At 69.2% G+C, this 57671-nt stretch carries 46 protein-coding genes and 2 tRNA genes (1 of these 48 running past the window's edge); 7 read left to right on the top strand and 41 right to left on the bottom strand.

Translation table 11 applies throughout. The annotated features are described in order from the left end of the window. Positions 1–181: 181 nt before the first annotated feature. From rbfA to tpiA, 22 genes are all read right to left on the bottom strand, one after another. Positions 182–595 (bottom strand): 30S ribosome-binding factor RbfA, encoded by a 414-nt coding sequence (rbfA, locus tag CEK66_RS04410; RefSeq protein ID WP_152236070.1) that lies wholly within the window; start codon positions 593–595, stop codon positions 182–184. A 113-nt stretch (positions 596–708) separates the two neighbouring features. Further along, positions 709–3417 carry a translation initiation factor IF-2 gene (infB, locus tag CEK66_RS04415; RefSeq protein ID WP_148828926.1) on the bottom strand — a complete coding sequence of 903 codons (2709 nt, stop codon included), beginning with the start codon at positions 3415–3417 and terminating at the stop codon, positions 709–711. A gap of 95 nt (positions 3418–3512) precedes the next feature. Next, on the bottom strand, positions 3513–5024 hold the full coding sequence (gene nusA, locus CEK66_RS04420; protein ID WP_017908136.1) for a transcription termination factor NusA: 1512 nt from the start codon (positions 5022–5024) through the stop codon (positions 3513–3515). Next, positions 5021–5626 carry a ribosome maturation factor RimP gene (gene rimP, locus CEK66_RS04425; protein WP_152236071.1) on the bottom strand — a complete coding sequence of 202 codons (606 nt, stop codon included), beginning with the start codon at positions 5624–5626 and terminating at the stop codon, positions 5021–5023. The genes nusA and rimP overlap by 4 nt, the downstream gene beginning before the upstream one ends. Before the next feature lie 207 nt (positions 5627–5833). Then, positions 5834–5910 (bottom strand) — tRNA-Met (locus tag CEK66_RS04430). Positions 5911–6117: 207 nt separating this feature from the next. Further along, positions 6118–7593, bottom strand: a complete 1476-nt coding sequence (gene nuoN, locus CEK66_RS04435; RefSeq protein WP_026143462.1) for an NADH-quinone oxidoreductase subunit NuoN — start codon at positions 7591–7593, stop codon at positions 6118–6120. Positions 7594–7629: 36 nt separating this feature from the next. Continuing rightward, positions 7630–9132 carry an NADH-quinone oxidoreductase subunit M gene (locus CEK66_RS04440; RefSeq protein WP_017908133.1) on the bottom strand — a complete coding sequence of 501 codons (1503 nt, stop codon included), beginning with the start codon at positions 9130–9132 and terminating at the stop codon, positions 7630–7632. Positions 9133–9152: 20 nt separating this feature from the next. Then, complete coding sequence (gene nuoL, locus CEK66_RS04445) at positions 9153–11300, bottom strand: NADH-quinone oxidoreductase subunit L (protein ID WP_017912008.1); 2148 nt, start codon at positions 11298–11300, stop codon at positions 9153–9155. A 7-nt stretch (positions 11301–11307) separates the two neighbouring features. Beyond that, positions 11308–11613, bottom strand: a complete 306-nt coding sequence (gene nuoK, locus CEK66_RS04450) for an NADH-quinone oxidoreductase subunit NuoK (protein ID WP_017908131.1) — start codon at positions 11611–11613, stop codon at positions 11308–11310. Further along, positions 11610–12257 carry an NADH-quinone oxidoreductase subunit J gene (locus CEK66_RS04455; protein WP_017908130.1) on the bottom strand — a complete coding sequence of 216 codons (648 nt, stop codon included), beginning with the start codon at positions 12255–12257 and terminating at the stop codon, positions 11610–11612. The genes nuoK and CEK66_RS04455 overlap by 4 nt, the downstream gene beginning before the upstream one ends. A gap of 9 nt (positions 12258–12266) precedes the next feature. After that, positions 12267–12755, bottom strand: a complete 489-nt coding sequence (gene nuoI / locus CEK66_RS04460; RefSeq protein ID WP_012915532.1) for an NADH-quinone oxidoreductase subunit NuoI — start codon at positions 12753–12755, stop codon at positions 12267–12269. Positions 12756–12758: 3 nt separating this feature from the next. Continuing rightward, complete coding sequence (nuoH, locus tag CEK66_RS04465) at positions 12759–13850, bottom strand: NADH-quinone oxidoreductase subunit NuoH (protein WP_017908129.1); 1092 nt, start codon at positions 13848–13850, stop codon at positions 12759–12761. Then, positions 13847–16096: an NADH-quinone oxidoreductase subunit NuoG gene (gene nuoG, locus CEK66_RS04470; protein WP_152236072.1), complete on the bottom strand. Its 2250-nt coding sequence runs from the start codon at positions 16094–16096 to the stop codon at positions 13847–13849. The genes nuoH and nuoG overlap by 4 nt, the downstream gene beginning before the upstream one ends. Continuing rightward, on the bottom strand, positions 16093–17436 hold the full coding sequence (nuoF, locus tag CEK66_RS04475; RefSeq protein ID WP_152236073.1) for an NADH-quinone oxidoreductase subunit NuoF: 1344 nt from the start codon (positions 17434–17436) through the stop codon (positions 16093–16095). Before nuoF ends, nuoG begins: the two co-directional genes overlap by 4 nt. Before the next feature lie 5 nt (positions 17437–17441). Beyond that, a complete protein-coding gene (gene nuoE / locus CEK66_RS04480) occupies positions 17442–17969 on the bottom strand; it encodes an NADH-quinone oxidoreductase subunit NuoE (RefSeq protein ID WP_010343009.1) in 528 nt (175 codons plus the stop codon). Beyond that, the gene (locus CEK66_RS04485; RefSeq protein ID WP_017912135.1) at positions 17966–19273 is read right to left on the bottom strand and encodes an NADH-quinone oxidoreductase subunit D; all 1308 of its coding nucleotides are present in this window, start codon (positions 19271–19273) and stop codon (positions 17966–17968) included. The genes nuoE and CEK66_RS04485 overlap by 4 nt, the downstream gene beginning before the upstream one ends. After that, on the bottom strand, positions 19270–20019 hold the full coding sequence (locus CEK66_RS04490) for an NADH-quinone oxidoreductase subunit C (RefSeq protein ID WP_026143244.1): 750 nt from the start codon (positions 20017–20019) through the stop codon (positions 19270–19272). Before CEK66_RS04490 ends, CEK66_RS04485 begins: the two co-directional genes overlap by 4 nt. A gap of 32 nt (positions 20020–20051) precedes the next feature. Further along, on the bottom strand, positions 20052–20606 hold the full coding sequence (locus CEK66_RS04495) for an NADH-quinone oxidoreductase subunit B (protein ID WP_010343006.1): 555 nt from the start codon (positions 20604–20606) through the stop codon (positions 20052–20054). Then, entirely contained in the window at positions 20597–20953 is a 357-nt protein-coding gene (locus tag CEK66_RS04500) for an NADH-quinone oxidoreductase subunit A (protein WP_010343005.1), read from the bottom strand. Before CEK66_RS04500 ends, CEK66_RS04495 begins: the two co-directional genes overlap by 10 nt. Before the next feature lie 107 nt (positions 20954–21060). Then, positions 21061–21145: transfer RNA gene (locus CEK66_RS04505), tRNA-Leu, on the bottom strand. Between the two features lie 51 nt (positions 21146–21196). After that, positions 21197–21631, bottom strand: a complete 435-nt coding sequence (gene secG / locus CEK66_RS04510; RefSeq protein ID WP_152236074.1) for a preprotein translocase subunit SecG — start codon at positions 21629–21631, stop codon at positions 21197–21199. 62 nt (positions 21632–21693) lie between these two features. Further along, a complete protein-coding gene (tpiA, locus tag CEK66_RS04515; RefSeq protein WP_043092571.1) occupies positions 21694–22455 on the bottom strand; it encodes a triose-phosphate isomerase in 762 nt (253 codons plus the stop codon). A gap of 113 nt (positions 22456–22568) precedes the next feature. Here tpiA and CEK66_RS04520 point away from each other — a divergent pair, with 113 nt between their 5' ends. After that, positions 22569–23369 carry an SDR family NAD(P)-dependent oxidoreductase gene (locus CEK66_RS04520; RefSeq protein ID WP_152236075.1) on the top strand — a complete coding sequence of 267 codons (801 nt, stop codon included), beginning with the start codon at positions 22569–22571 and terminating at the stop codon, positions 23367–23369. Positions 23370–23498: 129 nt separating this feature from the next. Here CEK66_RS04520 and CEK66_RS04525 read toward each other — a convergent pair whose 3' ends face one another. The 5 genes from CEK66_RS04525 to trpB form a co-directional block, all read right to left on the bottom strand. Further along, complete coding sequence (locus CEK66_RS04525) at positions 23499–24437, bottom strand: 2-oxoglutarate and iron-dependent oxygenase domain-containing protein (RefSeq protein ID WP_152236076.1); 939 nt, start codon at positions 24435–24437, stop codon at positions 23499–23501. A 117-nt stretch (positions 24438–24554) separates the two neighbouring features. Then, the gene (glmM, locus tag CEK66_RS04530) at positions 24555–25898 is read right to left on the bottom strand and encodes a phosphoglucosamine mutase (RefSeq protein WP_152236077.1); all 1344 of its coding nucleotides are present in this window, start codon (positions 25896–25898) and stop codon (positions 24555–24557) included. Positions 25899–26040: 142 nt separating this feature from the next. Then, positions 26041–26928: an acetyl-CoA carboxylase, carboxyltransferase subunit beta gene (accD, locus tag CEK66_RS04535; RefSeq protein WP_017909810.1), complete on the bottom strand. Its 888-nt coding sequence runs from the start codon at positions 26926–26928 to the stop codon at positions 26041–26043. A 339-nt stretch (positions 26929–27267) separates the two neighbouring features. Beyond that, positions 27268–28071, bottom strand: a complete 804-nt coding sequence (gene trpA / locus CEK66_RS04540; RefSeq protein ID WP_152236078.1) for a tryptophan synthase subunit alpha — start codon at positions 28069–28071, stop codon at positions 27268–27270. A 144-nt stretch (positions 28072–28215) separates the two neighbouring features. After that, the gene (trpB, locus tag CEK66_RS04545; RefSeq protein ID WP_152236079.1) at positions 28216–29433 is read right to left on the bottom strand and encodes a tryptophan synthase subunit beta; all 1218 of its coding nucleotides are present in this window, start codon (positions 29431–29433) and stop codon (positions 28216–28218) included. Between the two features lie 97 nt (positions 29434–29530). On the opposite strand from trpB, the gene CEK66_RS04550 reads away from it, so the two are divergent. Then, positions 29531–30433 carry a LysR family transcriptional regulator gene (locus CEK66_RS04550; RefSeq protein WP_017911017.1) on the top strand — a complete coding sequence of 301 codons (903 nt, stop codon included), beginning with the start codon at positions 29531–29533 and terminating at the stop codon, positions 30431–30433. A gap of 163 nt (positions 30434–30596) precedes the next feature. Here the strand turns inward: CEK66_RS04550 and CEK66_RS04555 are convergent, their stop codons facing one another. The 12 genes from CEK66_RS04555 to prmB form a co-directional block, all read right to left on the bottom strand. Then, a complete protein-coding gene (locus CEK66_RS04555) occupies positions 30597–31694 on the bottom strand; it encodes a toxic anion resistance protein (protein ID WP_226978486.1) in 1098 nt (365 codons plus the stop codon). 42 nt (positions 31695–31736) lie between these two features. Next, complete coding sequence (locus CEK66_RS04560) at positions 31737–32450, bottom strand: hypothetical protein (protein WP_226978487.1); 714 nt, start codon at positions 32448–32450, stop codon at positions 31737–31739. Then, a complete protein-coding gene (locus tag CEK66_RS04565; protein WP_152236081.1) occupies positions 32447–37795 on the bottom strand; it encodes a DNA repair ATPase in 5349 nt (1782 codons plus the stop codon). The genes CEK66_RS04560 and CEK66_RS04565 overlap by 4 nt, the downstream gene beginning before the upstream one ends. A 122-nt stretch (positions 37796–37917) precedes the next feature. Then, complete coding sequence (locus tag CEK66_RS04570; protein ID WP_026143208.1) at positions 37918–39918, bottom strand: hypothetical protein; 2001 nt, start codon at positions 39916–39918, stop codon at positions 37918–37920. Continuing rightward, positions 39915–40595: a DUF1449 family protein gene (locus CEK66_RS04575; RefSeq protein WP_017912820.1), complete on the bottom strand. Its 681-nt coding sequence runs from the start codon at positions 40593–40595 to the stop codon at positions 39915–39917. The genes CEK66_RS04570 and CEK66_RS04575 overlap by 4 nt, the downstream gene beginning before the upstream one ends. Positions 40596–40828: 233 nt before the next feature. Next, positions 40829–41491: a phosphoribosylanthranilate isomerase gene (locus CEK66_RS04580; RefSeq protein ID WP_010342993.1), complete on the bottom strand. Its 663-nt coding sequence runs from the start codon at positions 41489–41491 to the stop codon at positions 40829–40831. Then, on the bottom strand, positions 41488–42261 hold the full coding sequence (gene truA / locus CEK66_RS04585) for a tRNA pseudouridine(38-40) synthase TruA (RefSeq protein WP_017911049.1): 774 nt from the start codon (positions 42259–42261) through the stop codon (positions 41488–41490). Before truA ends, CEK66_RS04580 begins: the two co-directional genes overlap by 4 nt. Positions 42262–42481: 220 nt before the next feature. Next, positions 42482–44539 carry a FimV/HubP family polar landmark protein gene (locus CEK66_RS04590; RefSeq protein WP_226978488.1) on the bottom strand — a complete coding sequence of 686 codons (2058 nt, stop codon included), beginning with the start codon at positions 44537–44539 and terminating at the stop codon, positions 42482–42484. 531 nt (positions 44540–45070) lie between these two features. After that, a complete protein-coding gene (locus tag CEK66_RS04595) occupies positions 45071–46096 on the bottom strand; it encodes an aspartate-semialdehyde dehydrogenase (RefSeq protein ID WP_148827804.1) in 1026 nt (341 codons plus the stop codon). A 100-nt stretch (positions 46097–46196) separates the two neighbouring features. After that, entirely contained in the window at positions 46197–47231 is a 1035-nt protein-coding gene (locus CEK66_RS04600) for a D-glycerate dehydrogenase (protein ID WP_152236083.1), read from the bottom strand. Next, positions 47224–48327, bottom strand: coding sequence for a chorismate synthase (aroC, locus tag CEK66_RS04605; protein ID WP_152236084.1), 1104 nt, complete (start codon positions 48325–48327; stop codon positions 47224–47226). Before aroC ends, CEK66_RS04600 begins: the two co-directional genes overlap by 8 nt. A gap of 10 nt (positions 48328–48337) precedes the next feature. Continuing rightward, complete coding sequence (gene prmB / locus CEK66_RS04610) at positions 48338–49264, bottom strand: 50S ribosomal protein L3 N(5)-glutamine methyltransferase (RefSeq protein ID WP_152236085.1); 927 nt, start codon at positions 49262–49264, stop codon at positions 48338–48340. Between the two features lie 79 nt (positions 49265–49343). On the opposite strand from prmB, the gene CEK66_RS04615 reads away from it, so the two are divergent. Both CEK66_RS04615 and asd read left to right on the top strand, forming a co-directional pair. Beyond that, complete coding sequence (locus CEK66_RS04615; RefSeq protein WP_152236086.1) at positions 49344–49994, top strand: SCO family protein; 651 nt, start codon at positions 49344–49346, stop codon at positions 49992–49994. Continuing rightward, entirely contained in the window at positions 49991–50836 is an 846-nt protein-coding gene (gene asd / locus CEK66_RS04620) for an archaetidylserine decarboxylase (protein ID WP_152236087.1), read from the top strand. The genes CEK66_RS04615 and asd overlap by 4 nt, the downstream gene beginning before the upstream one ends. A gap of 678 nt (positions 50837–51514) precedes the next feature. Here asd and CEK66_RS04625 read toward each other — a convergent pair. Beyond that, the gene (locus tag CEK66_RS04625; protein WP_152236088.1) at positions 51515–53113 is read right to left on the bottom strand and encodes a transglycosylase SLT domain-containing protein; all 1599 of its coding nucleotides are present in this window, start codon (positions 53111–53113) and stop codon (positions 51515–51517) included. 332 nt (positions 53114–53445) lie between these two features. Between CEK66_RS04625 and CEK66_RS04630 the strand changes: the two genes are divergently transcribed. Both CEK66_RS04630 and CEK66_RS04635 read left to right on the top strand, forming a co-directional pair. After that, positions 53446–54951: a helicase HerA-like domain-containing protein gene (locus CEK66_RS04630; RefSeq protein ID WP_017909109.1), complete on the top strand. Its 1506-nt coding sequence runs from the start codon at positions 53446–53448 to the stop codon at positions 54949–54951. 58 nt (positions 54952–55009) lie between these two features. Beyond that, complete coding sequence (locus CEK66_RS04635; protein WP_152236089.1) at positions 55010–55462, top strand: GFA family protein; 453 nt, start codon at positions 55010–55012, stop codon at positions 55460–55462. Between the two features lie 129 nt (positions 55463–55591). Here the strand turns inward: CEK66_RS04635 and nudK are convergent, their stop codons facing one another. Continuing rightward, entirely contained in the window at positions 55592–56194 is a 603-nt protein-coding gene (gene nudK / locus CEK66_RS04640; protein WP_017915167.1) for a GDP-mannose pyrophosphatase NudK, read from the bottom strand. A gap of 249 nt (positions 56195–56443) precedes the next feature. Between nudK and CEK66_RS04645 the strand changes: the two genes are divergently transcribed. Next, positions 56444–57671 carry the 5' portion of a hypothetical protein gene (locus tag CEK66_RS04645; protein ID WP_152236090.1) on the top strand. 53 nt of this gene lie beyond the right edge of the window, so 1228 of the gene's 1281 nt are visible here — the first part of the coding sequence; its start codon is at positions 56444–56446; its stop codon lies beyond the right edge, outside the window.

The following is a 57671-nucleotide window of genomic DNA, read 5'->3' on the forward strand; positions in this document are numbered from 1 at the left end:
GGGATTGGGGATTCGGGATTGGCGGATCCGACCCCGGCATGGCGCGGGCGAACGGCACGCATGGAACAGCGTGACGCCAGACGGATGAAAGAGCGCCGCGATCGCGACTGCGAAACGGACGCTCGCGTTGGGCGCCCGCACTCGAACACTGGACGCCGACGCCGCGGCGTCGGCAGCGGACTCAGTCCTTGCGCGGCGCCGTCTCGGCGTCGTCGGCGGCAGGGCCGCCGTCGTCCTGCGCCTGCTGCAGTTCCGGCATGTCGCGCAGCAGATTGTCGATGCGCTCGCCGCGATCGACCGAATCGTCGTAGTGGAAATGCAGTTCGGGCACGTGGCGCAGCTTCATCGCCCGCGCCAGCTCGCTGCGCAGTTGCGGCGCCAGCTCCTTCAGGCCCTTGACCGCCTCGGCCGAGCGTTCCTGCATCAACGCGGTGACGAACACCTTGGCATGGGCCAGATCGCGGGTGACCTCGACGTCGGACACGCTGACCGACGGCAGGCCGTGATCGCGCACGGCCGCATGCACGATCGTGCCGAGGTCGCGCCGGATCTGCGCAGACACGCGATCGGTACGGTGAAAGGATTTGGTGGGCATAGCGAAAATCTCTCTGTTCGGAATAAAGAAATCGGGAAGGGTCTGGGACGAGCGACGCACCTGCAGCGCCCCGCTCCTCCCATTCCCCAATCCCGATTCCCGATTCCCGGCTCTTACAGCGTACGCTGCACTTCGATGCGCTCGAAGCACTCGATCTGGTCGCCGGCCTTGACGTCGTTGTAGGCCTTCACGCCGATACCGCACTCGGTGCCGTTTCGCACTTCGTCGACGTTCTCCTTGAAGCGACGCAGCGATTCCAGCTCGCCCTCGAACACCACGGTGTTGTCGCGCAGCACGCGGATCGGCTTGTTGCGCTTGACCACGCCCTCCACGACCATGCAGCCGGCGACGGCGCCGAACTTGGAGCTGCGGAACACGTCGCGCACCTGGGCGATACCGATGATCTCTTCGCGGATCTCCACGCCCAGCAGGCCGGACGCCACCTGCTTCACCTGGTCGATCACGTCGTAGATGATCGAGAAGTACCGCAGGTCGATGCCGTTGGTCTCGATGATGCGCCGCGCCGAGGCGTCGGCACGCACGTTGAAGCCGATCACCGTGGCCTTGGAGGCCAGCGCCGAATTCGCGTCGGACTCGGTGATGCCGCCCACGCCGGAGTGGATCACGTTGATGCGGATCTGCTCGTTGGACAGCGCGGTCAGCGACTGCTTCAGCGCTTCCACCGAACCCTGCACGTCGGCCTTGATCACCAGGTTCAGAGACAGCTGGCCTTCGCCCTTGCCGAGCTGCGACATGATGTCTTCCATGCGGCTGCCCGCCGAGGACACCAGGCGCGACTCGCGGCGCTTGGTCTCGCGCTGCTGCGCCACGTCCTTGGCCAGGCGCTCGTCGTCGACGACCACGAAGTCGTCGCCGGCATCCGGCACGCCGGACAGGCCCAGCACCTGCACCGGGATCGACGGACCCGCCGAATCGGGCTGCTTGCCGGTCTCGTCGAACAGCGCACGCACGCGGCCGTACTGGATGCCGCACACCAGGTAGTCGCCCTTCTTCAGCGCGCCCTGCTGCACCAGCACCGTCGCCACCGGGCCGCGGCCCTTGTCCAGCGAGGACTCGATCACCACGCCGCTGGCGCGGCCTTCGGCCACCGCCCGCAGTTCCAGCACTTCGGCCTGCAGCGAGATCGCGTCCAGCAGCACGTCGATGCCCTGGCCGGTCTTGGCCGAGAGTTCGACGAACTGGGTGTCGCCACCGAATTCTTCGGCGACCACGTCCTGCGCCAGCAGCTCGTTCTTGACCCGCAGCGGATCGGCACCGGACTTGTCGATCTTGTTGACCGCCACGATCAGCGGCACGCCGGCCGCCTTCGCATGCTTGACCGCCTCGACCGTCTGCGGCATCACGCCGTCGTCGGCCGCGACCACCAGCACCACGATGTCGGTGAGCTTGGCGCCGCGCGCGCGCATCGAGGTGAACGCGGCATGGCCCGGGGTATCCAGGAAGCTGATGACGCCACGGTCGGTCTCGACGTGGTAGGCACCGATGTGCTGGGTGATGCCGCCGGCTTCGCCGGAGGCCACCTTGGTGCGGCGGATGTAGTCCAGCAGCGAGGTCTTGCCGTGGTCGACGTGGCCCATGATGGTGACCACCGGCGGCCGCGGCAGCTTCTCGCCCTGCGCGTCCTCGGTGTGCGCCAGCAGCGCGTCCTCGGCGTCGGCACTGCCCGCACGCACCGGCTTGTGGCCGAGTTCCTCGGTGACCAGCGCGGCGGTGTCGTGGTCGATGGTCTGGGTGATGGTGGCCATCACGCCCATCTTGAACAGCGCCTTGACCACGTCGCCGCCCTTCAGCGCGAGCTTCTGCGCCAGGTCGGCCACGGTGATGGTGTCGCCGATCGCCACTTCGCGCACCACCGGTGCGGTCGGACGCTCGAAGCCGTGCGCGCCGCCGCCGCTGCGCGACGGCTCGGCCTGGCGACGGCCGCCGCTGTGGCTGCCACCGCGCGGCTTGCCGCGCACGTTGGAACGGCGCGCGCGGTCGGCCGCGGACAGATGCAGCTGGCCGGCGAAACGGCTGGTGCTGTCGTCGTCCTCGACCCCGGCGACCATCACGTGCGAGCCGCGGGTCTTGTGCTTGTTGGCGGCGTTGTTGCGGTCGTCGCTGCGCGGCGCGGCCGGCTTGGCCGGATGCGCGGCACCGGCCGGACGCGGCGCCATCGGCGGACGCGGCGGACGCGGCGCGGCGGCGGCGTTGCGGTCGGCGGCAGGCGCGGACGGCGCCGCAGCCGGCGGCGCCGACTCGGCGTCCAGCGCGGCCTGGGCCGCGCGCTGCTCGGCCTCGGCACGCTCGCGCGCTTCCTGCTCGGCCTTGCGCTTGCGCTCGATTTCCTCGGCGCGCGCGCGATCCTGCTCGGCGAGCTTCTGCTGTTCGGCCAGATTGCGCTGCTTGGATTCCTCCAGCTTGCGCAGGATCTCGGCGCGCTCGTCGTCCACCCGTCCGCCCGCAGAGGGCGCCGCACGCTCGGCGGCCAGGTCCTCGGCCGACTTCACGTAGGTGCGCTTCTGCCGGACCTCGACGTTGACCGTGGTCTTGCTGCGCCCGGCGCTGACCGTCACTTCCTGCAGCTTGCGCCGGTTCAGGGTGATCTTCTTCGGCGCCGCCTGGGCCTCTTCCTCGACCGGCTTGTCGGTCTTGCCGTGGGTACGGCGCAGGAAGCCCAGCAGCTTCATCTTTTCGGTGCTGGTGACGACCTGATCGGGACCGCTGAACTTCATCCCGGCGTCAGCCAGTTGAACCAGCAGTTTCTCGACCGGCGTGTTCACCAGTTCGGCCAGCTTGCGGATGGTGGTTTGCTGCGACATTCGGATCCTATGATCTGGTTGGCGCCCCCTCGCCGCGTGCGAAGGTAGCGCGGATTCTAAGCCCTGATCGGGTCAGGGCGGCATTCATCGCTGACTCATTCGCCGCGCTCCAGGCGGGCGATCTCCTCGGCGCGGGCGGCCAGGATCAGGGCCGCGGCGCGGTCCTTGTCCAGGTCCTCGATGCCGAACTCGAGGATTTCGTCGGCAGCCAGATCCGACAGGTCCTCGCTGGTACGTACGCCATGGCCGGCCAGCGCGTAGGCGGTGGCTTCGTCCATGCCCGGCAGCGACAGCAGGTCCGCCGCCGGCACACCGTCGTCGTCGCTCTCCTCGGCGGCCAGCGCCTCGTTGAGCAGCGCGTCGCGGGCACGCGCGCGCAATTCCTCGACGATGTCCTCGTCGAAGCCTTCCACCGCCAGCAGCTCGCCGACCGGCACGTAGGCGATTTCCTCGACCGAGTTGAAGCCCTCGGCGACCAGGATCGCGGCGATCTCCTCGTCCACTTCCAGCTTGTCCATGAACAGCTGGCGGGCCACGGCCTGCTCGGCCTCGGACTTGGCCGCGACCTGCTCGGCGGTCATCACGTTGAGCTGCCAGCCGGTCAGGCGGCTGGCCAGGCGCACGTTCTGGCCGCCCTTGCCGATCGCCTGGGCCAGGCGGTCTTCCGCCACCGCCAGGTCCATCGAGTGCTTTTCTTCATCGACGATGATCGACTGCACCTCGGCCGGCGCCATCGCGTTGATGACGAAGTTGGCCGGGTTGTCGTTCCACAGCACGATGTCCACGCGCTCGCCGTTGAGCTCGTTGGACACCGCCTGCACGCGCGAACCGCGCATGCCGATGCAGGCGCCGATCGGATCGGTGCGGGTGTCGTGCGCCAGCACCGCGATCTTGGCGCGATCGCCCGGATCGCGTGCGCAGGCCTTGATCTCGACCAGGCCCTGGCCCACTTCCGGCACTTCCAGCTTGAACAGCTCGATCATGAATTCCGGCGCGGCGCGGCTGATGAACAGCTGCGGGCCACGCGGCTCCGAACGCACTTCGGCCAGGTAGCCGCGCACGCGGTCGCCGGCGCGCAGCACGTCGCGCGGGATGCCCTTGTCCTTGGGGATGAAGGCCTCGGCGTTGCCGCCCAGGTCCACGTAGATGTTGCCGCGCTCGGCACGCTTGACCACGCCGGTGACCAGTTCGCCGACGCGATCCTTCCACGCGTCCACCACCTGCTGCCGCTCGGCCTCGCGCACGCGCTGCACGATCACCTGCTTGGCGGCCTGCGCGGCGATGCGGCCGAAGTCCGGGTTCTCGATCTGCTCTTCGATGTAGTCGCCGACGTCCACGCCCTCGGCCTCGTCGACCGCGTCCATCAGGCGGATCTGCCGGTCGGGCGATTCCATCACCACGTCGTCGGCCACCACTTCCCAACGCCTGAAGGTCTCATAGGTGCCGTCCTTGTGGTCGATGGTGACGCGCGTCAGCACGTCCTGGTCGGGGTAGCGCTTCTTCGCCGCCGACGCCAATGCGGCCTCGATCGCGTCGAAGATCACTTCGCGCGGCACGCCCTTTTCGTTGGCCACCGCGTCGACTACCAGCAACAGTTCCTTGCTCATTCTTTCGCTCCGCGCGCAGCCTCGTCGGCCGCCGGTTCGTTGGATGGTTTCTTATTGGATTTTGCGTTCTTGCCGGCCGGCTTCGGGCCCTTGCCCGGCTTGGTCGGCGCCAGACCCAGCGCCGCCCAGTCGGGCATGATCCGCGCCTTGTCGATGTTGTCGAAGTCCACCGCCAGTTCGGCGCCGTCGACCTCGAAGGTGATGCGGCCGGTAGCGGCGTCGGCCTGCACGATGCGCCCCTGCAGGCGCCGACGGCCCTGCTGCGGCAACTTCAGCACCACCTTGGCCGATTCGCCCACATGGCGGGAAAACTGTTCGGCGCTGAACAACGGCCGGTCCACGCCCGGCGAGGACACTTCCAGCGTGTAGTTGCCGCTGATCGGGTCTTCCACGTCCAGTTGCGCCGAGACCTCGCGGCTGACCCGCTCGCAGTCGTCGATATTGACCACGCGTTCGGGCTGCTTGGCCAGCGGCACGTCGATGTACAGGCGCAGCGTGGCGCCGCCGGGGGCCGGCAGGTATTCCGCGCCCAGCAGTTCCAGGCCCAACGCGTCCACGGTCGGGCCCAGCAGAGTCGCGATTTCGTTTGCCTTGTCGCTCACAGCCTGCCTTGCATCTGAAAAGGTTGAAAAGTCGATTGCGTGCTTTTCCCGGACCCCGGAAACGACAAAGGGCCCTCTGGGCCCCTTGTCCGGTAAAACTCCGGTCACGCTGGATTCCGGTTGCGACGACGGGAACATGCGTCATCGCGAAGCCCAAGCTTCCCTGCCGCAGACAACCGATGCACTGGTTGCCGCTGCAGACAAAGATGGTAGCGGGGGCAGGATTTGAACCTGCGACCTTCGGGTTATGAGCCCGACGAGCTGCCAGACTGCTCCACCCCGCAGCAGAAGCGGAATTATGAAGAATCAGTGCGTCGATTGCAAGCCCTGATTTTCATCTCGATGCGGTAGCGACGCTGCCGTTCGAAGGACGCCATGATAACCGCACACGATGGAAAACGAAACAACAATCGCATCGCCGAATGCAAAAACGCCAACGCCGCCTTGCGGCGGCGTTGGCGGAAAACAGCGGGAAAACCGCCCTTTCGCGATCAGGCCAGGTGCGCGAAGGCGCGCTGGCACCACGCCATCAGCGGGCTCCAGGCCAGGCCGAAGGCCAGCAGGCCCAGCGCGTTGACGCCCAGCGCCACGCCCAGCACGCGGTCGTCGTTGGCCGGCAGCGGCGTGCCGACCGGCTCGTCGAAATACATCACCTTGATCACGCGCAGGTAGTAGAACGCGCCGATCACCGCGCACAGCACCGACAGCACCGCCAGGCCGGTCCACCACAGGTTCTGGTCGGGCACCGCGACGACCGCGCCCAGCACCGCCAGCTTGGCCCAGAAGCCCAGGAACGGCGGCACGCCGGCCAGCGAGGCCATGATGCACAGCACCAGCAGCGCCATCCACGGGTTGCGCGCGTTCAGGCCCTTGAAGTCGTCGATGTTCTCGGCCTCGAAGCCCTTGCGCGACAACGCGATGATCGCGCCGAACGAGGCGGTGGACATCACCGCATAGCAGATCGCGTAGAACAGTGCCGCCGCATAGCCGCGCTCGCCGCCGCCGGCCACGCCCAGCAGCAGGAAGCCGATGTGCGAGACCGTGGAATACGCCAGCATGCGCTTGAGATTGCTCTGCGCCACAGCCATCAGGTTGCCGACCACCAGCGACAGCGCCGCCAGGCCGCCGATCACCCAGTGCCACTGCGCCGCCAGCGGGCCCACGCCCACTTCCAGCAGGCGGTAGGCCATGCCGAACGCGGCCAGCTTGGACGCCGAACTGATGAACAGTGCGATCGGCGCCGGGGCGCCCTGGTAGACGTCCGGCAGCCACATGTGGAACGGCGCGGCGCCGAGCTTGAAGGCGACGCCGGCGATCATGAACACGGTGCCGGTGAGCAGCAGCATGTGCTCGCGGCCGTTGCCGATCGCCTCGTGGATGCCGCTCAGGCTCAGCGTGCCGGTGGCGCCGTAGATCAGCGACATGCCGTACAGCAGTAGGCCGGAGGCCAGCGAACCGAGCACGATGTACTTCATCGCCGCTTCGGTGGCCATGCCGTTGTCGCGGTTGGAAGCGACCAGCGCGTAGGAGCACAGCGCCAGCAGTTCCAGGCCCAGGTAGACCATCAGCAGGCTGCCGGCCGAGACCAGGATCATCATGCCGACCGTGGCGAACAGCACCAGCACCGGGATCTCGCCCTGGTACAGCTTGCGCTCGCGCAGGTAGCTCCAGCCATAGATCAGGGTCAGCGCGCTGAGGCCCACGATCACCGTCTTCATCACGTCGGCGGCGGCATCGCGCACGAACATGCCGTTGAACACCTCGCCCTGCCCGCCCACGCCGGCCAGCAGCATCGCGAACACCGCGACCAGGATCGCCACCGAGACGATGTGGGTCCAGGCCTTGTTGCGCTCGCTGATGAACAGATCGAGCATCAGCAGGAAGAAGGCACCGGCGGTCAGCACCAGCTCGGGCAGCAGGGGCGGCAGGTCGACGGTGGTCAGAGGCAGCAGCGCAGGGGTGGTCATCATCAAATCTCTGGAATCAATACGCTCGACGGCCGCTTACAGCTTGCTGGTGGCGATCTGCGCCGCCAGCTTCGCGATCGAGGGCTCCATCAGGTCGGTCAACGGCTTCGGATACAGGCCCAGGGCGAGCACGCCGAGCGCGAACACGCCCAGCACCAGCGCCTCGCGGCCGTTGATGTCCTTCAGCTCGGCCACGTGCGCATTGGCGACCTCGCCGAAGAACACGCGCTTGTAAAGCCACAGGGTGTAGGCGGCGGTGATCACCAGGGTGGTCGCCGCGCCGAAGGCCAGCAGCGGGTGCGCCTGGAAGCTGGCCATGATGACCATGAACTCGCCGACGAAGCCGCTGGTGCCCGGCAGGCCCGCATTGGCCATGAAGAACAGCATCGCGAAGGTCGCGAACCACGGCATCACGTTGACCACGCCGCCGTAGTCGGCGATGCGGCGGGTGTGCATGCGGTCGTACAGCACGCCGACGCAGGAGAACATCGCGCCGGACACGAAGCCGTGCGAGATCATCTGCACCATCGCGCCCTGCAGGCCCAACCGGGCCGCATCGGTGCTGCCGAAGCCGACCAGGGCGAAGGCGACGAAGGTGCCGAGGGTGACGAAGCCCATGTGCGCGATCGACGAGTAAGCGATCAGCTTCTTCATGTCGTCCTGGACCAGGGCGACCAGGCCGACGTAGATCACCGCGATCAGCGACAGCGCGATCACCAGCCACGCCCACTCGTTGCTGGCATCGGGCAGGATCGGCAGGTTGAAGCGCAGGAAGCCGTAACCGCCGATCTTCAGCGCGATCGCCGCCAGGATCACCGAACCGGCGGTCGGTGCTTCCACGTGCGCGTCCGGCAGCCAGGTGTGCACCGGGAACATCGGCACCTTGACCGCGAAGGCGATCAGGAAGGCGAAGAACAGCCAGGTCTGTTCCTTCGAGGTCAGCGACAGCTGGTACAGGTCGGCGAGCTGGAAGCTGCCGCCCTTCAGGTACAGGTAGATCAACCCGACCAGCATCAACACCGAGCCGAGGAAGGTGTACAGGAAGAACTTGACCGCGGCGTAGATGCGGCGCGGGCCGCCCCAGATGCCGATGATCAGGAACATCGGGATCAGCATCGCCTCGAAGAACACGTAGAACAGCATCGCGTCGGTGGCGGAGAAGATGCCGACGGTGACGCCTTCCAGGATCAGGAACGCGGCCACGTACTGGTTGACGCGCTTGTCGATCGAGGTCCACGCGCCGATCAGCGCCAGCACCGTGACCAGTGTGGTCAGCACGATCAGCGCCACCGCGATGCCGTCGGCGCCGAGGTTGTAGCCGATGTCGTATGCCGGGATCCAGGCATGGGTCTCGACGAACTGCAGCGCGTCGCTGGCGTAGTCGAAACCGGTGAGCAGCGGCAGGCTGAGCGCGAAGGTCAGCAACGCCACCAGCAGCGACGCCCAGCGCGCCGCACGCGCATCACGCAGGGCGAGCACCAGGGCGCCGCCGATGATCGGCAGCCAGATCAGGATGGAGAGTAGAGGCCAGTTCGACACGTGTTCTTATTCCGTACAGGTCAACGCCAGAAATGCATCAGCACGCCCAGCAGGGCAATGAGACCGACGATCATCGCGAAGGCGTAGTGATAGAGGAAACCGGATTGCGTGCGACGCAGCAGATTGGCCGCCAGGTCGATCACGCGTGCGGTGCCGTTGACCATGACGCCGTCCACGACATGCGTATCCACCGCGCGCGACACCTTGCCCAGGCGCACGCCGCCGCCGGCGAAACCGCCGATCCAGAGCTTGTCGAAACCGTACTTGTTCTCGAGGATCCACACCGGCACCGAGAAGGTCTTGCGCGCCTTCGCCGCCAGTTCCGGCTTCCACAGGTACAGGATCCAGGCCAGGGCGAAACCGGCCAGGGTCAGGAAGAACGGCGGCTGGGTCAGGCCGTGCAGGGCGAACGCGACCGGGCCGTGGAACTCCTCGGCCAGCGCGCCGACGGTGTCGCGCGCCGGATCGTAGAAGTCGACGATGCCGGTGAAGAAGCTGACCGCCTGGCCCTTGATCGCCGCCGCGGCATGGTGCCCAGCCCAGTCGGTGCCGAACAGCATCGGGCCGATGGTGAAGAAGCCGATCGCGATCGACGGGATCGCCAGCAGGATCAGCGGCACCGTCACCACCCACGGCGACTCGTGCGGTTCGTGCGCGCCGTGGTGGCCGTGGCCGTGATCGTCGTGTGCGTGATCGTCGTGGGCATGCGCACCGTGGGCGTCGTCATGATGCGCATCGTGGTGCGCATGCGCATCGCGGAAGCGCTCCTGACCATGGAAGGTCAGGAACAGCAGGCGGAAGCTGTAGAAGCTGGTGATCAGCACGCCGCCGAGCACGGCCCAGTAGCCGTAGGTCGCGATCCAGCCATGCGAGGTGTGCGCGTGGTGCTGCGCCGCCTCGATGATGGTGTCCTTGGAGTAGAAGCCGGCGAAGAACGGGGTGCCGACCAGCGCCAGGGTACCGATGACGCTGGTCCAGTAGGTGATCGGCATGTACTTGCGCAGGCCGCCCATCTTGCGCATGTCCTGCTCGTGGTGCATGCCGATGATCACCGAGCCGGCCGCCAGGAACAGCAGCGCCTTGAAGAAGGCGTGGGTCATCAGGTGGAACACCGCGGCCGAGTACGCCGACACGCCCAGCGCCACGGTCATGTAGCCCAGCTGCGACAGCGTCGAGTAGGCGACCACGCGCTTGATGTCGTTCTGCACGATGCCGATCAGGCCGGTGAAGAACGCGGTGGTGGCGCCGACGACCAGCACGAAGTTCAGCGCGGTCTGCGACAGTTCGAACAGCGGCGACATGCGCGCCACCATGAAGATGCCGGCGGTGACCATGGTCGCGGCGTGGATCAGTGCCGAAATCGGGGTCGGGCCTTCCATCGAGTCCGGCAGCCACACGTGCAGCGGCACCTGCGCCGACTTGCCCATGGCGCCGATGAACAGGCACACGCAGATGATGGTGGAGACGTTCCAGGCATGACCCTGGAACAGCTGCACCTGGGCCAGACCGCCGGCGGCATCGCTGCCCAGCACCGCGGTGGCGTTGGCGAACACGCTGGCGTAGTCCAGCGTGCCGAACCACAGCAGCACGCCGGCGATGCCGAGGATGAAACCGAAGTCGCCGACGCGGTTGACCAGGAACGCCTTCATGTTGGCGAACACCGCGGTCGGGCGCTTGAACCAGAAGCCGATCAGCAGGTACGACACCAGGCCCACCGCTTCCCAGCCGAAGAACAGCTGCAGGAAGTTGTTGCTCATCACCAGGCTCAGCATCGAGAAGGTGAACAGCGAGATGTAGCTGAAGAAGCGCTGGTAGCCCGGATCGTCGGCCATGTAGCCGATGGTGTAGATGTGCACCAGCAGCGACACGAAGGTCACCACCACCATCATCATCGCGGTCAGGCGGTCGACCATGAAGCCGACGTGGGCCGAATAGTGGCCGACCTCGAAGAAGGTGTAGAGGTTCTGGTTGAACGGCGAGGCGCCCTGCCCCACCAACTGGTACAGGGTCCAGCACGACAGTGCACAGCTGACCGCGACGCCGAGGATGGTGGCGAACTGCGCGCCCTTGCGGCCGACCTGACGGCCGAACAGGCCGGCGATGATGCTGCCGACCAGCGGGGCCAGCACCACCGCGATCAGCAGACTCTTAGAGAGCGTAATTTCCATCTGCAGGTCAGCCCTTCAGCGAATCGACTTCGGCCACGTTGATCGTGTGGCGGGTACGGAACAGCGTCACCAGGATCGCGAGGCCGATGGCGGCTTCGGCCGCGGCCACGGTCAGGATGAAGAACACGAACAACTGGCCGGCGGCGTCGCCGAGCTCGCGCGAGAAGGCGACGAAGTTGATGTTGACCGACAGCAGCATCAGCTCGATCGACATCAGCAGCACGATGACGTTCTTGCGGTTGAGGAAGATGCCGGCCAGGGCGATGCAGAACAGCACCGCGCCGAGCGCCAGCAGATGGCCTAGGGAGATCATGGCTGGCCCTCCTGCGATGCCGGCGGAGTGTGGAGCGTGGGCTTTTCGGCGGCCATCTTGACCATGCGCAGACGGTCGCCGGCCTTGACCCGCGACTGGTCGCCCGGGTTCTGGGTCTTGATGCCGGTGCGCTTGCGCAGGGTCAGCATCACGGCGGCCACGACCGCCACGGTCAGGATGATCGCGGCGAACTCGAACGGCAGCAGGAACTGGGTGAACAGGGTCTTGGCCAGCCAGGTGATGTTGGAGGTGTCGGCGGCCTGCGCCGCGGCGTTGTCGGCCGGGAACGGCGCCGCGCTGCGCGCCTTCACGCCGATCAGGGTGACCATCTGCACCAGCATCGCCACTGCCACCACCAGGCCCACCGGCAGGTAGCGCACCCAGCCTTCGCGCATGCGGGCGGTGTCGATGTCCAGCATCATCACCACGAACAGGAACAGCACCATCACCGCGCCGACGTAGACCAGCACCAGGGTCACGCCGAGGAACTCGGCGCCCACCAGCAGCCACACGCAGGCGATGGAAAAGAACGTCAGGATCAGGCACAGCACCGCGTACACGGGGTTGCGCACGCTGATCACCGCGCCGGCGGCGACCGCGGCGATGGTGGCGAAGATCCAGAAAGCGATATTGACCCAATCCATTTCGGAACCTCAGCGGAAGGGAGCGTCGGCAGCGCGGCGCTCGGCGATCTCGGCCTCGAGCCGGTCTCCGATCGCCAGCAACTGCGGCTTGGTGACGATGTTCTCGCCGCGCTTTTCGAAGTGGTACTCCAGCACCTGGGTCTCCACGATCGAATCCACCGGGCAGCTTTCCTCGCAGAAGCCGCAGTAGATGCACTTGAACAGGTCGATGTCGTAGCGGGTGGTGCGGCGGGTGCCGTCCTCGCGCTTGGTCGAGTCGATGGTGATCGCCAGCGCCGGGCACACCGCCTCGCACAGCTTGCAGGCGATGCAGCGCTCTTCGCCGTTGGGATAGCGGCGCAGCGCGTGCAGACCGCGGAAGCGCGGCGACTGCGGGAACTTCTCCATCGGGTACAGCACGGTGTACTTGGGACGGAACGTGTACTTCAAGGTCAGCCACAGGCCGCCGAGCAGCTCGAGCAGCAGCAGGCTCTTGAAGTAATGGGTGATTTTATTCATCGCTTACACGCCCTTCTGGATCACGCCGTAGAACACCATCAATGCCGTCACCGCGATCCACACGATCGTCAGCGGGATGAACACCTTCCAGCCCAGGCGCATGATCTGGTCGTAGCGGTAGCGCGGGAAGCTGGCGCGGAACCAGATGTACGCGCTGGCGAAGAACAGCACCTTCATCAGCAGCCACGGCCAGCCGCCGGTCCAGATCCAGTTGACCCACGGCGAGATGTCCGCGGTGACCCAGCCCTGGATCGGGCTCAGCCAGCCGCCCAGGAAGAAGATCGAGACCAGGAAGCTGACCAGGATCATGTTGGCGTATTCGGCCAAGAAGAACAGCGCGAACGCACCGCCCGAATACTCGACCATGTGGCCGGCGACGATTTCCGACTCGCCTTCGACCACGTCGAACGGCGCGCGGTTGGTCTCGGCCACGCCGGACACCCAGTACACGATGAACAGCGGGAACAGCGGGATCAGGAACCAGTCGAAGAACCCGGAGCTGCCGGCCTGCGCCTGCACGATCGTGCTCAGGTTCAGGCTGCCGGCCGCGATCATCACGCCGACCAGGGCGAAGCCCATCGCGATCTCGTAGCTGACCACCTGCGCCGCCGAGCGCATCGCGCCCAGGAAGGCGTACTTGGAGTTGGACGCCCAGCCGGCCAGGATGATGCCGTACACGCCCAGCGAGGTCATCGCCAGCAGGTACAGCAGGCCGGCGTTGGCGTTGGACAGCACCAGCTTGGCGTCGAACGGCACCACCGCCCAGGCGGCGAAGGCCGGCGCCAGGGTGATCAGCGGGGCGATCACGAACATCGCCTTGTGCGAGCTGCTGGGCTGGATGATTTCCTTGAACAGCAGTTTGAAGACGTCGGCGAAGGCCTGGAAGATGCCCATGCCCACGTACATCGGCCCGTGGCGCACATGCATCCAGCCGATCAGCTTGCGCTCCCAGACCACGTAGAACGCCACCGCGATGATCACCGGCATGGCGATCAGCAGGATCTTCAGCACGATCCACAGGACCACGCCGAGGGCGCCCAGGCCGAGGAACCACTGGTGCAGCGGATCGACCACGTTCAACAGCATCTCGTTCATGCAGCCACCACCGTCACCCGACCGGCGCCCAGCGGCGCGGTCGCGCCGTGGCCCGTTTCGATCCAGGCCGCGCCCGGCGCGACCCGCTTGTCCGTCGCCAGCGGCAACGTGGCGCTACCCGCCGCGGTGCCGACCTTGACCATCTGCCCGTCGCTCAGGCCCAGGCGCGCCGCCTCGTCCGGATGCAACGCAATGCCCGGCGCGCGGTTCAGCGGATGCTGCTGCAGCGCCTGCGCGCGGCGCACCACCGCATCGGTGCGGTAGATCGCCGGACTGGCGGCCAGTTCCAGGCCCTCGTCCTGGCGTGCCGGCTGCGCCGAGCTCGCCGCGGCGACCTCGCGCGGCTGCAGGCCGTCGCGCAGCCCGACCAGGTCGATGAACTCGAAGCCGGGCAGGCCCAGCTCGCCGCCGAGCGCGCGCAGCACGCGCCAGCCCTCCCGGGCCTCGCCCGGCAGCTTGCCGCCGGCGCGGGTGCGCTGGTCGCTGCCGTTGAGGTTGGTCAGCGTCGCCTCGATTTCCGGCAGCGCGCCGATCGGCAGGATCACGTCGGCCACGTCGCGGGTGGAGGCACAGGCGAAGTGGCTGAACGCCACCACCTTGGCGCCGGCCAGCGCGCTGCGCGCGGCGGCGGCATCGGCGAAGTCCAGACCCGGCTCCAGGCCGTACAGCACGTAGGCGCTGCGCGGTTCGGCCAGCATCGCGGCGGCGTTGCGGCCGTGCGGCAGCACGCCGTAGCGCGCCAGACCGAGCGCGTTGGCGCCCTGCGGGATGCGGCACAGCGCCGCGCCGGTGGCGGCGGCGAAGTCGCGCGCGGCGGCACGCAGCGCCGCAGCCTGCGGATGGTTCTCGGCCAGCGCGCCGACGATCAGCACCGCACGGTCGGCGCCCTGCACCGCGTCGCGCAGCGCGGCGTCGGCCAGCGCCTCGGCGAACTTCGACGGCGCCACGATCTGGCGGCCGGCCTGGTCGAAGGCCACGTCGAAATCGACCGGGTTGATCGAATACACCTTGGTCTGGCGCTGCATCCGCGCCTTGCGCAGGCGTGCATGCAGCAGCGGCAGTTCATGGCGCAGGTTGCTGCCCAGGATCACCACCACGTCGGCCTGCTCGATCTCCGCCAGCGGCAGCGCGAACGGTTCGGCCAGCGCGGCATCGGAGAAGTCGCGGTTGTACACGCGGTGATCGAGGTTGCCGCTGTCCAGGCCCGCGGCCAGGCGCGCCAGCAGCGCGCCCTCCTCGTTGGAGGTGGACGGATGCGCGAGCACGCCCAGCGCGTCGCCGCGGTTGGCCTTGAGGATCTCGCTCGCGGCGGACAGCCCTTCGGCCCACGACACCTCGCGCCACTGCCCGTCGACCTTGCGCATCGGCCGCAGTGCGCGGTCCTCGGCGTACAGGCCCTGGTGCGAGTAGCGGTCGCGGTCGGACAGCCAGCACTCGTTGACCGCTTCGTTGTCGCGCGGCACGGTGCGCAGCACTTCGCCGCGGCGCACGTGCAGGAACAGGTTGGAGCCCATCGCGTCGTGGTAGCCCAGCGACTCGCGCGCCACCAGTTCCCACGGACGCGCGCGGAACTGGAACACCTTGTTGGTCAGCGCGCCGACCGGGCAAACGTCGACCACGTTGCCGGACAGCTCGGTGGTCAGCGGCTTGCCGTCGTAGGTGCCGATCTGCAGGTTCTCGCCGCGGTACATGCCGCCCAGCTCGTAGGTGCCGGCGATGTCCGCGGTGAAGCGCACGCAGCGCGTGCACTGGATGCAGCGGGTCATCTCGGTGGCGACCAGCGGCCCGATGTCCTCGTCCGGCACCACGCGCTTGCGCTCGTTGAAGCGGCTGACCGAACGGCCATAGCCCAGCGACACGTCCTGCAACTCGCACTCGCCGCCCTGATCGCAGATCGGGCAGTCCAGCGGATGGTTGATCAGCAGGAATTCCATGACGCTGCGCTGGTACTTCAGCGCCTTGTCGCTGCGGGTCTGCACCTTCATGCCGTCCATGACCGGCGTGGCGCAGGCCGGCGACGGCTTGGGCGACTTCTCGACGTCGACCAGGCACATGCGGCAGTTGGCGGCGATCGGCAGCTTCTCGTGGTAGCAGAAGCGCGGGATCGGAATGCCGGCCTTGTCGGCGGCCTGGATGATCATCGAGCCCTTCGGCACGACCAGCGACTGGCCGTCGATCTCGACGGTCACATGGCCTTCCGGCACGACCGCGGGGGTCGCGCCGGGATTGTTGGGTTGCGCGCTCATGCGGCGGCTGCCTCCAGCTTCTTGCCGTCAACCATCGAATGACCGTTGACGATGTAGTACTCGAATTCGTCCCAGAACTGGCGCAGGAAGCCCTGGATCGGCCAGGCCGCCGCTTCGCCGAAGGCGCAGATGGTGTGGCCTTCGATCTGCCCGGCGACGGTGCGCAGCTGGTGCAGGTCTTCCATCGTGGCCTTGCCGGCCACGATGCGCTCCAGCACGCGATGCATCCAGCCGGTACCTTCGCGGCACGGGGTGCACTGGCCGCAGGACTCCTTGTGGAAGAACTGCGAGATGCGGCAGGCGAACTTCACGCAGCACACGCTGTCGTCCAGCACCACGATCGCACCCGAGCCCAGGCCGGTGCCCAGTGCGCGCAGGGTGTCGTAGTCCATCTGCAGGTCTTTGAGCTGCTCGGCCTTCAGCACCGGCATCGACACGCCGCCCGGGATCGCGCCCTTGAGGGTGCGACCCGGCTTCAGCCCGCCGGCCATTTCCAGCAGTTCGTCGAAGGTGGTGCCCAGCGGCACTTCGAAGTTGCCGCCCTTCTGCACGCAGCCGGACACCGAGAAGATCTTCGGGCCGCCGTTATTGGTCTTGCTCAAGCCCAGGAACCATTCCGGGCCGTTGCGGATGATCGCCGGCACCGAGGCGTAGGTCTCGGTGTTGTTGATCGTCGACGGCTTGCCGTACAGGCCGAAGTTGGCCGGGAACGGCGGCTTGTAGCGCGGCTGGCCCTTCTTGCCCTCCAGCGACTCCATCAGCGCGGTCTCTTCGCCGCAGATGTAGGCGCCGGCACCGAGGGCGCCGTAGATGTCGATGTCGATGCCGCTGCCGAGGATGTCCTTGCCCAGCCAGCCATTGGCGTAGGCGTCGGCCAGGGCCTGCTCGAAATGCTCGAACGGCTCGTGGTGGAACTCGCCGCGCAGGTAGTTGTAGCCCACGGTGGAGCCGGTGGCGTAGCAGGCGATGGCCATGCCCTCCACCACCGAATGCGGGTTGTAGCGCAGGATGTCGCGGTCCTTGCAAGTACCCGGCTCGGACTCGTCCGAGTTGCACAGGATGTACTTCTGCGGCGCGCCCTTGGGCATGAACGACCACTTCAGGCCGGTCGGGAAGCCGGCGCCGCCACGGCCGCGCAGGTTCGACTGCTTGACCATCTCGATCACCTGCTCCGGCGGGATCTTCTCTTCGAGGATCTTGCGCAGCGCGGCATAGCCACCAGTCTTCAGGTAGCTCTCGTAGGACCACGGGGTGTCGTAGTGCAGCGTGGTGTACACCACCTGGTGCGGCTGCGGCGCGGGGCCGACCGGACCGGTGGGAGCGTGGGGATGCTGTGCCATTGCCGTTACTCCAACCCGTCCAGCAATTCGTCGACCTTGTCCTTGGTCAGATGCTCATGGTAGTGGCCGTTGATGACCATCATCGGCGCGCCGGCGCAACCGGCCAGGCACTCTTCCTCGCGCTTGAGGTAGACGCGGCCGTCGGCGGTGGACTGGCCCAGCTTGCAGCCGAGCTTCTTCTCGGCGTGCGCGACCAGGTCTTCGGCGCCGTTGAGCCAGCAGCTGATGTTGGTGCAGAACGCGACGTTGTTGCGGCCGACCTTCTCGGTCTCGAACATCGAGTAGAAGCTGGCGACCTCGTAGGCCCACACCGGCGGCAGTTCCAGATACTTGGCCACGCCGGCGATCAGTTCGTCGGTCAGCCAGCCCTGGTTCTGTTCCTGCGCGGCGTGCAGGCCCTGCAGCACCGCCGAACGCTTGCGGTCCGGCGGGAACTTGCTCAGCCAGTGATCGATGTGCGCGCGCGTCTTGTCGCTCAGCACCACCATCGGATCGACGTCGCGCGCCGCTTCGAAATTACCTGTCGCCTTCATCGGTCGACCTCACCAAACACCAGATCATAGGTACCAATCATCGCCACCACGTCGGCCAGCATGTGGCCGCGCACGATCGCGTCCATCGACGACAGATGGGCGAAGCCCGGCGCGCGCAGGTGCACGCGGAACGGCTTGTTGGCGCCGTCGGACATCAGGTAGCAGCCGAACTCGCCCTTCGGCGCCTCGACCGCGCAGTAGGTCTCGCCGGCCGGCACGCAGTAGCCTTCGCTGAACAGCTTGAAGTGATGGATCAGCGCTTCCATGTCGTCCTTCATCTCGGCGCGCTTGGGCGGCGCCACCTTGAAGTTCTCGACCATGACCGGGCCCGGGTTGGCCTTCAGCCACTGCACGCACTGCTTGATGATGCGGTTGGACTCGCGCATCTCGGCCACGCGCACCAGGTAGCGGTCGTAGCAGTCGCCGTTGGTGCCGAGCGGAATGTCGAAATCGACGCTGTCGTACTTGGCGTAGGGCTGCTTCTTGCGCAGGTCCCAGGCGATGCCCGAGCCGCGCAGCATGGCGCCGGTCATGCCCCAGGCGTAGGCCTGCTCCGGGGTGACCACGCCGATGCCGACGGTGCGCTGCTTCCAGATGCGGTTGTCGGTGAGCAGGGTCTCGTACTCGTCCACGCGCGCCGGGAAGGTGTTGGTGAACTCCTCCAGGAAGTCCAGCATCGAGCCTTCGCGCGCGGCGTTGAGCCGCTTCAGCGCATTGCCCTTGTGCCAGCGCGATTCCTGATACTTGGGCATGCGGTCCGGCAGGTCGCGATAGACGCCGCCCGGGCGGTAGTAGGTCGCGTGCATGCGCGCGCCCGACACCGCCTCGTAGACGTCCATCAGCTCTTCGCGCTCGCGGAACGCGTACAGCATCACCGCCATCGCGCCCAGATCCAGGCCGTTGGAGCCGACCCACATCAGGTGGTTCAGGATGCGGGTGATCTCGTCGAACATGGTGCGGATGTACTGCGCACGCTCCGGCGCCTCGATCCCCATCAGGGTCTCGATCGCGCGCACGTAGGCGTGCTCGTTGCACATCATCGACACGTAGTCCAGGCGATCCATGTAGCCGATCGACTGGTTGAACGGCTTGGACTCGGCCAGCTTCTCGGTGCCACGGTGCAGCAGGCCGATGTGCGGATCGGCGCGGACCACGGTCTCGCCGTCCATTTCCAGGATCAGGCGCAGCACGCCGTGCGCGGCCGGATGCTGCGGGCCGAAGTTCATCGTGTAGTTGCGGATTTCCTGCTTGGCTTCGGCAGGATTGCTGGCGAACCCGTCGTGCGCCTGGTGGTACTCGCTCACTTGGCGGACTCCTTCTGTGCTTCGCCCGCCGCGGTCTGGTAGCGCGCATCGTCGCGGATCACGCGCGGCACGCCCACGCGCGGCTCCACCGAGGTCACCGGCTCGTAGATCACGCGCTGCTTCTCTTCGTCGTAGCGCACTTCGACGTTGCCGATCAGCGGGAAATCCTTGCGGAACGGATGGCCGACGAAGCCGTAGTCGGTGAGGATGCGGCGCAGGTCCGGGTGCCCGGCGAAGACCACGCCGAACAGGTCGAACGCCTCGCGCTCGAACCAGTTCGCGCCCGGCCAGATGTCGGTGACCGAGGCCACCACCGGCAGGTCTTCGTTCGGCGCGTAGCAACGCACGCGCAGGCGCTGGTTGTGGCGATAGGAGATCAACTGCGCCAGCACGGCATAGCGCTGCTGCGGGACCGGCAACGGCTGGGCGCCGCCGGCAGCCTCGCCGCTGGGGAACTCGCCCCAGGCGAAACGGCCCACGGCCTTGCCTTCGACGCCGCGGCTGAAGCCGTGCGAGGACACGTCGGAGGTATCCCACTCGTCGCTGCCGTAGCCGAGGTAATCGACGCCGCACAGGTCGGACAGCTGTTCGAAACCGAACTCGTCGCGCAGCGCCAGGCAGGTGGCGTGCCAGGCGTCGGCCGGCACTTCCAGGGTGACTTCGCCGCGCGGAAGGGCCACGAAGACCTGGCTGCCGGGGAAACGGGCGCCGAGTCGGTCGCTAAAGGAAGATGCTTGCTCTGCCATGGGGGCTTGGCGTGCTCTCGAGGAAAGAGGAATCAGCGCGCGATGGTCTGGGTTCGCCAGATCTTCTTCTGCAACTGCAGGATGCCGTAGACCAGGGCCTCGGCGGTCGGCGGGCAGCCCGGGACGTAGACGTCCACCGGCACGATGCGGTCGCAGCCGCGCACCACCGAATACGAGTAATGGTAGTAGCCGCCGCCGTTGGCGCAGCTGCCCATCGAGATGACCCACTTCGGGTCCGGCATCTGGTCGTAGACCTTGCGCAGCGCCGGGGCCATCTTGTTGACCAGGGTGCCGGCGACGATCATCACGTCGGACTGGCGCGGCGACGGGCGGAACACCACGCCGTAGCGGTCCAGGTCCAGGCGCGCGGCGCCGGCGTGCATCATCTCGACCGCGCAGCAAGCCAGGCCGAAGGTCATCGGCCACATCGAGCCGGTGCGCGCCCAGTTCAGCAGCGCGTCGACGCTGGTGGTGACGTAGCCCTTTTCCAGCAGCGGGTTTTCGCCTTCGGGACGCAGGATGTCGTCCACCCGCCCTTCCGGGATCGGGTTGGTCATCAGGCGATCCAGGGTCTGAATCACTCCCATTCCAGCGCTCCCTTCTTCCACACGTAAACAAAACCGAGGAACAGCATGCCGACGAACAGGCCCATGGTGACCAGGGAGCGAGCGCCCAGGTCCATGAACACCTGCGTCCACGGCACGATGAAGATGATTTCCAGATCGAAGACGATGAACTGGATGGCGATCAGGTAGTAGCGCACGTCGAACTTCATGCGCGCGTCCTCGAAGGCCTCGAAGCCGCACTCGTACGGCGAGAGCTTCTTCAGGTCGGGACGCCGGGGACCGAGGAACCGCCCCACCAGCATCAGCGCGACGCCGATACCGGTGGCCACGATCAGAAACAGCAGGGTCGGCAAATATTCGGCCAGCACTCGCGATTCTCTCTTGCCTGTGCCCGCACGCGTGCCGCGCAGGCATGGGATAGACGATTCTCCGAGCGAGGGCGTGATGCCTTCGCGCAGAAACCGTAGCCAAACAATGGTGCCCAAGAGGGGACTCGAACCCCTACGACCTAAGTCGCTACCACCTCAAGGTAGTGCGTCTACCAATTCCGCCACCTGGGCTTGCGTAAAACCTGCGCGGCAATCCCGCCGCGCAGCATATTGTAACCGCCTTCAGTCTTTCTGCGACGGGGCAGGCGACTTTTCTTGCGCTTTTTCCGGCGCCTGCTGGGCGGCCGAGGCGGCGGCGGGGGCAGCCGGAGCCGCGGCGGCGGCCGACGGCGCCTGCGGGACCTGCAGTTCGCCGGCCGGCGCAGCCGGCGCCGGGGTGGCCGACTGCGACATCACGCCCAGGTTGGCATCGGCCGGACGCGCGCTGTGGCCGGCGTACCAGGCCATGAACAGGCTGATGGCGAAGAACACCACCGCCAGCCACTTGGTCGACTTGGACAGGAAGTTGGACGCGCCGCGCGATCCGAACACGGTGCCGGACGCGCCGGCGCCGAACCCGGAACCCGCCGCCGCACCGGCGCCGCGTTGCATCAGGATCAGCGCGATCATCGCGATCGCCACCAGCACGTAGACCACATTGAGGATGACCATCAGCATTTCGAAATCCGTCCGGACAGTACGACTTGGGGGACGAACGGCCGCCAGCGGCGGCCGTTCGCTCAACAGGTGGCCGCCGCTCGCACGATGGCCAGGAATTCCGCGGCGACCAGCGAGGCGCCGCCCACCAGCCCACCATCGACATCCGGCTGCGCGAACAGCTCGGCGGCGTTGTCGGGCTTGACGCTGCCGCCATACAGGATCGGCAACGAATCCGCGATTCTAGCATCGCGCGCCGCCACTTCGCCACGGATGAACGCGTGCACCGCCTGCGCCTGCGCCGGGCTGGCGGTGCGGCCGGTGCCGATCGCCCAGACCGGCTCGTAGGCCACCACCGCGCGGCCGAAGCCCTCGGCGCCGACCAGATCCAGCACCGGCGCCAGCTGCGCGGCGATGACCGCCTCGGTGCGCCCGGCCTCGCGCTGCTCCAGGGTCTCGCCCACGCACAGGATCGGGACCAGCCCGGCGTGCAGGGCGGCAGCGAACTTGCGCGCGACCAGCTCGCTGCTCTCCTGGTGGTACTGGCGCCGCTCCGAATGCCCGACCAGGCCATAGTCGGCGCCCACGTCCACCAGCATCGCCGCCGACACCTCGCCGGTGTAGGCGCCCTTCTCGTTGCTGCTGACGTCCTGCGCGCCGAAGCGCAGCAGCCGGTCCTCGAAATGCTCGATCAGGTCGCCCAGGTACGGCAGCGGCGGCAGGATCACGACCTCCACGCCGTGCTCGGCCTCGTGCAGCCCGGTGACGATCTCCCGTACCAGGTCGGCGGCGAAGTGGCGGGTGCCATGCAATTTCCAGTTTCCGGCTACGATCTTGCGTCGCATCGGCGCATCTCCGGCGAAAAAGTGCCGAGAGGATAGCCGATGCGCCGCCAAGGGCAGGCATCGCCCCTGCCCCGCCCTGCGCCACGCCGCCCGCTCCACGCCCAGAGACCGTCATGACCCAGCTTCCCGGCTACGCCCTGATCACCGGCGCCTCCAGCGGCATCGGCCGCGAGATCGCCCGCGAATACGCCCGCCGCGGCGTGCCGCTGATCCTGACCGCGCGCCGCGAGGCGCAGTTGCAGGCGCTGGCCGCCGAACTGCGGCCGCAGGTGCCGGTGGAGGTACTGGTCGCGGACCTGGCCGATCCGGCCGCGCCAGCCGCACTGGTGGCCGAGATCGAACGGCGCGGTCTGGCGGTGCGGATCCTGGTCAACAACGCCGGTTACGGCGTGCCCGGCCGCTACATCGCCCAGGACTGGGCGGTGCACGCGGCATTCCTGCAGGTGATGGTCGGCGCCGTGTGCGAACTGACCTGGCGGCTGCTGCCGGCGCTGCGCGCCAGCGGCCACGGCCGCATCCTCAATGTCGCCTCGTTCGCCGCCCTGGTGCCGGGCGCGGACGGCCATACCCTGTACGCGGCGGCGAAGAGCTTCATGCTGCGCTTCAGCGAATCGCTGGCGCTGGAGAACGCCGACCGCGGCGTCGGCGTCTGCGCGTTATGCCCAGGCTTCACCTGGTCCGAGTTCCACGACGTCACCGGCACCCGCGAACAGATGAACGCCCTGCCGCGCTGGCTCTGGCTGCAAACCGCCGCGGTGGCCCGCGCCGGCATCGACGGCGCCGAACGCGGCAAGGTGCGCGTGGTCCCCGGCGCGGTCTACCGCGCCCTGCTCGGGCTCACGGCGCTGCTGCCCGATGCCCTGCTGCTGCGGATGATGGGGCGCGGCTCGCATCGGATCAGGAGTGTGGAATGAGGCTGGGAATGGAGAAACGGGAAAGGGGAATGGGAACAGCCGCGCCTCCAAGCCGACGAAGGCCTGTAGCAACACTGGGCACGGAAACCCGCTTTTACCGATTCCCCACTCCCTATTCCCGATTCCCAGCTACTTCAGCTTGATCTCGCGCAACCGCTCCTCCAGATACCCCTGCGCGGTGATCGGCTCGGGATAGCGGCTGGGGTTGTCGGCGCTGACGCAGGACGGCAGCACGTCGATCACGAAGTCCGGGTTCGGGTGCAGGAAGAACGGTACCGAGTAGCGCGGCTGGCGCGCCTGCTCGCCCGGGGGGTTGACCACGCGGTGGGTGGTCGAGGGGTACACGTGGTTGGTCAGGCGCTGCAGCATGTCGCCGATGTTGACCACGATGGTGTCGGCGTCGGAGGTGAACGGCACCCACTCGCCCTGCTTGGACTTCACTTCCAGGCCGGCGGCGCTGGCGCCGACCAGCAGGGTGATCAGGTTGATGTCCTCGTGGGCGCCGGCGCGCACGTTGGGGATGTCGTCGGCGGTGATCGGCGGGTAGTGGATCGGGCGCAGGATCGAGTTGCCCGAATCGGTCTTGTCGACAAAGTAGTGCTCGGGCAAGCCGATGTGCAGGGCCAGCGCCGACAGTACGCGCGCGCCGAGCTGGTCCAGCGCCTGGTACAGGCCGTAGCCGTGGGCGCGGAAGCCGGGCACCTCGCTCGGCCACAGGTTCGGCGGCATCACCGCGCGGTACGGGGAGTCGTCGGAAATCTCGCGACCGATGTGCCAGAACTCCTTCAGGTCGAAATGCTTGGAGTCCTTGGCGGTCTCCACGCCGAAGGCGGTATAGCCGCGCGCGCCGCCGCTGCCGGGCAGGTGGTAGGTGCGCTTGGTCTCCTCGGGGAGGGCGAAGAACGCCTTGAACACGTCGTAGGCCGCGTCGATCTGCGCCTGGGCGATGCCGTGGTTGCGGATGCCGGCGAAGCCCCACTCGCGGTAGGCCGCGCCCAGCTCGGCGACGAAGGCCTCGCGGTCGGTGTCGAAACGGGTGATGTCGAGGGTGGGAATGCGCGCAGTCATGGCAGGAACCGTCATCTCGTGAGAGGAAGCAAACGCCGCGCTCAGCGCAGCAGGCGATACAGCAGGTAGAACGTGACCGCCTTGGCGACGATCACGAAGAGGGCAATGGCGATCGACTCACGCCGCGTCACGGACCGCCTCGGCCAGGGCGTCGAGGGTCTGCCGCATCAACGCGGCATCGTCGGCCTCGACCGTGACCCGCACCACCGGTTCGGTGCCGGAGGCGCGCAGGAAGGCGCGCCCGCGCCCCTGCACCGCCGCCTGCGCCGCGGCCAGCGCGGCCTTCACGGTCTCGGCCTCGAGCGGGCGCACGCCCGGCTGCAGGCGCACGTTGATCGTCTGCTGCGGCACCTTCTGCAGCCCGGCCAGCGCCTGGCGCAGGGTCTGCCGCGAGCGCTTGAGCACTTCCAGCACCTGCAGCGCGCTGACGATGGCGTCGCCGGTGGTGGCGCGGTCCAGGCACAGCATGTGCCCGGAGGCCTCGCCGCCGAGCACCCCGCCCTGTTCGACCAGCGCCTGGTGCACGTAGCGGTCGCCGACCTTGGCGCGCAGGAACGGCACCTGCAACGCGGCCAGCGCCCGTTCCAGGCCATAGTTGGTCATCAGCGTGCCGACCACCGGGCCGTGCAAACGACCGCTGGCCTGCCAGCCGCAAGCCAGCACGTACAGCAGGCCGTCGCCGTCGACCGGGTTGCCCTGGTCGTCGGCCATCAGCACGCGGTCGCCGTCGCCGTCGAAGGCGATGCCCAGGTGCGCGCCATGCTCGCGCACGTTGGCGGCGAGGTTGTCGATGTGCATCGAGCCGACGCCGGCGTTGATGTTGAGCCCGTCCGGCGCGGCGCCGATGGCGATCACCTCCGCGCCCAGCTCGCGGAACAGCAGCGGCGCGATGTGGTAGGTCGCGCCGTGCGCGCAGTCCAGCACCAGTTTCAGCCCGCGCAGGTCGAAGCCGCGCGGCACGCTCGCCTTGCAGAACTCGATGTAGCGGCCGATCGCCTCGCGCGCGCGCATCGCCTTGCCCAGCCGCTCGGACTCGACCGTGGCGAACGGCGCGTCCAGCGCGGCCTCGATCGCCTGCTCGGTGGCGTCGTCGAGCTTCTCGCCGTGGGCGGAGAAGAACTTGATGCCGTTGTCGTAGTGCGGATTGTGCGAGGCGCTGATGACGATGCCGGCGTCGGCACCGAGAGTGCGCGTGAGGAACGCCACCGCCGGAGTCGGCATCGGCCCGAGCAACTGCACGTTGGCGCCTGCCGCGACCAGCCCGGCCTCCAGCGCCGACTCGAACATGTAGCCGGAGATGCGCGTGTCCTTGCCGATCACCACGGTCGGCCGCGCGGTGCCGCCGGCGACCAGCACGCGGCCCAGCGCATTGCCCAGGCGCATCACGAAATCGGCGGAAATCGCCCCCTGCCCGACCCGGCCGCGGATGCCGTCGGTGCCGAAGTATTTGCGTTGGCTCATGCGCTGGGGAATCGGGAATGGAGAATCGGGAATCGGGAACCGCCGGAGACGTCCAGGGATCGCGACAAGCACGGGCTTGCCGCGCGATGCAACGCACGCGCGCGACCACGATTCCCTATTCCCGATTCGCGATTCCCGGCCGTCATGCCGCCTCGCTCTTCGCCGGGGCCGGCTGCCGCATCATCAGCGCCAGCAGCTCGGAGAGGCGGTCGCGCAGTTCGCGGCGGTCGCAGATCTGGTCGATGGCGCCATGCTCGAGCAGGAATTCCGAGCGCTGGAAGCCTTCTGGCAGGGTCTCGCGCACGGTCTGCTCGATCACGCGCGGGCCGGCGAAGCCGATCAGCGCGTACGGCTCAGCGATGTTGATGTCGCCGAGCATGGCGAAGCTGGCCGAGACGCCGCCGGTGGTGGGATGGGTCAGCACCGACACGTACGGCAGGCCGGCCTCGCGCAGGCGGCCGAGCGCGGCCGAGGTCTTGGCCATCTGCATCAGCGAAAACAGGCCTTCCTGCATGCGCGCGCCGCCGCTGGCGGAGAAGCACACGAACGGTGCGCCGATCTTCAGCGCGGTCTCCGCGGCCAGGGCGAAGCGCTCGCCGACCACCGAGCCCATCGAGCCGCCCATGAAGGCGAAATCGAACGAAGCGGCGACCAGCGGCTGGCCCTTGAGCAGGCCCTGCATCGCCACCAGCGCGTCGTATTCGCCGGTGCTCTTCTGTGAGGCCTTGATGCGCTCGCCGTACTTCTTCTGGTCCTTGAACTTGAGCGCGTCGGTCGGGCCCAGGCGCGCACCGATCTCGGTCGGCGCGGTGTCGGCGTCGAACAGCGCGGCCAGGCGCGCGCGCGCGCGGATCGCCATGTGGTGGCCGCACTTCGGGCACACCTCCAGGTTCTCCTCCAGTTCCGGCCGGTACAGCACGGCGCTGCAGTTGGGACATTTCTCCCACAAGCCTTCGGGAACGCTGCGCTTCTTGCTGGGCGTGCTGTCGGTACGGATGCCCGAAGGCATCAATTTGCTGAGCCAACTCATGCGATGTGACGATCCATTGGGCGGCCGCGAGAGCCGCAGAGGGGCGACAGTCTAACTCGGTCCCCCGGTGGCCTGCAGACGGTGGCGCATGGAGCGGCCAGGCCGGCCGGTAGCGGCGCGGCTGCCGCCAGGACGCCTGCTGCGGCCGCGCAACGCGGGACGTGCGGTAGCGTCGCCGCCATCCCGCACCGTCGACACGCAAGCGGGAGCCAGCGACGGCGCGTGCCGTCCGACCAGCAATGCATGTACCGCATGCTCCGCACGCACCGCATTTGCGGCAGTGCGGCAAACGCGAACGCCCGCGCAAGGCGGGGCGTTCGCAAACACACCAGGCGTACCTCAGCCCGCGTCCAGCGCCTGCCGCAGCGGCGTCAGGAACGCCAGGGCGGCGTCGCGCGCGGCCTGCGGGCTGCCGGCCTCGGCCAGCGCCGCGACCAGCGCGCTGCCCACCACCACGCCGTCGGCATCGACGGCCATGGCCTTGGCGCTGGCGGCGTCCTTGATGCCGAAGCCGGCCACCACCGGCACCGGGCAGCGCGCGCGCAACTGGCGCAGGCGATCGCCGGCGGCGCGGGTATCCAGCCGGTCGGCGCCGGTGACGCCGGCGAAGCTGACGTAGTACAGATAGCCGCGCGCCGCCTCGCACAACAGGTCGATGCGCGCATCGCTGGTGGTCGGCGAGGCCAGCACGATCAGGTCCAGGCCGGCGTCGGCGAAGACCGTCAGGGTCTCGGCCGACTCCTCCGGCGGCAGATCGACCAGCAGCACGCCGTCCACGCCGGCCGCCACCGCTTCCTCGGCGAAGCGCGCGGTGCCGTGGATCTCCACCGGGTTGAGGTAGCCCATCAACACCACCGGCGTGGTGGCGTCGTCGCGGCGGAACGCGCTGACCGCCTCCAGCACGTAGCGCAGGCCGGCGCCGCGCGCCAGCGCGCGCTCGGAGCTGCGCTGGATGGTCGGGCCATCGGCCATCGGGTCGGAGAACGGCACGCCCAGTTCGATCACGTCGGCACCGGCCTCGACCAGCGCGTGCATCGCCGGCACGGTCGCCTCCAGCGACGGATCGCCGGCGGTGAGGAAGGGGATCAGGGCCTTGCGGCCTTGGGCGTCGAGTCGGGCAAAGGTGTCGGCGAGGCGGTTCATGGGGGACCTATGCGCCCTCTCCCACCGGGAGAGGGGTTGGGGTGAGGGGAAGAGGCGAAGCGGTGCGGATTTGAGTACTGGGCTGCGCCCGTACCCTCATCCGGCGCTCCGCGCCACCTTCTCCCGAAGGAGAAGGGTAAAGCGTTACAGCGTCAGCCCCTCGCGCGCGGCGATGGTGTGCACATCCTTGTCGCCGCGGCCGGACAGGTTGCACAGCACCAGCGCGTCCTTGGGCAATTCGCGCGCCAGCTTGATCGATTGTGCAACGGCGTGGCTCGACTCCAGCGCGGCGAGGATGCCCTCGGTATGCGCCAGCAGGTGGAACGCGGCCAGCGCTTCGTCGTCGGTGATGCCCTGGTAGATGGCGCGGCCGCTGTCGGCCAGGAACGCGTGCTCCGGACCCACGCCCGGGTAGTCCAGGCCGGCGGACACGGAGTGGGTCTCGACGATCTGCCCGTCGTCGTCGCAGATCACGTAGGTGCGGTTGCCGTGCAGCAAGCCGGGGCGGCCGGCGGCGATCGAGGCGGCGTGGCGGCCGCTGCCGATGCCGTCGCCGGCGGCCTCGGCGCCGTAGATCTTCACCGAAGCGTCGTTGAGGAAGGCATGGAACAGGCCGATGGCGTTGCTGCCGCCGCCGACGCAGGCGCTGATCGCATCCGGCAGGCGGCCGTAGTCGCGCAGCATCTGCTCACGCGCCTCGCGGCCGACGATGGCGTTGAAGTCGCGCACCATGCGCGGGTAAGGATCGGGACCGGCGACGGTGCCGATGATGTAGAAGGTGTCCTGCACGTTGGTCACCCAATCGCGCATCGCCTCGTTGAGCGCGTCCTTGAGCGTGGCCGAGCCGGAATGCACCGGCACCACCGTGGCGCCGAGCAGCTTCATCCGGTAGACGTTGATCTTCTGCCGCTCGATGTCGGTGGCGCCCATGTACACCACGCACTCCAGGCCCAGCCGCGCGGCCACCGTGGCGCTGGCCACGCCGTGCTGGCCGGCGCCGGTCTCGGCGATGATGCGGGTCTTGCCCATGCGGCTGGCCAGCAGCGCCTGGCCGATGGTGTTGTTGATCTTGTGCGCGCCGGTGTGGTTCAGGTCCTCGCGCTTGAGCAGGATCTGCGCGCCGCCCACTTCGCGGCTGAGCCGCTCGGCGTGATAGATCGGGCTGGGCCGGCCGACGTAGTGGGTCAGGTCCTTGTCGTAGGCGGCGATGAAGGCCGGATCCTGGCGCGCGGCGTCGTAGGCCGCGGCCAGCTCCTGCAGCGGGCCGATCAGGGTCTCGGCGACGAAACGGCCGCCGTAGCGGCCGAAATGGCCGGCGGCGTCGGGATAGGCGTGGAAGTCGCTGACGGGGACAGAGGACATGGCGCAACCGGGGGCAACAGGACAGGCCTGCACTTTAGCGCACACGTTCCCACAGAAAAACCGATAAAGTCTGACGCAATCCGTCAGGAAAACTCACATGACCAGCCTGCGCCGCCTGCCCTCGCTCAACGCCCTGCGTGCGTTCGAGGCCGCCGCGCGGCTGCGCAGCGTCGGCGCCGCGGCGGCGGAACTGCATGTCACCCATGGCGCGGTCAGCCGCCAAGTGCGGCTGCTGGAGCAGGAACTGGGATTTGCGCTGCTGCAGCGCGACGGCCGCGGCATCCGCCCGACCGCCGCCGGCACGCACCTGTGCGAGGCCGCCGGGAGCGCCTTCGCGCAGTTGCAGGACGCGGTGGCGGAGTTGCGCCGCCCATCACGCCCGGCCGCGCTGGTGCTGGGCTGCCCCGGCAGCATCCTCGCCCGCTGGATGATTCCGCGGCTGCAGGCGCTGCAGCGCGACCTGCCGGCGCTGACCCTGCACCTGTCCGCACACGAGGGCGACTTCGCCGCCGACTTGGACGGCCTGGATGCGGCGCTGCTGCTGGGCCAGGCGCCATGGCCGGCGGACTGGCAGGTGCGCGTGCTGGCGCCGGAGCGGATCGGCCCGGTACTCAGCCCGGCCCTGCCGCAGGCACCGGCCCTGACCGCGGCCGCGCCGGCGGCACTGCAGGGACTGCCGCTGCTGCATACGGTGTCGCGCCCGCAGGCCTGGCCGGCCTGGGCCGAGGCGCAAGGCCTGGCGCCGGCGCAGTTGCGCTACGGCACCGGCTTCGAACACCTGTACTACCTGCTGGAAGCGGCGCTGGCCGGGATCGGCGTGGCGATCGCGCCGCAGCCGCTGGTCGCCGACGACCTGGCCAATGGCCGCCTGCTGGCGCCGTGGGGCTTCGTCGACACCGGCGGGCAGTGGGCGCTGTGCGCGCGGCGGGAGCAGCAGGATCCACGGGTGGAGGCGTTGGCCGGGTGGTTGGCCGGCGAGTTGCGGGAGGATCGCGGCTAGGCGTATTGCCTGGCCTGTTCGCCGGCAATTCGCGGCGCAACCGCGCTGTACAGGACGCTTGGCCGCGACGCTTGGCGTGCGCGGGAGTGGAGGTGTCTGTCGCGGCTGAAGCCGCTCTACATGGGTGGGTGGGGCGTCGAGCGCCCATCGGCGGGCGCGCGCGTCAGCCCGGCTGCGCCGGCGCGGCCAGGCGCCGCTGCAGGTCGTCGCGCAGCCGGCTCAGCTCGACCTCGGCGGCGCGCCGCTGCTGCATGCCGTCGCGGTGGATCTCGCGCACCTCCTCCACCGTGGCGATCAGTTGCTCGTGCACGTGGCGCAGCGTGTCCATGTCGATCACCGCACGTTGGTTGGCGCGCGCCGTGTCCACCGAGGCCTGCCGCAGCAGGTCGGCGTTGCGGCGCATGATGTCGTTGGTGGCATCGTCGATGGCATTGGACAGCATCACCGCGTTCTGCTGCTCGTGCAGCGACAGCTGGATCGCGAACTGGCGCTTCCACGACGGGATGGTGATGTCGCGGACGGTGTTGAACTTCTCGATCAGTTGCAGCGCGTTGGCCTGGATCAGCCGGATCATCGGCAGCGCCTGCTCGGCCGCGTGCTGCATCACCTGCAGGTCGCCGACGCGCTTGTCGAGCAGGCGCAGGGCGGTATCGATCTCGGCGCGCTGGCCGCGCGCCTGCGGATCGTCCTGGCCCGCCAGCGCCAGGTGCTGTTGCTGCAGTTCGGCCAGGCGCAGCTTGCCGGCAGCGACGTGCAGGCCCAGTTCGCGGCGCTCGGCCTGCACCATCTGGTGCATGCGGTCGAATTCGCCCACGCGCTGGCCGAGGTTGGCCTGCTGCGTGCCGACGTCGCGCAGCAGTTGTTCGATCTGCCGGTTGGTGTCGCTGAACTTCTGCACCAGTTCGTCCTTGGACGCGCGCAGGCGATCGATCAGGCCGCCGATCAGCGGCACCCGCGAGCGCTCGCCGAGCTGGTCGAGCTTGAGCGCGCGCGCGATCCGCACCACTTCGCCGAGCTTGTCGCCGCTGGCCTCCAGGTCGCGGTTGCGGACCTGGTCCAGCAACTGGCTGGAGAACGCGGCGGCCTGCGCGGCGACCTCGGTGCCGAACAGGTGCAGGCTGCCGGGCGTGAGTTCGCGCAGGCCCTGCGCCAGCGCCGCGATCTGCGCACGATCGTCCGGCACCAGGCCGAGCGCCTTGAGCTCGGCTTCGTCGGGTTGCAGCGGCAGGCTCTGCGGCGTCAGCGGGTGTTCCTGGGTCATCATGGTTCTCCTTCGATAGCGATTCGCGGCGGCGGCGCAGGCTCAGCGCAGTCTAGCCCGCATGGCCTGCAGTTCGGCCAGGATGTGTTGCTGCGCCTGTGCGGCGCGGGCCACGTGGTCCCTGCCCTGCGCTGCCTGCGGCGTGACGGCGGCTTGGCGCCAGGCCGGCAGCAGCACGTCGCGGATGTTCCTGTAGCGTTGCAGCAGGTCCTCGCCCTGCTGTTGCAGCAACCGCCATTGCGCCGCTTCCAGGCGCCAGGCGGCGGCGAGGCGGCGCAAGTGGTCGAGTCGCTGGTTCCAGGCCTGCGCCAACGCCGGGTCGGGCGTCGGCGCCGCGGCGATCCAGCGCTCGAGCGCGGCCACGCCGGCCTCGGCGACGCCGGCGCTTTCGGCATATGCCTGGCCCGCGTGCCGCAGCGCCTGGGCATGCGCATCGGCGCGCAACAGGACCACGCCCAGTTGCGCCTGCAGGGTCTCGGCCTCGGCCTGGCGCTCCAGGTCGCGGCCGAGCAGACGGCCGAGCAGGCTGCTGTCGCGGCGGATCCGCCGCGGATCGCGCGCCTGCAGTGCGTGCTGGATGCGCTCCAGCTCCTGCACCAGTGCCGCGCCGGCGTCCGGCGCGGCGGCGCGCGCGGCCAGCGCCTGTGCGACCGCCTCGAGCAGCGGCGCCGCGTAGCCGGACGCGACCTGCGCGTCGTTCGCCGCGGGCGGCGACACCGGCGGCTCGGGCAGCGCAGGAGCGGCGCGCGCGCTCACGCCGGGCCGGGTTCGGGATCGTCGCTGCGCGCGGCGCCCGCGTCGCCATAGAAATGCCGCGCCAGCGCTTCGTCGAGCTGGCGTTCGGCCAGCGTGCGCGGCCGCCGCACGCGCGGCTCCGCTGCCGGCGCGGACGGCTCGCGCAACGACGCGCGCAGCGCCTCTGCCAGCGCGGTCAGCGCCTGCCCGGCCTGCGCCTGGCCCTCGTGCGAGCGCGCGAGTGCGTCCAGCAAGGGCTGCAGCGCGGGCGTGACCGATGCTTCCGTCTGCGCAGGCGCGGCCGGCGTGGCCACGGGCGTGGCGGGCGGCGCTTCGCGCTCGCGTTCGGCCAGCACCTGCCGCAGCAGCGCAAGAAGTTGCTCCCAGCGTGCCGGTTCCGGACTCGGCTCGGCACGCAGCCCCTGCAGGCCGCCTGCGATGTCCGCCAGCTGCGCCACCATGCGCCCGCCGACATCGGCCTCGTCGGCGCCCATCGCCTTGTTGCGCAGGAAGTCGCGCTTGATCTGGTCCCAGCGCGCCTGTTCCTCGGCGCCCATCGCGCCGCGCAACTCGGCCAGCTTGAGCAGGTTCTCCTCGGCGCCGCTGGTCAGCAGTTGCGCCTCGCCCAGGTAGTGGTCGGAGATCAGCTGCTGCAACTCGGCCTCGTTCATCACCGGCGAGACCTTCTCCGCCAGCTTGTTCATGTTGCGGTAGCTGCCCTGCAGCCGGAACGGCGGCTCGGTGCGGTAGCGATCGTCCTGCGCGGCGCTGGCGATGTACTGCTGGTTGACCTTGTACACCACCTCACGCACGCGCAGCAGGCGCTGCAGCGTGGCCACGATTTCGTTGATCTCCGCGCCGCTGTAGGCATGGCTGAGCGCGTTGCTGGAGATCTCCTTGCCGCGCGCGCGATCCACCAGCAGGTACAGGTCCGCCAGCTCGCGCGTGGCCAGCGGCGCGAGCACCGGATTGGAGGTGAGCGCGTTCTCGATGTAGCTGAGCAGGAACGCCTCCTCCATGCCGCCGAGCACGTCGCCCAGGTTGTAGATGTCGGCGCGGTTGGCGAGCATGTCCGGAATCTTGAACACCTCGCCGGACTCGGTGTACGGATTGCCGGCCATCACCACGCAGAACTTCTTGCCGCGCATGTCGTAGGTGCGCGTGCGCCCCTTCCACACGCCCTCGATGCGGCGCGTGCCGTCGCACAGCGAGATGAACTTCTGCAGGAATTCCGGGTGCGTGTGCTGGATGTCGTCGACGTACAGCATGGTGTTGTTGCCCATCTCCAGCGCGAGATTGAGCTTGAGCAATTCCTGTCGCGCGGTGGCGTCCGGCGCCTGCGCCGGATCCAGCGAGCGCACCGCGTGGCCCAGCGCGGGACCATTGATCTTCATGAAGACCAGGCCGAGCCGGCTGGCGACGTACTCCATCAGCGTGGTCTTGCCGTAGCCGGGCGGCGAGATCAGCATCAGCATGCCCATCAGGTCGCTGCGCTTGTTCTCGCCGACCGTGCCCATCTGCTTGGCCAGGTTGTCGCCGATCACGCCCAGGTAGACCTCATTGATCAGCTTGTTGCGCACGAACGAGGACAGCGGCCGCGGCTTGAACTCGGACAGGCGCAACTGCTCGCGCTCGCGGGCGATGACCTGCTGGCGCAGTGCCTGGTACTGGCGGAAGCCGGGCACGAACACCTGCTCGTGGTGGCGCAGGCGCGCCAGGAAATCGTCGATGGCCAGGCGCAGGCGCCCGCCTTCGATACGCGGATGTTCGCCGAGCAGGCCCTCCACCGTGGCCATCAACGCCACCTCGCTGGCGCGGCTGCGCAGCCGCGGCGCCAGCAGCGCGATCGCCACCGCCTCGGGCGCGTAGCCGGCGTGGACCGCGAAGCGCGGATCGTGGCACAGGCCCTGCACCCACTGGCTGGCCTGCGTCCAGGCGGCGCCAAGCTTGCCGCGCACGCGTTCCAGGCCTTGCTCGAACTGCTCGCGCAGCCCGGCCTCGGCCAGCCGCGCATGCAGCGCATCGAGCAGTTCCCGCGCATGCCGGCTGAACGGAAAAGTCGGTTCGCCCTGCGCCAGTTCGGCCGCCAGGTAGGCGGCGGCCGCCCGCGCCTGGGCGGCATCGAACGCAAGCCCTGCGTCCTCGGCGAAGCGCTGCATGGCCTGCGCCATCTCGGCCTGCAGCGCGTCGCGGCCGTCGCGCGCGCCGAACAGGCGCGCGATCGCATCGACGCCGGCCTGACGCGCGACCCACGCGGCCACCTCCTCCTCGCGCTGGCGTTCGGCCCAGAACGCCAGCGCCAGTGCGCGCGCGGCCGGGGCGTGCATCAGCGTGCCCGCGGCCTGCTGCAAGGGCAGCAGCGCCTGCAGGATGCGCGTGGCGTCGTGGTCGTGGATGCCGCGCTCGTAGCCCTCGCGGTAGCGCGGCGCGGCGAAGTCGCGCACGCTGCGCGCCAGCGCGTCGGGTGTGGCCGCCAGTTGCGCCAGCGCATCCAGGCTCAGCCCCTCCTCGCCCGCCAGCGCCGCTTCCAGCATGCGCCCGGCCAGGTATTCGCCGCGGTACAGCGTGGGCGATTCCGAATCCAGCGTCACCTGCCAGTAGGCGCGGGTGGCGTCCAGTGCGGCGTCCTGCAGCGGCTCCAGGTAGTCGGTGCCGGTCAGATGCAGCGCCAGTCCATCCTCGCGCGGCAGCAGGGTCAGGTCCAATGCTTGCGTGTTGACGCTGAAGCGGTGCCGCGGACCCAGCCGCACCACGTTGCCGCCGGCTTCGAACAGCTCGCTGTGGTCGCGCAGCGCGCGCACCGCCTGGTCGCGCACGCCCTTCAGCCGCGCCTCGACGTCGTCGGCCTTGACGCTGTCGCGGTAGCCGCGCAGCCGCTCGGCCAGCTCGCGCAGCTTGAGAATCAGCGGGTCGCCGGCGAAGAAGGCGTTGAGTTCGTCGGCATTGGCGAAGCGCTCGGTGCGCCGCGGCAGGCCGTCGAGGATGCGCGAGGCCGCGTCCAGCAAGGAGCGCGCCTTGCGCTGGCGGTCGTCGAGCAAGGCCTGCTTGTGCGTCTCGAACGCCTCGACCAGTTCCTCGCGCTTGCTGAGGATGTCGCCGAGGAACTGCTCGTGCTCGCCGAACTGGCTCTCCAGTTCCTCCAGTTGCACCATCAGCCGCGAAAGCTGCTCGTCGGCGCGCTCGGGATCGGTGGACAGCGCCAGCGCGCTGGTGATCGCCTGGCCGAACAGCGCGAACTGCGCACCGAACTGGGCCACGGTCTCGGCCGAACCCAGGCTCTTGCGGCGCTGCTCGGCACGCGCACGCGCCTGGTTGAGCCGCGCGTAGACTTCGGACAGGGCCTCGACCACGCGGGTGCGCTCGGTGGCGTCGTCGACCTTGAGCCCGGCCATCAATTCCGACAGCAGGTCCAGATCGGCCGACATCGCCTGCATCGCCTGCACCTGCTCGGACAGCGCGCGCGCGGTCGCCGCCACCTGCGCCGCCGCGTCCAGCTCGGCCAGGCGCGCGTGCAACGGCGCCAGCGCGCTTTCGCTGCCGAGGAAACGCCCGGTGGCGGCGCCGACGGTGTCGTGGGCCTGCTGCAGCGTCGCGCCCATCGCATCGATCGCATCGGTGTCGATGTAGCGGTACTCGCGGATGGTCAGCAGATGGCCGCGCTGTGCGGCGATGGCGTTGAGCGGTTCGACGAACTCCTGGATGCTGTTCCAGTTCTCCGGCTGCAGCCGCGCCAGCAGCGCCTTGTGCGCAGCCGTGGCCTCGGCCATGGCCTGGTCGGACTGCTGGCGGATCGACAGCACCTTTTCGTATTCGTCCAGCACCGCCTCGCCGGTGGCGCTGATGCCGCGCAGCACGCCGGCCAGGTCGCCGCAGTGCGCGTCCTCCAGCCAATGGTGCGCGTCGAACAGGCGCCGCGCGTCCTCCACCAGCAACTGGTAGCGCTGCACCGACACCTCGTCGCGGTCGATCGCGCGCGCCAGCCCGAACAGGCTGGAGATGCCGCGCACCAGTTCGGCATTGCCGATGCGGCCGAGGAAGGTATTGCTCGGCGGGCGCCTGGCGGCGAACTCGTCGCTGCTGAACGGGGTCTGCCAGACCTGCATCGGATGGATCCGGGTCGGCTCGCTGCCCTCGGCATGGAACAGCACCATGCGCCCGTCCTGCAGCAACGCGTAGCCATGGCCGAACACCGGGTTCTGCAGCGCGCGGCGGATGGTGTTGTAGACGAACAGCGCGGACTTGCCGCCCTCGCGCTCGTAGAAGATGTACAGCACGTCCTCGCCGTTGGGCGAGCGGATCGCGCGCTTGAACTGCATCCCGTCCATCGCCGCGTCGAACGCCTTGTGATCGCCGTTCTGCAGGTAATAGCCGCCGGGAAAAATGATGCCGTGGTCCTCAGGCAGCTGCACGCAGGCCTGCACGATGGCATCGTTGCGCACGATGCGGCCGCTGAGCGTGTTGTAGATCAGCCCGCGCCACTGCGTCTCGCGATACGGCAGCACCTTGAGCAGGACCAGGCTGCCGACCCGCGCGAAATCGAACTGCGCATCGTCCAGCGACTGGGTCTTGTCCTCCACCGGTTCGCTGTAGATGCCCTGTCCGGTCTCGGTGTTGTTCTCGACCTTGATGGTCAGATCGCCGCCGATGGTCTCCACGAACAGGGTATCGAGGATGTTCAGATGCGAATGGCGCCCGTTCACCGCCATCTCGCGGGTGGCGCGGGTCCATTCGAAGTCGAACGGCGGCGGCAGCGCGATGTCGCGTTCGCCGCGCGCATCGATGTAGGTGAGCACGCCGTCGCTGTCCTGCGCCCAGCGGAACACGCGCACGTCGCTGCTGCGCTCGCCGATCTGGAACGCCGCCAGCAGCTTGCCGCCGATGACGATCAGTTGCAGCAGCCGGGCGTGCTTATAGTAGGCGTACAGCTCGCCGAAGTCGTGCACGAAGCCGGCCTGGCCGAGGAAGCTGCCGGCCAGGTCGATCGGGCTGACGTCGTAGCCGTCGGCGCCCTCGACCAGCCGGTACAGCCCGAACACGTCCTGCACGCGGGTCTGGTTCTTGAGCCCGAGGAACACGTTGTAGCCGAACAGCAGCAGGTCCGGCCCGACCTGCACGATGTCGCGGCCGACGCAATTGTGCTCGGTGCGGATGCGGAAGCGGCCGTCCACCTCGAGACGGCTGTCGCCGAACTCCTGCAGGCGCTGCCGGTTGAGCGCCTCGACCGCGTCCTGCAGCCGCGCGCCCTGCTCGACCAAGCGCTTGCGCAGCACGTCGTAGGCGCCGCCCTGGGCGACCGCCTGGTCGACCTGGCTGGGCGCGTCGCCCTCGGGCTGGGGATCGGTCTGGGGTTGGGGAGGTGTTGCCATCGTCGCGGCTCCTGCCGGCTTGCGGGGGATCGGCGCATCGCGCCGCGCGCCCGCCACGGGTTGCGACGACGCGCCACCGTCGCCGGCCGCGCGCCGCCTGCGCACTCAGTCCAGTGCCGCGCTCAAGGCTCGGCGACGGGCAGTTGGCCAGCCGCGTCCGGCGCCAGCCGCGACGGCGCCGCCGCGCCGCGCTGCACGCCGAGATAGCGCTGCATCAGGTCCTGCACGATCGGGCTCTTGTCGGCCAGGCCTTCGATCGACTTGCCGAGCGAGACCGCCTTGATGAGGTTGTCGAACATGCCGCCGTCGCCGCCGACCAGGTCGATGTCGGCATTGCGCAGGGCGCTGGCGATGACCTCGGCGTTCTCCTTGGACACTTCCTTGCCGGCCTCGATCGACGCCAGCGCCTGCTTGAGGCTGTTGTCGAGCAGCATCCGGAATTCCTCGTGGCCGCGCGCGCTGTCGCTGAGCGCGCCGATCGCCTCGAACTTGCGGGTCAGGCCGTCGGCCTCGGCCAACAGGCGCTTCTCCACCACCACCGCCTCGGCCATGCCGATCGACTCGGCGGCGCTGGCCTTGGCCTTGCCCATCTGCTCTTCGCCCTGCGCCTTGGCCTGCAGCGTCTCGGCCAGCACGCGCGCCTCGTTGCTGCCCTGCTTGAGGCTGGCATCGGCCTTGGCCTCGATCACCCGCGCCTCGGCGATACCGACCTTCTCGATCGCCAGTGCCGAGGCCTCCTTGACCTGCGCGTCGGCCAGACCGGGCGCGGCCTTCTCGGCGCGGATGCCGTCGGCGAGCAGCTTCTTGGCTTCGGCCTGCTTGCCGGCGGCCTCGTGTTCGGCCTGCGCCAGGGTGGTCAGTTCGACCGCGCGGTGCTTGGCCGCGGTCTCGCGCGCCTGCGCGTCCTTGACCTGGCGTACCAGCAGTTCCTGCGCCTTGGCCTCCGCTTCCAGGATCGTGACCTGCTTGAGCCGGTCGGCCTCGGCGACCTGGCGCACTTCCTTGATCCGCTCCTCTTCCTGCGCCACGGTCTTGTCGATGGCGATGCGCTCGCGGGTGATGTTGGCCACGTCCATCTTGCCGTTCTCGACCACCTTGTCGCGCTCCACGCCCTGCAGCTGCACCTCGCGATCGGTGGTGACCTGCTCCAGCTGGCGCGCACGCGCGACCCGCTCGACCTCGATGGCCACCGCGCGCTGGCGGTTCTGTTCGGCCACCTCGACCTCGCGCAGGCGGTTCTGCTCGCGGATGTCGATCAGCTGCTGCGCCTCGATACGCGCGTTCTCCGCCAACTGGCGCTGCTCCTCCTGCACCTTCAGCGTCTCGGCCTGCTCGCGCGCGCGGATCGTGTCGACCTCGCGCTTCTGCCGCGCCTCGGCCTCGGCCTGCTGCCGCTCCAGCGCCAGCATCGCCTCGCGCGCCTCCACGTTCTTCTTGGTGATCGCCAGCTTCGCGTTCTGCTCCAGCTCGTTGGTGACCACGTTCTGGGTGCCGGTGAGCTCGGTGATCTTGCGGATGCCCTCGGCGTCGAGGATGTTGTGCGGATCCAGCAGCGCCTTGGGCGTCTGCTCCAGGTAGTCGATCGCCACGTCCTCGAGCACGTAGCCGTTGAGGTCGTTGCCGATCACCGCGATGATCTCGTCGCGGAACTCCTGGCGCTTCTCGAACAGCTCGGTGAACTCGAACTTCTTGCCCACCGTCTTGAGCGCCTCGGAGAACTTGGCGTTGAACAGTTCGTCGACCGCGTCCTTGTCCGAGGCGCGGTCGGCGCCGATCGCCTTGGCCACGCGCAGCACGTCGGCCTGGGTCTCGTTGACCCGCAGGTAGAACGCCACGGCGATGTCGGCGCGCATGTTGTCGCGGCAGATCAGCCCTTCCTTGCCGCGGCGGTCGACCTGAAGGGTGATCAGGCTGATCCGCATCAGCTCGGCGCGGTACAGCACCGGCACGATCAACGCGCCGGTGAAGTGCACCTTGGGCGTGGCGCTCATGTCGTTGACGATCAGCGCTACGCCCTGATCCACCTTGCGGTAGAACGCGCGGAACAGGCCGGCCAGCCCCAGCAGCAGCACCAGCAGGATGCCGACGCCGATCAGAAACGGCGCCATCGTCGCAAAACTCATCGGTGGATCTCCTTATCGCCCGCAATCAGGCTGTGTGGAAACGGCAAACCCGGCAGATCCTGCTCGCGGGCGATCAGATAGTGGTTGTGCGCCTGCACGTAGTCGACCAGCACCACGCGCTCGCCGCGCGGATAGACCTGGCCGGCCTGAGCACGCACCTGCAGGACCAGGCCGGCGCCGCCATCGTCGACGGTGGCGTAGCCGGAGTCCGCGTCGGCACGCGGCGAGGCGACGACGCCGACCTTGCCGAGCAACGACGTCTGCGCCACCGGCCGCAGCCGCAGCAACAGCCGGCGCAGCGGCCGCAGCATCCAGGAGGTCAGCGGCAGCGCAGGCAGCAGGGCCAACAGCGCCACGCCGCTGCCGATGCCCCAGCGCAGGCCGGCCGGCAGGGACTGCAGCAGGAAAAGATGGACGAAATAGGTGCCGAGCCAGCCCCAGAACGAGAGCAGCGCCACCACCAGCATCACCGGCGCACCGCCCAGGCCCAGCCGCGCGAAGACGGCGGACACGCCGTGCAGGCCATGGTCGGCGCCGTCGACATGCAGATGCCCGTCCGGCGCGGCATGGTCGCCGATGCCGAAGGCGGCCAGCGCCCAGTAGAGCGCGGAAAATGCCAACAGGATGCTGTACGGCAACGTCGGAAATCCCAGTGCGACGTTCAGGAACTCGGCCATCCCCTCATCCTTGCTGTGCCGTGACGGCGCGTCCCATCATGGGCACGCGTCATCCCGCCGGCCTGCGCGCACGGCGCGCGGCGGACCGCCGGCAGGTTCTAGAGCCGGATGATACGTGAAAGTCGCGGCGGTTGGCCCGCGGCGCGGGCCGAAGCGGCGGCACCTGCGGCGGCCGGCGCCGGCCAGGACCCGACAGCGGGCTGCTCCCGGCGGCGCGTGCCAGCCGGCCGCGCTCAGCAGTTGGTGTTCAACTCGTGGCAGTCGGCGCGGCGCACTTCCTCGACGAACTTGCGCATCTTGTGGCCGTCCTTGATCCCGGGCTGGCTCTCGATGCCGCTGGACACGTCCACACCCCACGGCAGGGTGCCGATGATCGCGTCGAACACGTTGTCGCCATTGATGCCGCCGGCGAGCAGGAACGGCCGGTGCAGGCCGGTCGGCAGCCGCGACCAGTCGAAGGTCTTGCCCGAACCGCCGCTTTCGCCGGGGGCGTGGCTGTCGAACAGGAAGCCGGCCGCGTTCGGATACTGCAGCTGCAGGGTGCGCGCATTCACCTCGCCGCCGCCCATCGGCACCGCCTTTAGGTACGGCAGGTTGAAGCTGCGACAGAAGCCGTCGTCCTCGTCGCCATGGAACTGCAGCAGGGTCGGACGCACCGTGCGCAGCACCTCGCGCACCTCGTCCTTGGGGTTGTCGCGGAACAGCGCCACCACGTCCACCATCGGCGCGGCGGCCTGGCGCATGGCCCGCGCCTCGGCCGGCGCCACCCGCCGCGGGCTGCCATGGGCGAACACGAACCCGATCGAATCCACGCCCAACTCGCCTGCCAGGCGGATGTCGCCGGCGCGGGTCATGCCGCAGAACTTGATGCGGGTGCGATACAGCGTGCGATTCATAGCGTGACCTCGTCCGGAAGCGTCCAGTGGGCGGGATAGAGGGGACCGACGAACACCAGGCCCTGCGGCGGCGCCGTCGGACCAGCGACGCGGCGGTCGCGTCCCGCGAGCAGTTCGCCAATCCAGGACACCGGCTTTTCGCCCGTTCCCACCATGACAAGGGAACCAACGATATTGCGCACCATGTGATGAAGGAATGCATTGGCCTGGACCTGGATCTCGACCAGCTCGCCGCTTCGGGTCACCGCGATCGACTGCAGCTCGCGGCGCGCGTGCAGGGCCTGGCACTGCACGCTGCGGAAGGCGCTGAAGTCCTGCTCGCCCAGCAGCGCCTGCGCCGCCGCGTGCATGGCGTCGGCCTGCAGCGGCCGCCGCTCCCAGCTCAGGGTCTGCCGGTACAGCGCTGGGCGTACCTGGCGGTTGAGCAGGCGGTAGCGATAGCGGCGCGCGCGGGCGGAGAAGCGCGCGTGGAAGTCGTCGGCCACCGGCACGCACCAGCGCACGCAGACCGAGGGCGGCAACCGCGCGGTGGCGCCCAGCATCCAGCCGCGCGCCGGGCGCGGCGCATCGCAATCGAAATGCACCACCTGGCACTCGCCGTGCACGCCGGCATCGGTGCGGCCGGCGCAGACCACGCTCACCGGGGCGTCGGCCACCGACGACAGCGCCGCCTGCAGCGTCGCCTGCACGCTGGGGCCGCCACTCTCGCCGAGCTGCTGCCAGCCCTGGAACTCGCTGCCGTCGTACTCCACGCCTAGCGCGTAGCGCATGGCGACCTCCACTGCAGTGCGGCATCGGCGCCGGCGCGCGCTGCGGCCGACGCGTGCATGGGCCAGCGCAGGGCGCCTGCAACGCCACCGCGGCAGTGCCCCTGCCCGGCCGGAAGCGCGCGCTCGGTGCGCGCCCGTCGCCGATGCGCAAAATGCCGCAGGGCCGTCCCGCTCCAGGCCGGCCGGCCGCGGCGAGCGCGCCGCGCGCCGCCTGCTGCCATCAGTCCAGCCGTCCCAGCAATTGCAGCGCCTCGGCGCGTGCGGCCGGATCGCCACTGGCCGCGACCTCGGTCAGCAGGGTACGTGCCGTCTCGTTGTCGCCCAGATCCATGTACGCCACCGCCAGTTCCAACCGCTCGCGGCCCGCCGGCGGATACGGCGACGGTGCTTCGGCCGGGGCCGGGGCCGGGGCCAGGGCCGGCGCGGCAGGCTGATGCCAGGTCGGCTCCTGCCGGCCGCCGCCGGCGTCCTTGTCGGCATGGGCGTCGCCGCCCGGCACTGCGACCACCGGCGATGGCTGCCGCCACGGCGCCTCGGCAACCGGCTCGGCGGCCGGTGCGGCCTCCGGATGGGCATCGGACACGCCAGCGGAGTGGTCGTCGTCGTTGTCCGCGGACAGCGGCGCATCGGCCGGCGCCTGCCGCAGCGACTGCTGCGCCAGCACCCGCTCGAAGGCGTCGTCGTCGAGTGCGGTGTGGTGATCGGCGTGATCTGAGTGATCGGCGGCAGCGTGGTCGAGATGGTCGGCGCGCTCCCACTCTTCCAACGCCTCGTGGTCGCGGGCGACCGCCTCCTCCTCGGCCAGCGGCTCGGCCGGCTCCAGCGGCGGCAGTTCCGGCGCATCGACATCACGGTGCGCGACCACCGGCACCGCGGCGCTCGCCGCCAGCGCGGCATCGTCGTCGCGCGGCAACGGCGGCAGCGGCGAGGGCTTGCGCCGGCGCGACAGCAGCCAGGCACCGAGGCCCAGCACCAGCAGGCTCAGCCCGCCCCACAGCCACAGCGGGAACCCGTCATTGGCCGGTGCCTGGGCGGCCGCCGCGGCCGGCGCCGCCTGCCCGGCCTGGGCCAGGCGCTTCTGCGCCGCAGCCAGGTCGCTGTCCTTCAACGCGATCAGTTGCTGCTGCTGGGACTTGAGCTTTTCGAGCTGCTCCACCCGCGAACGCAGTTCCTGGACCTCGGCATCGCGTGCCGCGAGGTCTTCGCGCGCCTGCTGCAATTGTTGGGCTGCCACCATGTCTCCTTCGTCGCCGGCACCGGTGCCGGACTTGGTTCCCGCCTCGCGGCGCGTCGCCGGCACTGCCGGCGCGATTTCCAGGCGTGCGCCAGCGGCGGCGGCCGGCGCCGCGGCGGCCGGCTTGGGCGCAGTCTGCGCCGTCGCCGCGTCCTGCTGCGCCTGCGCCGGCTGCGGCACCGGCGCACGCGCCTGGCGCCATTGCGCCGCCTGCTCGCGCACCACCGCCTCGGCGGCGGCGGCATCCAGGCTGGCCAGATCCTCCTCGCGCGGGGTGCGCAACACCGCGCCCTGCTTGAGCAGGTTGAGATTGCCGCGGATGAAGGCGTCCGGATTGGCGCGCAGCAGCGCGACCATGGTCTGGTCCAGCGAATGGCCGTTGGCGCGCGCCAGTTGCCCGGCGATCTGCGACAGGGTCTGCCCGGCGCGCACCGGCGCCAGCGCATCGCGGGGCGCGGCCGCGGGGGCCGGCGCCGGACGCGGCGTGGCGGCCGGCCTGGCGCTTGGCGTCGCCGGCATGGCGGCGGCGGCAGGCGCTGGCGCCGCGGTGGACGTTTCGCGGGCGATGCGGTCGGACGGCTGCGCCGCGGCCGGCGCATCGATCGCCGGTGCATCGATCGCGGCGGCGGTGTTGGGCGCATCGATCAGCGCGGAGTATTCGCGGATCAGCCGCCCCTGGCCCCAATCGACCTCGATCAGGAAGCTCAGCGACGGCACGTCGACCGGCATGCGGCTGCTGACCTGGATCACCGCGCGGCCCTTGCGGGTCTGGCTGAAGCGGAACTGCAGATCGCTGACCAGGCCCTGCGGGCGCTCCAGCCCGACCCGCGCGAAGGTCGCCGGCGAGGCCAGCGCCACCCGCGCCCGCTCCAGTTCGCCCGGCTCGTTGGAGATCACCGGGATCTCGGCCAGGAACGGCTCGCCCGGCTTGGACAGCACGCGGATATCGCCCAGGCCCAGGGCCAGCGCGGCCTGGCTGCAGGCCAGCAACAGCAGCGCCGTGGCAGCGCGACAGACATGGCGCAGCCCGCGCACGGCGGACACCGCATCGCCGCGATGGCGACGGAACAAACGTGGTTGTAGGCGCATCCCGCCCCTGCCCCTTGGAATCATGCGTGCAATATATAGGAAGCCGGGACCGGGGACCCGGGGTCCGGAAAAGCCGAGACAGGGACCGCGTTGCTGGTGCACCGCTGAAATCCACGACGCAAGAACACCCTGCAGCAGGAAAGCCCAGGCACGCCACTGTGGGAGGGACTTCAGTCCCGACGCGAGGTGCGGCCGCTGTCGGGACTGAAGTTCCCAAAAAATCCGGGCCCGGAAAAGCCCCCGAAGGGAGGCTGAGGACTCGGAAATCCGAGACAGGGACCGCGCTTCATAACGCGGTGTGCGGGATCTCGCGTCGGGACTGAAGTCCCTCCCACAACGGGGCGAGCGCGGATACCTGCGACTTCCATTTTCCAAACAAAAAGCCAGGGCTCGCGCCCCGGCCTTCGCTCCACTCCGCCACACGATCAGGCCGCGCGGCCAGCCACGCCGCCACGCCATGAACCCGCGGGACCCGGGTCCCGGCTTTCAGCCCTCCTGGGCAACCAGCTCGGCCAACTGCACCGCATTGAGCGCGGCGCCCTTGCGGATGTTGTCGGCCACCACCCACAGGTTGAGGCCGCGCGGGTGCGAGAAGTCCTCGCGGATGCGGCCGACGAACACCGGGTCCTTGCCGGAGGCATGGGTCACCGGGGTCGGATAGCCGCCGGCCTTGTGCTCGTCGACCACTTCCACGCCCGGCGCCTGACCCAGCAGCGCGCGCGCCTGCTCGACGGTGATCTTGCGCTTGGTCTCGATGTTGACCGCTTCGGAATGGCCGAAGAACACCGGCACGCGCACCGCGGTGGGGTTCACCAGGATGCTGCTGTCCTCGAGGATCTTCTGCGTCTCCCACACCAGCTTCATCTCTTCCTTGGTGTAGCCGTTGGGCTGGAAGTCGTCGATGTGCGGGATCAGATTGAAGGCGATCTGCGCCTGGAACTTCTGCGGCTCGATGTCCTGGAACGCCAGCAACTGCGCGGTCTGCTTGCCCAGTTCCTCCATGCCCGAGCGGCCGGCGCCGGACACCGACTGGTAGGTGGCCACGTTGATGCGCTCGATGCCGTATTCCTTGTGGATCGGCGCCAACACCGGCATCAGCTGCATGGTCGAGCAGTTGGGGTTGGCGACGATGCCGCGCGGACGCTGCTTCAGCGCGTGCGGATTGACCTCCGACACCACCAGCGGCACGTCGTCGTCGTAGCGGAACGTCGAGGAGTTGTCGATCACCACCGCGCCGGCCGCGGCGAACTTCGGTGCGTATTCCTTGGAGATGCCGCCGCCGGCCGAGAACAGCGCGATATCCACGCCGCTCGGGTCGAAGGTGGCCAGGTCGAGCACAGTGACCTTGTGGCCCTTGAACTCGACCTGGCCGCCGGCCGAGCGCTCGGAGGCCAGCGGGTACAGCGTGGCGACGGGGAAATCGCGCTCGGCGAGGATGCTCAGCATGGTCTCGCCGACGGCACCGGTGGCGCCGACGACGGCGACGTTGAAACGACGGGTTGCATTGCTCATGGAAGATTCGATCCGCAGAAAAAGAAGGGGAGGAACAGCCGCACTGCCACGTGGATTCGGGGAACCTGCCGTGCGCGTCGCGCGCGGCGCCGCAGGCTCCCTATCGTTTTTTGTCCGCAATCGCCCGCGCGCCGCCGGCCGCGGCAATCGCGTCCAGGTTCAGCGCGTTGGGCGGGCGCCCGGCGTCGGCGCCGATGCCCAGCGCGGCAAGCAGGTTGTCCACCGCCAGCGACACCATTGCGCGGCGCGTGGCCACGCTGGCGCTGCCGATATGCGGGGTCAGCACCACGTTGCGCAGCGCCAGCAGCTCCGGACGGATCGCCGGCTCGCCTTCGAACACGTCGAGTCCGGCCGCGGCCAGACGCCCGTTGGCCAGCGCGTCGGCCAGTGCGACTTCATCGACCAGGCCACCGCGGGCGATGTTCACCAGCGTCGCGGTCGGCCGCATCTTCGCCAGCGCGGCGGCGTCGATGACGTGGTGCGACTGCGCGCTGTACGGCAGCACCAGCAGCAGGTGGTCGGCGCGCGCCAGCAGGTCGTCGAAGCCGACGTACTCGGCGCGATGCGCGCGCTCCACCTCGGCCGGCAGGCGGCTGCGGTTGTGGTACAGCACACGCATCGAGAAGCCGGCGGCGCGGCGCGCGATGGCCTGGCCGATGCGGCCCATGCCGAGGATGCCGAGCGTGCTGCCGTGGACATCGGCGCCGAGCATGGTCTGGAACGACCACTGCTGCCACTGCCCCGCACGCAGCCAGCGCTCGGCCTCGCCGACGCGGCGCGCGGCGGCCATCAGCAGGGCGAAGCCGAGATCGGCGGTGGTCTCGGTGAGCACGTCAGGGGTGTTGGTGGCGACGATGCCGGCCGCGCTGAGCGCGTCCAGGTCCAGATTGTTGTAGCCGACGCCGACGTTGGCGATGGCGCGCAGCCGCGGCGCGCCGGCGATCTCGGCGGTGCCGATGCGTTCGTTGAGGGTGACCAGGGCGCCATCCAGCGGCGCCAGCGCCTGCGCCAGGTCCTGCGGCGAATACCTGGTCACGTCCGCGGTGGTGGTCAGCGCGCAATACTCGCCCAGCCGTGCGACGACATCGTCGAACAGCGGCTGGCTGACCCACACCCGCGGCCGCGACTCAGCCATCGCCACCGCCGGGGATGCGCGGGGTCACCGTGCCGACGTCGCCGCATTGCGCGCGGTGGCGCAGCGCCTGGTCCATCAGCACCAGCGCCATCATCGCCTCGGCGATCGGGGTGGCGCGGATGCCGACGCAGGGGTCGTGGCGGCCGGTGGTGATCACGTCCACCGCCTGCCCGTCCACATCCACCGTGGCGCCGGGCAGGCGCAGGCTGGAGGTGGGCTTGAACGCCACCGAGACGACGACCGGCTGGCCGGTGGCGATGCCGCCGAGCACGCCGCCGGCGTGGTTGGACTGGAAGCCGTCCGGCGCGATCAGGTCGCGGTGCTCGGTGCCCTTCTGGGTCACCGCGGCGAAGCCGTCGCCGATCTCCACGCCCTTGACCGCATTGATGCTCATCATCGCCGCGGCCAGTTCGCCGTCGAGCTTGCCGTAGATCGGCTCGCCCCAGCCCGCCGGCACCCCGTCGGCGACCACGGTGACCCGCGCGCCGATCGAATCGCCGGACTTGCGCAGCGCATCCATGTACGCCTCCAGCTCCGGCACCTGCGGCGCATGCGGCCAGAAGAACGCGTTGTCCTCCACCGCGTCCCAGGCGAAGCCCTGCGGCAGCAGCGGCCCGAGCTGCGACAGGTAGCCGCGCACGCGCACGCCGTAGCGCTGCGCCAGCCACTTCTTGGCGATCACGCCGGCGGCCACGCGCATGGTGGTCTCGCGCGCCGACGAGCGCCCGCCGCCACGCGGATCGCGGATGCCGTACTTCTGCCAATAGCTGTAGTCGGCATGGCCCGGGCGGAACTGCCGGGCGATGTCGGTGTAGTCCTTGCTGCGCTGGTCGGTGTTGCGGATCAGCAGGCCGATCGGAGTGCCGGTGGTGCGGCCATCGTAGACCCCGGACAGGATCTCGATCTCATCGGCTTCGCGTCGCGCCGAGGTGTGCCGGCTCTTGCCGGTGGCGCGGCGCTGCAGGTCGTGGGCGAATTCGCTGGCGTCCAGTTCCAGCCCCGGGGGGCAGCCATCGACCACGCAGCCGATCGCCGGCCCGTGCGATTCGCCGAAGGTGGTGACGGTCAGCAGCTTGCCGAAACTGTTCGCGCTCATGTCGCTTGCGTCACCGTTCCGCGGCCAGCGAGGCGATGCGCGCGTGGTGCGCGATCAATTCGCTGCGCTCCACCGCGAAGATGCCCATCTGCCCGACCTTGAACTCGACCCAGGCGAAGTCCACTTCCGGCAGCAACTGCGCCAGTGCGCGCTCGGACTCGCCGACTTCGCAGATCAGCAGACCGTCCTCGCTCAGGTGCGCCGGTGCGTCGCGCAGGATCTTCAGCGCCAGGTCCAGCCCGTCGTCGCCCGCGCGCAGGCCCAGCTCCGGCTCGTGCGCGTATTCCGGCGGCAGCGCGTCGGTCTCGGCGTGGGTGACGTAGGGCGGATTGGTGACGATCAGTTCGTAGCGGCGCCCGCCCAGCCCGGCGAACAGGTCGGACTTGACCAGTTCGACGTTGTCGGCGAGCAGCCGTTCCTTGTTCTCGGCGGCCAGGCTCAGCGCGTCGTCGCTGATGTCGACCGCGTCCACCTGCCAGTTCGGGTTGTAGTGGGCCATGGCGATGGCGATGCAGCCCGAGCCGGTGCACAGGTCCAGCGCGCGCTCGACCGGGCGTCCGGCCAGCCACGGCTCGAAGCCGGCCTCGATCAGTTCGGCGATCGGCGAGCGCGGCACCAGCGCGCGCGCATCGCTCTTGAAGCTGAGCCCGGCGAACCAGGCCTCGCCGGTGAGGTAGGCGGCGGGGATGCGCTCGGCGATGCGGCGCTCGAACAGCGCCAGCACCTGCGCCTTCTCCGGCGTGGTGACCCGCGCGCTGCCGTAAGCCGGGCCAAGGTCGTGCGGCAGGTGCAGCGCGTGCAGCACCAGTTGCGTGGCCTCGTCCAGGGCGTTGTCGTAGCTGTGGCCGAAGCTCAGCCCGGCGGCGTTGAAACGGCTGGTGCCGTAGCGGATCAGGTCGATGATCGTGTGGAGTTCGGCGGCCGCGTCGGCAGTCATGGCAACAGGCAAGGCAATTCGGCCCCCGATTATAGAGGCCCGGCCGCTATGATGAGCGTTCGTTGCATGGGAAATCAGTATGTTCAACCGCACCTTCGGCATCGTCCTGGTGGTTGCCCTGGCCGCCGGCCTGGGGCTGCTGCTGGCCCAGAAGTACTTCGGCGGCAGCGCCGCCCCGGCCTGGCCGGAGACCCGCACGGTGCGCATGTACCCGCAGCCGCGCCCCCTGCCCGACTTCCACCTGCGCCAGACCGACGGCACGCCGCTGGTGCCGGGCGAGCTCAAGGGCCACTGGACCCTGGTGTTCCTGGGCTTCACCGCCTGCCCGGACGTGTGCCCGACCACCCTGGCCGACCTGGCGCGCGCGCAGAAGCAATGGGAGACCTTGCCGGACACGCTGCGCCCGCGCGTGCTGTTCGTCTCGGTCGACCCGCAGCGCGACACCCTGCCGCGACTGGGCGAGTACGCCCACGCCTTCCACAAGGACACCATCGCCGCCACCGCCGACGTGCCCGAGCTGGAGCGCTTCGCCACCGCGCTGGGCTTCGTGTTCCAGAAGGTGCCCGGCAAGCATTACGCCGAGAACCCGAACGACTACAGCATGGACCACTCCGCCGCGATCGCGGTGCTCGACCCGCAGGGCCGCCAGGCCGGGCTGATCCGCCCGCCGTTCGATGCCGCCGCGATCGCCGGCGACCTGCAGGCCCTGACCAAGGCCACCGCCCCATGAGCCTGACCACCCGCCTGACCTACGTGCTGCCGCACCGGCTGCTGTCCTCGCTGGCGCGGCGCCTGGCCTATTCGTCGCGGCCCGGGCTCAAGCAGTGGCTGATCGACACGGTGGTGCGCCGCTTCGGCGTGGACCTGAGCGAGGCCGCGCAGCCGGATGCGACCGCTTACCCGACCTTCAATGCCTTCTTCACCCGCGCGCTGAAGCCGGGCGCGCGCGTCGCCGATCCCGATCCGCAGGCGCTGCTGATGCCGGCCGACGGCCGCATCAGCCAGCTCGGCCGGATCGAGGATGGGCGCATCTTCCAGGCCAAGGGGCAGTCGTTCACCGCCGCCGAACTGCTCGGCGACGACGCCGCCGCGGCCCCATTCGCCAATGGCCTGTATGCCACCGTGTACCTGTCGCCGCGCGACTACCACCGCGTGCACATGCCCTGGACCGGCACCCTGCGCGAAACCGTGCACGTGCCGGGGCGGCTGTTCAGCGTCGGCACCGACGCGGTGCGCACCGTGCCGCGCCTGTTCGCGCGCAACGAGCGCCTGGCCTGCCATTTCGACACCGACTTCGGCCCGATGGTCTCGGTGATGGTCGGCGCGCTGCTGGTGTCCGGCGTGGAAACGGTGTGGAGCGGCGTGGAGATCCCGCGCTACGCCGACCGCATCACCCGCAAGGACTGGCGCGGCAAGGGGATTACCCTGCAGCGGTTCGAGGAGATGGCGCGCTTCAACTACGGCTCCACGGTGATCGTGCTGCTGCCGCCCGGCGTGGCCGCGTTCGACCCGACGCTGAAGGCGGAATCGCCGGTGCGGCTGGGGCAGGCACTGGCGCGGCTGGTGCGCTGAGGTGCGCAGGCCGCGCTGCGGCCCTTTGTGTAGAGACACCCTTGTGGGAGGGACTTCAGCCCCGACGCGCTGGCGGTGAGAGAACCCGGGCTTGCAATGGGTAGATGAAAAGCCACACGCGCCAGCACTGCGGCCGCCGTACCCTCATCCGGCGCTACGCGCCACCTTCCCCCGAAAAGGGGCCATGGTCCCGAGGGGAGAAGGGATGGGGATCGCGCTTGGATCTCGCGGTCGACGTTCATGCCAGCGACCCGCGAGATGCAATGGCCCCACTGTGGGAGGGACTTCAGTCCCGACGCATGGAAGGTGACAGACCACCAACCCGCAATGGATGACCGAAAAGCCGCACACACAACACCGCGGCAGCCGCACCCTCATCCGGCGCTTACGCGCCACCTTCCCCCGAAAAGGGGGCCATGGTCCCAGGGGAGAAGGGATGGGCCGCGCTCGGGTCTCGCGGCCGGAGCTTCAGCTAGCGACCCGCGAGATACAACGGCACACACTGTGGGAGGGAATTCAGTCCCGACGCATGGACGGTGACAGACGGTCCGTCCGCGATGGATGACCGAAAAGCCACGCGCCCAACACTGCGGCAGCCGCACCCTCATCCGGCGCTGCGCGCCACCTTCCCCCGAAAAGGGGGCCATGGTCCCGGAGGGAGAAGGGAGCGACAGCGCCCTACTTCTCGCAGCCCACCAGCTTCAGCGACTGCCCCGGCTTCAGCGCATAACCCGGCGCACGCAAGCCATTCGCCTTGGCCAGCTCCTTCAGGTCGCAGTCGTGGCGGTCGGAAATCCGGCCCAGGGTGTCGCCCTTGGCCACGCGGTAGTTGCGCACCTGCTTCTGCTTGGGCTTGGCCGGCGCGGGACGGCCGGTGGCCACCGTGGTCGGCACGCCGGCGACCGGGCTGACGTCGCCCACCGCGACATTGCCGGTAAGGTCGGCGGCCGGCGCCGGGCTGCCGCTGCGCACGGCGGAGGTGACGTCGGCGGTGATCAGCGCGCGCGCCAGGTCGGCGCGTGGGCCGCTGACGCAGTAGCGGTTGTACAGGCCGACGATCTTGGTGGTGGCGTTGATGGTCACCCCGGCCGGGATCCAGCCGTCCGGCTCGTAGCGCGGGTTGAGGTTGCGCAGCGCGCGCATGTAGCCGTCCCGGGTACCGTCGCTGCCCAGGCAGATGGTCAGTTCGTAGATGGTGGTGGACTTGGCCAGGCGCAGCGTGGCCGGCTGCGCATTGATCTTGGGGAAGGCCACGCCGTACTGCTGCGGGTGCAGGAAGATCCACGCCGCGGCGATCACCATCGGCACGTAGTCCTTGGTCTCGGCCGGGAACTGGTTGTACACCGACGCGTCCCAGAAACTGCGGCCGGGCATCTGGTTGAACACGCGCGCGGCGCGGCCTTCGCCGCCGTTGTAGCCGGCCAGCGCCAGTTCGACGCTGCGATTGAGTTCGGCCATGCGCTCGTTGATGTAGACCGCGCTGGCCTCGGCGGCGCTGCGCGCGTCGTAGCGGGTGTCGAAGCCGGTACCGTCCGGGCCAAGGCCGAAGCGGCGCCCGGTGGCCGGCATGAACTGCATCAGCCCGGCGGCGCCCACCCGCGAATTGGCGTGCACGCGGCCGTTGGATTCCTTGGCGATGATGCCGAACAGCAGCGCTTCCGGCAGGCCGCGCTTCTCCCATTCCGGCCACATGACCGCGCGCAGGTTCTGGTAGTTCTCGTAGCTGCTCATCAGTGCCGGCCGCATGTCGGTGAGCCAGCGGCGGATGCCGGCCTGCACCGCCGGGTTGTACTCCACCATCGAATCGAAGGCGTGGCGCTTGTCGTTGAGCAGGCGCGCCGCACGCGCGGCTTCCGGCACATCGGCGGCGAGCGGACTGATGTGGTCGGGGTCGGCCTGCAGCGGCGCCGAGTCGTCGGCGGCGGCATCGGTGTCGCTGGCCTGGCCCTGCGCGTCGGCCTTGGCTTTCAGCAGGCGCTTGTACGCCCCCAGATAGGTGCCCACCTCGCAGCCGCGCTGCTTGATGCAGGCCTGGATCACGTCCTCGATGTCCTCCAGCGCGGCGTCGCTTTCCTGGGTGCCCTTGGGGTCGCTGTTGCCGACCAGCACCAGGGCGTCGTTGTAGCGCTTCTCGGCGGCGGCCAGGCGCTGGTCGAGGACGGCGATGGCGGCCTGGTCGCGGGCGGACACGCGGGCTTGGGCGGCAGGAGCGGTGCAGGTCAGCGCCACGGCAGCCGCGACGGGCCACGCGTGGGTGAAGCGGAACGGAAGGGGCATGGTGGGACGCGGCGACGGAAAGGCCGCAGGGTAGCCCCCGCCGTCGCATCGCGGCAAGGTCGCGGCGGCCAGGGTCCGGCCCGCGGCGGGGCCAGGGTTCATCGCTGGCGGCCATCCCGCACCGCAACACAACTACCGCGCGCTGGCTCCCGCGCCACCGATGTCGTCCGCCACGCGGTGCCGCACCCGCGAACGACCACACCTCGCAAAGACCGCGGCTGGCCGGGAGTACCGGCAGTTGCAAGCCGGCGCAGCGCGCCCGCGGTGGCTCGCACGCGTTCGGCCACGCCGCGTACGTTCTAGAATCCGGGCATCTCATTGCGGACCCCGATATGGACCCGATCCTGCTAGGCAAAGGCGTGACCGACGACATCGCAGTGCTGCTGCAACCGCGCCTGGGCAACCGCCACGGCCTGGTCGCCGGCGCCACCGGCACCGGCAAGACCGTGACCCTGATGACGCTGGCCGAAGGCTTTTCGCGCATCGGCGTGCCGGTGTTCCTGGCCGACGTGAAGGGCGACGTGGCCGGTCTGGCGATGCCCGGCGACGGCAGCGAGAAGGTGCTGCAGCGCGCCAGGGAGATCGGCGTGGCCGACTACGCCCCTGCGGCCAATCCGGTGCTGTTCTGGGATCTGTACGGCAAGCTCGGCCATCCGGTGCGCACCACCGTCAGCGAGATGGGCCCCACCCTGCTGGCGCGCGTGCTGGAACTCAACGACACCCAGGCCGGCGTGCTCGACATCGTGTTCAAGCTGGCCGACGACCGCGGCCTGCTGCTGCTCGACCTGGACGACCTGCGCGCGCTGCTGGCGCTGGTGGTGGAAGAGCGCAAGGACATCTCCACCGAGTACGGTCTGGTCAGCGCGCAGTCGGTGGCGGCGATCCAGCGTGCGCTGCTGCGCCTGGCCCAGGACGGCGGCGAAGGCTTCTTCGGCGAACCGGCGCTGGACCTGGCCGAGCTGATGCGGGTCGACCACGACGGTCGCGGCGTGATCGGGATCCTCGCCGCCGCGCAACTGGTGCTCAAGCCGCGCCTGTACTCGACCTTCCTGCTGTGGCTGCTGTCGGAACTGTTCGAGCGGCTGCCGGAAGTGGGCGACCTGGACAAGCCGAAACTGGTGTTCGTGTTCGACGAGGCGCACCTGCTGTTCGACGATGCGCCGCCGGCGCTGGTGCAGCGCATCGAGCAGGTGGTGCGGCTGATCCGCTCCAAGGGCGTGGGCGTGTACTTCTGCTCGCAGTTCCCGGACGACGTGCCCGACAGCATCCTCGGCCAGCTCGGCAACCGCGTGCAGCACGCGCTGCGCGCCTACACGCCGCGCGACCAGAAGGCGGTGCGTACCGCCGCCGAAACCTTCGTGGCCAATCCCAAGCTGGACGTGGCCAAGGCCATCTCCCAGCTCGGCACCGGCGAGGCGCTGGTGTCCACGCTGCAGGACAAGGGCGTGCCGGCACCGGTGCAGCAGACCCTGATCGCCCCGCCGCGCTGCCGCATGGGCGCGATCACCGACGCCGAGCGCGCGCAGGTGCGCGCCGGCAGCCCGGTCGGCGGCCGCTACGACACGCCGGTCAATCGCGAATCGGCGGCGGAACTGCTGGCGCGCCGGGTCGAGCAGAGCGCCGACCACAGCGCCGCGCCGCCGGCACGCACCCGCGAACAGGACGAAGCGCAGGACAGCGGCTTCGGCCAGGCGGTCAAGGACGCGGTGTTCGGCACCAAGCGCCGCCAGGGCATGCTCGAGGCGATGGCCAAGCAGACCTCGCGCACCATCGGCAACCGCATCGGCCAGCAGATCGTGCGCGGCATCTTCGGCAGTATCTTCGGCGGCAAGCGCTGAGCGAGGCCGACGCCAAAGGAAGCTCCAGCATGGACAGGAACGCGATGAGCGCCTTTCAATGATGTCGCGGCAAGACAAGCCGACAACGCTCCAGGGAAGCTGCCACTGCGGCTGCCTGACCGTCGCGTTCTCGACGGATCAACCGGCCGAGGACATCCGTCCGCGCGCCTGCGACTGCAGCTTCTGCCAGAAGCATGGTGCGGCCTACGTTTCCGATCCCGCCGGCACGCTGCGACTGACGGCCACGCATGCCGAGGCCGTGCATCGTTATCGCCAGGGTGCGGAGGCCGCGCAATTCCAGCTGTGCCGCCAGTGCGGGGTGCTGGTCGCGGTCACGTTCGAGCATCAGGGGCGGCTTTACGGTGCCGTCAATGCCGGCTGTCTGAACAAGACGCCGGCGTTGGGGGCCGCAGCACCGGTGTCCCCACAATGGCTGGACGCCGAGGCAAAAATGGCCCGATGGCGGCAGGCGTGGGTGCCGGACGTGCAATGGGTCATCGCTGACACCTGAGCATGCCTGCCGCACACCGTCGTCACCAGCGATCGACAGGCGCAGCGTTCAGAACGCTGGATGCGCTGTTAGGCGCGGCCTTCGATCCTGGCGATGCCACCCGCAGAGACAAGAACCGATAAAGCGACGCTAGGCCAGCAAACCGTGCAGCTTGGCGTACTGCAGCAGCATGATGGTCTTGGCGTCGGCGATCTCGCCGGTGTCGATCATCGCCAGCGCCGCATCGAGCGCCAGCTCCAGCACTTCGATCTCTTCGCCCTCTGCGGCCACGCCACCGCCGGCACCGACCTTGTCGCGATCGACATACTCGCCCACGAAGAAGTACAGCCGCTCGGTCACCGAGCCGGGGCTCATGAACGCCTCGAACACCTTGCGCACGTTCTCGATCCGGTAGCCGGTCTCCTCTTCGGTCTCCTTGCGGATGCAGGTCTCCGGATCGTGGCGATCAAGCAGGCCGGCGCAGGCCTCGATCAGCATGCCGTCGGGGTTGCCGTTGAGCAGGGTCGGCAGACGGAACTGGCGGGTCAGCATCACCGTGCGCTTGGCGCGGCTGTACAGCAGGATGGTCGCGCCGTTGCCGCGGTCGTAGGCCTCGCGCGTGAGCGCCTGCCAGCTGCCGTCGTGGCGCTGGAAATCGAAGCTGACCTTGCGCAGCACGTACCAGTTGTCCGACAGCACTTCGATGTTGGTGACGCGCACGCGCGGGTTGCCGGAAACGAACGAAGGGTCCAAGCGAAACTCCAAGGGACAAGGGACACGGCAGGCCGCAGGCGCGGCACCCGCCACACCTCTGCCGCCGTTCGACCGGGCAGTGTAGCCAGCACGCACCCCTGCGCGCCGGCACGGGGTGCGCTTTGCGCAACCGACCACACTCCCTCGGTGCCGCCGTCCGCATTGCGCTGCCGCCCCCCAGCCAGGCGCCCGATTGCGTGCGCCGCAGCCGACCCGCACAATCGTCACACTTCGTAGACAGGGGGCGTCATGGAAGACCGTCGTCGCGCGGGCGCGAGCCGCGTACACCGCAGCACACCCGAACCGTTCTGGGCGCGCACCCGCGCCATCGCGCTGTATCCGCTGCGCGGCGGCGCGCTGTACGCGCTGATCGCGCTGACCCTGTGCAGCCTGCTGGGCATGCTGCCCGGCATCGGCTGGATCCTGGGCATCGTCACCACCCTGGCCATCTACAAGTACGCCTTCGAGATCCTGCGGCACACCGCCGATGGCTACCTGGACGCGCCGGAACGTGGCTTCGACATCGGCGACGGCGTGGTGCTGCGGCTGCTGGCGATGATGATCCTGCTCGGCGTGGCGGTGTTCGCCGCGCTGCTGCTGACCGGGCCGGTCGGCGGCCTGCTGATGCTGCTGGCGGTGGTGCTGCTGCAGCCGGGCATCCTGATTTCCCTGGCGATGGACGGCAGCCTGCGCCGCGCGCTGAACCCGGCGGTGTCGATCGGCCTGGCGCTGCGCATCGGCTGGCCGTACCTGGCCGCGTTCGGCCTGCTGTTCGTGATCCAGGCGAGCGCGCTGGGTGCCGCCGCCTGGCTGCAGCGCGTCCTGCCGCCACTGGTCGCCGACCTGGCGGTCACCGTGGTGACGATCTGGGGCCTGTTCGCCGCCTTCCACCTGATGGGCTATCTGGTCTACCAGTATCACGCCGTGCTGGGCTACGAACCTGCCGCCGACGCCGCGAGCGGCTTCACCCGCCACGACCCGGACCAGCGCGTACTCGACGAGGCCGAACAGCTGGTACGCGACGGCCATACCGACGACGCGCTGCAGGTGCTGCGCAGCGAAGTGCGCACCCGCGCGGTGAGCCTGGGCGTGCACGAGCTGTACCAGCGTCTGCTGCGCGGCAGTGCGCGCCAGGACGAACGCCGCGAGCACACCCGCCAGTACATCCACCGGCTGCTGCAGGAGAAGCAGGAACGGCGGGCACTGGCCCTGCAGCGCGAGGCGCTGGATGCCGATCCCGACTTCGTGCCGCTGCTGCCGGAACAGGCCACGCTGCTGGCCGAACGCGCGCAGCTGGCCGGCCAGTTCCGGCTCGCCGCCGACGGCCTGCAGGCCGCGCTGCATGCCTGGCCGAAGGCACCGGAACACAGCACCTGGTCGCTGCAGGCCGCCCTGCTGCTGGCCGAACGCTTCGGCGAGGACGCGCAGGCGCGCGGCCTGCTGGAACACGCGCTGAGCCGCTGCGACGACGAGGTGC

Source organism: Xanthomonas sp. LMG 12460, assembly GCF_009192895.1.
In the GTDB taxonomy this organism is placed as follows: domain Bacteria; phylum Pseudomonadota; class Gammaproteobacteria; order Xanthomonadales; family Xanthomonadaceae; genus Xanthomonas_A; species Xanthomonas_A sontii.

Coding starts and splice junctions, on each gene's coding strand:
- rbfA (WP_152236070.1), bottom strand. CDS start 595: ATGCCCACCAAATCCTTTCACCGTACCGATCGCGTGTCTGCGCAGATC.
- infB (WP_148828926.1), bottom strand. CDS start 3,417: ATGTCGCAGCAAACCACCATCCGCAAGCTGGCCGAACTGGTGAACACG.
- nusA (WP_017908136.1), bottom strand. CDS start 5,024: ATGAGCAAGGAACTGTTGCTGGTAGTCGACGCGGTGGCCAACGAAAAG.
- nuoN (WP_026143462.1), bottom strand. CDS start 7,593: ATGACCACCCCTGCGCTGCTGCCTCTGACCACCGTCGACCTGCCGCCC.
- nuoL (WP_017912008.1), bottom strand. CDS start 11,300: ATGGAAATTACGCTCTCTAAGAGTCTGCTGATCGCGGTGGTGCTGGCC.
- nuoK (WP_017908131.1), bottom strand. CDS start 11,613: ATGATCTCCCTAGGCCATCTGCTGGCGCTCGGCGCGGTGCTGTTCTGC.
- CEK66_RS04455 (WP_017908130.1), bottom strand. CDS start 12,257: ATGGATTGGGTCAATATCGCTTTCTGGATCTTCGCCACCATCGCCGCG.
- nuoI (WP_012915532.1), bottom strand. CDS start 12,755: ATGAATAAAATCACCCATTACTTCAAGAGCCTGCTGCTGCTCGAGCTG.
- nuoH (WP_017908129.1), bottom strand. CDS start 13,850: ATGAACGAGATGCTGTTGAACGTGGTCGATCCGCTGCACCAGTGGTTC.
- nuoG (WP_152236072.1), bottom strand. CDS start 16,096: ATGAGCGCGCAACCCAACAATCCCGGCGCGACCCCCGCGGTCGTGCCG.
- nuoF (WP_152236073.1), bottom strand. CDS start 17,436: ATGGCACAGCATCCCCACGCTCCCACCGGTCCGGTCGGCCCCGCGCCG.
- nuoE (WP_010343009.1), bottom strand. CDS start 17,969: ATGAAGGCGACAGGTAATTTCGAAGCGGCGCGCGACGTCGATCCGATG.
- CEK66_RS04490 (WP_026143244.1), bottom strand. CDS start 20,019: ATGGCAGAGCAAGCATCTTCCTTTAGCGACCGACTCGGCGCCCGTTTC.
- CEK66_RS04495 (WP_010343006.1), bottom strand. CDS start 20,606: ATGGGAGTGATTCAGACCCTGGATCGCCTGATGACCAACCCGATCCCG.
- secG (WP_152236074.1), bottom strand. CDS start 21,631: ATGCTGATGGTCATCCTCAATGTGGTCTACGTGCTGGTGGCGATCGCG.
- tpiA (WP_043092571.1), bottom strand. CDS start 22,455: ATGCGACGCAAGATCGTAGCCGGAAACTGGAAATTGCATGGCACCCGC.
- CEK66_RS04520 (WP_152236075.1), top strand. CDS start 22,569: ATGACCCAGCTTCCCGGCTACGCCCTGATCACCGGCGCCTCCAGCGGC.
- CEK66_RS04525 (WP_152236076.1), bottom strand. CDS start 24,437: ATGACTGCGCGCATTCCCACCCTCGACATCACCCGTTTCGACACCGAC.
- glmM (WP_152236077.1), bottom strand. CDS start 25,898: ATGAGCCAACGCAAATACTTCGGCACCGACGGCATCCGCGGCCGGGTC.
- accD (WP_017909810.1), bottom strand. CDS start 26,928: ATGAGTTGGCTCAGCAAATTGATGCCTTCGGGCATCCGTACCGACAGC.
- trpA (WP_152236078.1), bottom strand. CDS start 28,071: ATGAACCGCCTCGCCGACACCTTTGCCCGACTCGACGCCCAAGGCCGC.
- trpB (WP_152236079.1), bottom strand. CDS start 29,433: ATGTCCTCTGTCCCCGTCAGCGACTTCCACGCCTATCCCGACGCCGCC.
- CEK66_RS04550 (WP_017911017.1), top strand. CDS start 29,531: ATGACCAGCCTGCGCCGCCTGCCCTCGCTCAACGCCCTGCGTGCGTTC.
- CEK66_RS04555 (WP_226978486.1), bottom strand. CDS start 31,694: ATGACCCAGGAACACCCGCTGACGCCGCAGAGCCTGCCGCTGCAACCC.
- CEK66_RS04565 (WP_152236081.1), bottom strand. CDS start 37,795: ATGGCAACACCTCCCCAACCCCAGACCGATCCCCAGCCCGAGGGCGAC.
- CEK66_RS04570 (WP_026143208.1), bottom strand. CDS start 39,918: ATGAGTTTTGCGACGATGGCGCCGTTTCTGATCGGCGTCGGCATCCTG.
- CEK66_RS04575 (WP_017912820.1), bottom strand. CDS start 40,595: ATGGCCGAGTTCCTGAACGTCGCACTGGGATTTCCGACGTTGCCGTAC.
- CEK66_RS04580 (WP_010342993.1), bottom strand. CDS start 41,491: ATGAATCGCACGCTGTATCGCACCCGCATCAAGTTCTGCGGCATGACC.
- truA (WP_017911049.1), bottom strand. CDS start 42,261: ATGCGCTACGCGCTAGGCGTGGAGTACGACGGCAGCGAGTTCCAGGGC.
- CEK66_RS04595 (WP_148827804.1), bottom strand. CDS start 46,096: ATGAGCAATGCAACCCGTCGTTTCAACGTCGCCGTCGTCGGCGCCACC.
- CEK66_RS04600 (WP_152236083.1), bottom strand. CDS start 47,231: ATGGCTGAGTCGCGGCCGCGGGTGTGGGTCAGCCAGCCGCTGTTCGAC.
- aroC (WP_152236084.1), bottom strand. CDS start 48,327: ATGAGCGCGAACAGTTTCGGCAAGCTGCTGACCGTCACCACCTTCGGC.
- prmB (WP_152236085.1), bottom strand. CDS start 49,264: ATGACTGCCGACGCGGCCGCCGAACTCCACACGATCATCGACCTGATC.
- CEK66_RS04615 (WP_152236086.1), top strand. CDS start 49,344: ATGTTCAACCGCACCTTCGGCATCGTCCTGGTGGTTGCCCTGGCCGCC.
- asd (WP_152236087.1), top strand. CDS start 49,991: ATGAGCCTGACCACCCGCCTGACCTACGTGCTGCCGCACCGGCTGCTG.
- CEK66_RS04625 (WP_152236088.1), bottom strand. CDS start 53,113: ATGCCCCTTCCGTTCCGCTTCACCCACGCGTGGCCCGTCGCGGCTGCC.
- CEK66_RS04630 (WP_017909109.1), top strand. CDS start 53,446: ATGGACCCGATCCTGCTAGGCAAAGGCGTGACCGACGACATCGCAGTG.
- CEK66_RS04635 (WP_152236089.1), top strand. CDS start 55,010: ATGATGTCGCGGCAAGACAAGCCGACAACGCTCCAGGGAAGCTGCCAC.